Below are 57,671 nucleotides of genomic sequence, written 5' to 3'. Positions count from 1 at the left end.
AGTATTTTTAATATTCATTTCAATCGCATTAAGCTCTCGAACGGTCTTGTTATAACTATCTAGCTCGTCTTCAAGGTTATCAAGATCGATTTGCACCTCAAGTGGGTAAGGGGTTATCCGACCTGAAAATAGTTCTAATTGATAATCTTGGCGTTCTGATTTTATGCGTTGTAAGCGCTCTGAGCGGCGTTTTAATTGCTCAAGTTTGGCATTTAACGTGGTACGTTTATCACTTAAACTTTGACCGCGTGCTTGAAGCGCATCAAGCTTTTCTTGTAAACCGTTATCTTCTATTTCTAGGTTTTCTTGCAATTGCTCTTTGTCGTTGATTTGTTCATCCATCAACTGATAACGTTCAAATTGTTTAACATCTTCTTCAGCGGCGATTACATCTTGATATAGTTCTGCTTGTTCAAGCTTTTTGCCTTCAATATCTTCTGCTACTAACTCGAGTTCACTGAGTTCTTCTAATAGTAAATTTAGATCATCAAGTTGAGCTTTTATTTGTAACTTATCATCACCGCCTGGCACACTCGCGGATTCTAAATTTTTAAGATCAATTGTTGCACCTGAAAGGTGTAACTTCCCACCTTTAATTGCATTTGAAATAAGACCTAATTGATCGGCAAACGCATCTTCATCGGTAATTTTTACATCACCGGTTGAGGTTGTTGAAAGAGAAAGGAGATCAGGGTTAAACAATCGAGTTAAATCTTTTACTTCATTGAACGACAGCTCTTCGCATAAGTGCGAATATAAATTGTATTCAAGGTTTTTGAGTTGTAATTTTAAACGGCGTAAATCTCGATCTGCAAATGACTTACGGCGTTGAATACTGGCTAAATCTTTACCTTCAGCGCCTTTTAAAGAGTGGGTTAAGGATTCATATTTGTTCTTTAATTGGCTTAAGTTATTTTGTAAAGTAATCGCATTAGTTAATTGGTAGCTTTGCTCTAATTGTGTATAGCTTGCAAACCAATTGCTAAGTTCTGCTTTTTGAGTAGCGATATCCCGTACTTGACTCTCAAACATATGGCGTTTAGCGGTATGGCTATTGTGTTCTTCTAGGATACTGGTTAGTTCTTCACTGATAGACTCGCAGCCTTGTGTATAGTACTCATCCCATTCAACTAATGATTTGTCTAATTTAGGGCCATAAGCATTTATTTTTCCACGCAGTACCGAGCGGTTATCTAGCATGCTTTCAAGTGCGGCTATGGCGTCTTGTTGTTTTTCGAGTGCTCTTAACTCTTTTCTGGCGCGGGTGACTTTATCGAATGCTTGATTCCAGACGTTGAAAAAATCAACTTTAGAATTTGACATATGACGTTCAAAAACACGTAAGATAAAACGCTTAACGTCACTTGATGATAGCTTGTGTAAATTGAGGATTTTTCTAAAAATTTCTTTATAGATAGGTGCGTCACTGGCGTTATTTAATGGGATCATTTTTAAGTTAATATCCATATCAAATGGCGTTGATCCCCCTGTCAGTAATGCATTTAACTCGGATGCTTTAAGCTCTATTGGATTATAACCTTTATCAACTAAATGACGTGGTAAGCTTGTGTATTTAACTATTTTGTTATCAACCAAGTAATCATCTAATGATAGCTTTCCTTGATATGTAAAAAACTGATAAGCGTAACCCGCTATTTTTCCTCGACCTGCTACGCCGATAACGATAGGGCCATTCGCAAGTTGTGCTTCAAGTAAAATGTAAGATTGATCGCTAGAAAAATAAAAGCGTTTTGTTTCATCTAAATCATGTCCATCCCACTCTGTCATTCTTAAATCGTTAATGAGCGGAAATTGTAATGCATTAATAACCGAGGATTTACCCGTGTTATTCGGTGCACATATCGATGCTGAATCATCCAATGGGATAATACATTTAGCATATCCGGCTGTATTAAGTAGCGCTAAGCGGGTTAATCCGTAAATTTCCTTATTCATCAAATTCTGCTCCGGTTAATTCTGTTTGCCCAGGGGTTGGAGCCGGTTGTTTAATACTCTCATGAGGTTGTATTTCATCAAGCGCATCAAGGTAACGATAAACGGGCGCAAGGAGTTTGAAGCCCATTTGACCTAAATCATGCTCTTCAAAGCTTTGTGTTTCGGTTGCAAAGCCGTTGCGTAACATCCGGTTAAATACATCTCTTTTTAGCTCGGCTGCACTTGTTATTTCAAGCTGCTCAAAAAGGTGATACTGGTTTTGCACCACTTGTTGCATTATTTCTTCTGTGATGACTTTCTCAAAAAGCGCTCGTAAGGGATCAAAGCCATTATCAGCGTAATACTCTATAAGCACATATATTGTCACAGCCATGGCGCGCGAAATTTTGCCCATGTTTACTGTACTGTCATCGGCATCGATATAAAAATAGCCACGGGCATCATGTTTTAAGCGATAGCCCAAGCCAGAAAACAAAGCCGCGTATTCATCTTGATATTGATCAAGCTGTTGCCACAACTGCACATCTTGCTCGCTGATATGGTAGCCGCTGACAAGTTTTTTATTGATATCTTGTAATAAGGTCAGTTCTAATAAGTCTATTTGCATAATAATTTCTTAGTTAATCTTATTTTGTAACGTTAGCTATTGGCGCCGCTTGATAAGGGTGCAAGTTAACTGTTAAATCATGTAGCGTGATTGTTTCTTTTTGTTCGCTATGCGAGATGGACATTTCATCGGCATTTGCTAATTTTTGATACAAATACAGTAATTCATCAGGGGCAACATCTTGATAGCTATCGCTTAGCCAAGTTAGCATGTTTTTAATATTTTTTTGTTGCTTAGCTTGGTGAATAACCACATCAAAATCAGGTAATGAAGGAGGAAGTTGTGCTTGCGTATCACTCACATTGGGCATTTCGAGTTGTGCTTCTTCATAATTAGCGAGTTCTGCCATGTAAGCCGTTAGTTGATTAGCGCTCCCGAGTGAATTTTTTTGTACATCACTGGATAAATGCACAACATGCTGAGCGATTGTTTGCTCTATGCCTTTTTTTCTAAATTGTGCGAGCACTTCAGCGACTTGCTGAGTTAAAAGTGTATTTTTACGCAACTCTTCTCGTAAAGGCATCAGAATATCAGCACAACGGCGTAGGTTACCTAAGCTCATGCCATACATTTCTAAAATACGACTTCTGAGTTGGATTAGGATTTCTTTTTCATTTGCCATGACGCCAGTATGTTCTATGCGAGCGATTGCATTGGACAAGATCATTTCTATTTCATCGAATATTTGTTTAACGCCGCCATTAATGTCAATCATTTCAAGCATGGGTTCGATATATTCATCAAACGCTTCAACAACCGCACGATAGCGTTTGTCGAGTGACAAGTTGCTTAAATCGGCTTTAGCGTTTTCAACAATGTTATAGATTGCGCTTTCATTTGCGTCAAATTGTTTGGTGATTTTGCGCACTCTATCATCCATTTGACGACAATAGCGTCGTGTATCTTCGTAATCATCTTGGCGGATACTAGCAGCAAGTTTGTCTGCTAAACGTTTTAAATTTTCAATGAGCAGACTTATTTCTTCCGCTAAACCGAGTTGCTGCTCGTGTAACAAATATTGAGCAAATTCAAGAACACCTTGATTAAGTTGTAAATGAGATGATTTTGCTTGTGGAATGATAATTTCCATTTGCACGAGTTTATAGGCTTCTTTGTATACACGATCACTCGGCCATTCAGGTTCTTTGCGTGCAATTAGGTTTTGGACATCTTGCAGGCTAAAGCTAAGCCCGGCAAAGCGCTCAACAATAACTTCAATCACGCGCCAATGTTCGCTAATCGTTCTGATTATTCGCTGTGCAGGTATCATAAAGCGTCATACTTATTCTTTAAAATTTAGCTTGGGATTCTAGCTTAGATTGCGCGTTGAAATCTATTAAAGCCATTGATTTTGTTAAAGTGATTGTTAGTTTTTATTAATTAACATAATTGTACGACCATAAATTAACTTTAAACGGAATGATTCGCCGGTTGTTACATGATTTTATTCAAATTACGTGTGGGGGCTGTGTGGTTATTGCTCTTTATTATAGTGGTTTAGTTATAGCGTGCTATTTGTTAATAACCGAACAATTCTAAAGGGTCATATATAGTCTTCTCGCTCAGGTTTTATGATGCATTGCCAGCGTTTACTCTCGACTTTGGCTCCTGCGTCGTTCTAACACCTAAATCCATTTAGGCGGCCCCAATCACATAGTAGAGCATATGCTCATGGCGTCTCGAAGCTTGCCTGCATGGATGCAGGTAAGGGGCGAGAGCAGGACGCGGTAGCTTTGACGGCTTTGCTTATCATGGATGTAAGTACTTAGGTTTCGTCTGGAACTAGAAACCTGCCCCTAAAACCCGATCGCTTTGACTATATTTGAAAAGAGTTAACTTTTTTGTAACTAAATTGGCAAAATTAGCGAGTAGGGTACATGCTTAAGTTATCGTTAATAACACGCTTTTTTTGGTGTTGTTGAGTCATCATGAATAAGTAATTCGATAGGAAATAAGTATGTCTTGTGATTTTTATACTGTTGACGTTTTTACCGCTGAGCGTTTTGAAGGCGCACAGATTGCGGTTATTCCAGACGCGAGTGCATTAAACGAAGAGAAAATGCAAAAGATGGCTGCCGAGTTCAATTTATGGCGAACGGTATTTATCTTGCCAAGTGAACAAGCTGATGCGGCTAAACAACTACGTATTTTTAACGCTAAAAAAGAATTTCAATTTGGTGGCCATGCGACGCTGGCTGCTATTTATACCTTAGCTAAGCAGGAATTAATTGAAGTCAATGAAGGTCTTAATTCTTTTTTATTAAAAGAGAATTATGGTGATGTCGCGTGCCAAGTCACCATGAAAAATGGCGAACCTATTTTTAATCAGTTCATGACGCAGGCAAAACCTGAATTTGATCGGTTTACGCCAACTGAAGATGAATTATCAGATATTTTATCACTTACGTCTTATCATTTTAGTGTTAAAGGGTTTACGCCTATGTTGGCATCTACCCACTTACCTTATTTATTTGTGCCGGTTGATAATTTTGCATCTTTAAGTGCTGCGCAGTTTAATTATAAAGCGTGGTCTGAATCGAGTGCGCCCGCCACATTTGCTAATGCATTATTTTTATTTAGTGTGAGTAATTCAAATGACGGTTTACATTTTCATTGTCGACTTGTAGGGCCTGCATTTGGTTTACATGAAGATCCACCTATTGGTGCGGCAATTCCGGCTTTTGCTGGCTATTTAAATCAATTTTTAATCGGACAAAATTTACCGTTATCGTTTGTGGCTGAGCGAGGCGCCTTTGTTGGGCGAAAAAGTATTTTACATGTAGAGCTTTTGAGCAACAATGAAGGTGAAATAAGCGTCAACATTGGTGGCGAAGCCGTTCTTGTAAGTGAAGGTAAAGTTTATCTTTAATTTATCTTAATTGTATTGAATCTATTAACAGGCAAGTTCATTGTCTTCTTATTAGGATGGCTGCTTATACTAAGTAGCCATTTTTCTTATGCTGCTTTCTTTTCTGTGGTTGCCATTCCACCTGCTTTTTTATCACAATCATCGTTAGCACCTTCACTACAGACGCAGACTCAGATAGCTGCGCGGTTATCACCCCATTGGCTAAATCGATTACACATTTTATCTGCTGATAATATGGCTGGGCGTTTAACTCAAACACGAGGTGCACAGCGCGCAGCCCTGTATATTAATTCACAATTTTCACAATTAGGCTTATCGCCTTTTTATGTTGAGTTATCTGCAAAAACAGATTTTGATGTAAAAAACGCAAATTCGAATTTTATTAGACCATTTTCGGTTGAGCACTTATTTAAGCAAACTGCGGGTAATAATGTTGTTGGTACGATTAAAGGTAAAGTGCATCCCGAATATTATGTTGTTGTTACCGCTCATTATGACCATCTAGGTGTTAAAGGCGATCGAATATTTAATGGGGCTGATGATAATGCTTCTGGTGTTGTTGCTATGTTAGAGGTCGCTAATACGTTTACGTTATTTTCACCCCGCTTGAGTTGGATTTTTGTTGCCACGGATGCCGAAGAAGCAGGATTATATGGAGCGAAAGCTTTTGTCAATTCTCTACCTATTGATGCCAATAAAATTGTATTGAATCTTAATTTAGACATGTTAGCGCAAGTCGGAAGGAAAAAGCGATTGTATTTACACGGTTTACAACGGCACTTTGCGATTAAATCTATTGTAAATCGCTTTATTGCTAATACCTCAAAGCATAAATCAACATCATTCATACCGCACTCACGCGATGAAATGCTTGAATTAAAATGGGCGAGTAAGCGTTACCAACAAACGACTGCTATTAATTGGCTGATGGCGAGTGATCATTATGCTTTTTATCAAGCGGGGATCCCGTATTTATACCTGGGCGTTGCTCCACACGCTTTGTATCATACCGAAAATGATACTTGGCAACATATTGATCTTAAATTATATTCAGCGGTATTAATTAAAGTTAATGCGCTTGCTAAGTACCTTGATAAGACTTTAAAATAATAATTAAAAATATGCCTAAAGGTAAATAATTCAGTGTCTGCAACTCAATTACCGATAATGTTAGGCGCGCCTATGTGGGGCCATGCTAGTTGGAAGCCTGACTTTTTCCCAGCTAAAACACCCAGTAAAGAATATCTCTCTTTATATGCCCGCTACTATTCTAGCGTTGAAGGAAATATGACTTTTTATGCTGAACCGAGTATTGAAAAAATAGTTGATTGGTCACAGAAAGTTGAAGCGCCTTTTAAATTCTGCTTTAAAGTACCGCGTTTTATTACCCATGAGCTAGGCCTTATAAAAGGCTTACAAGCATTTGACCGTTTTACGACAACATTAAAGCCTTTGACTGAACAAAATAAGTTAGGCCGATTGATGTTGCAATTGCCTCCGCATTTTTCTTTTCAGCAACTTAATGGTCTTCGTTTGCTCCTTGAACAATACGCAGCCACTTTACCTTTAGCGGTTGAGGTTAGACATAACGATTTTTATAACAAAGGCCAAAGTGAGCAATTGCTTAATCGATTATTAATCGAGCATGAAGTCGATCGTGTCATGATGGATACGCGGCCCGTACACAGTGATAAAGTTGATAAAACTGATCCCGCTTATGCCGCCATTAAAGATGCACAGTTAAAAAAGCCTAAGTTTCCGGTGCATATTTTAGCTACGGGTCATAACCCGATCGTACGATATGTTGGTCGTATGGTGTTAAAAGATAATGTTGAGTTTATAAAGTCTTGGCTACCTTATTTTAAGCAATGGCTTACCGAAGGAAAACAACCGTATTTATTCATTCATACCGCCAATAATGTGGGTATCCATGATTTAGCTGAACTTTGGCTCACGTTATTAACCGAGACATTGGGTTATCGGCCTTTTAAAAAGCGAATCGTTTTAAATGCAGGAATCGAGCAATCCGTGCAGCAAACGAGTTTGTTTTAATGTGCGGTGTAGGCGTTGTTTAATTAAATTCTTGCTGCTCTTATTTGCCTTATTAAAGGTATGCTCCTAACCTATTTTTTGTATTGCAGTCTCAGCAATGATGTATACCCAGTATAGGAAATCCCATTCTTAATTTATTTTATATAGCTAAAATTGTTTTTTTTATAGAAATGTTCATAAAACGATCATCGGATCTGCAGGCTGAATAATTGGAATCGATTAAAAAAATTGCTATAGTATTGCCACTGAATGGTAAGACCAATTAACCGTAAAATTTAAGAAGTTGATAAAAGATTGAGTTTTCAAAGGGTTAAACAACCTAAGCTAGCAGATGTTATATTAAAGCAACTCGAGGCTATGATTTTAGAAGGCAGTTTATTGCCTGGACAAAAATTACCGCCTGAGCGTGAGCTTGCTGTGCAGTTTGATGTATCGCGTCCTTCTTTACGTGAAGCGATACAAAAATTGGAAGCCAAAGGTCTAGTGACTCGCCGCCAAGGTGGTGGAACATTTGTTAATCAGCAACTACAAAGCAGTATCTCAGAACCATTATTTGATCTTATTTTATCCAACCCTGAATCGCAGTTTGATTTACTTGAATTCCGCCACGCATTAGAAGGAATTGGTGCCTACTATGCTGCTTTACGTGGAACTGAAGCCGATTTTGAACGTATTAAACTGAGTTTCGAAGACATTATCTCGTGCAACGACAGCATGGAGACGGATCAGGTTGAAGCCATTTATGAATTTTTTCTTGCGATTGCAGAAGCATCGCATAATTTAGTTATTTCACATTTAGTGAATGCAATGTCTTCGTTGTTAAAACAAAGCATTGAACGCAATTACCGAATTTTAAAGTCGAAGCCAGATATAGCTCGACAAGTGAATGAAGATAGAGAATCTATGATGAATGCTATCATTTCGGGTAACCCAATACAGGCCCGTAATGCTTCGCATCATCATTTAGCTTTTATCGAAGAAACCCTGTTGCAATTAGGCGCTGAAGATAATCGAAATCAACGAGTATTAAGGCGTTTGCAGCAAAACGTTAAGTAGTTTGTATTTTTAACACTTAGTCAATAAGCATGACGTAGGCAGCAATAGTGATTCACATTTTTATGAGTGAGTTGCATTGTTGCATTTTGTTTTTATGGCTTGTAAGTAATAAACATATAACAATAAGGAACACCTGATGTCAGACATCCTTAAGAATGATGTAGATCCGCTAGAGACTAATGACTGGATTGAGTCAATTGAGTCAGTCTTAGAAAATGAAGGCCCAGATCGTGCTCATTACCTAATTGAGCAAATGATCGAAACATCGCGTCGTAATGGTACACACTTACCATTTGATGCGACTACCGCATATTGCAACACTATCCCTACTGGTCAAGAGCCTGCAATGCCGGGTGACCGTGAATTAGAAGCACGTATTCGTGCTGTAATTCGCTGGAATGCCATGATGATGGTTGTTCGTGCTTCTAAGAAAGATCTTGAGCTTGGTGGTCATATTTCAAGCTTCCAATCGTCTGCTATGTTATACGATGTTGCTTTCAATCACTTCTTCAGAGCACCAAACGATAAAGACGGTGGCGATTTAGTTTATTTCCAAGGCCATATTTCTCCTGGTATTTATGCTCGTTCTTTTGTTGAAGGTCGTTTTACTGAAGAGCAATTAGATAACTTCCGTCAAGAAGCATTTGCTGATGGTTTATCTTCATACCCACATCCTAAATTGATGCCTGAATATTGGCAGTTCCCGACGGTTTCTATGGGCTTAGGTCCAATGCAAGCGATATACATGGCTCGCTTCTTGAAATATTTAACTGACCGTGGTTTAAAAGATTGTTCAGAGCAAACCGTTTATTGTTACTTAGGTGATGGTGAAATCGATGAGCCAGAATCATTAGGTGCTATCGGCTTAGCTTCACGTGAAGAATTAGATAACTTAGTCTTTATCGTTAACTGTAACTTACAACGTCTTGATGGTCCTGTTCGTGGTAATGGCAAAATCATCCAAGAATTAGAAGGCACGTTCCGTGGTGCTGGTTGGGATGTGACTAAAGTTGTTTGGGGTCGCTACTGGGATCCATTATTCCAAAAAGATCATGACGGCTTATTACAGCAATTAATGGACGAAACGGTTGATGGTGAATACCAAAACTTTAAAGCTAAAGGTGGTGCGTTTACGCGTGAGCATTTCTTTGGTAAATACCCTGAATTAAAAGAAATGGTTGCGAATATGTCTGATGAAGACATTTGGCGCTTAAACCGTGGCGGTCATGATCCAGTTAAAGTTTACGCTGCTTATGCAAAAGCAAAAGCAACTAAAGGTCGTCCAAGTGTTATCTTAGCCAAAACGGTTAAAGGTTATGGTATGGGTGATGCGGCTGAAGGTAAAAACATCGCTCACGGTGTTAAGAAAATGGACCTTGATGCAATTCGCCATATGCGTGATCGCTTTAATGTACCGGTTGCTGATGAAGATTTGGCAAACTTACCTTATTACCGTTTCCCTGAAAACAGTGCTGAATACAAGTACATGATGAAACGTCGTGAGTCATTAGGTGGAACAATGCCTAAGCGTCTTGAAAACTCGACGGTTGAGTTAGAAGTACCGCAAATGGAAGCTTTTAAAGCGACGACTGCGGGCTCTAAAGGTCGTGAAATTTCAACAACTATGGCGTTTGTACGTGTATTAACGGCATTATTAAAAGATAAGAAGATCGGTAAAAATATCGTTCCAATTATTCCTGATGAAGCACGTACGTTTGGTATGGAAGGTTTATTCCGTCAAGTGGGTATATATGCTCACGAAGGCCAAAAATATACACCTCAAGATGCTGACCAAGTTGCATATTACCGTGAAGACCAAAAAGGTCAGGTATTGCAAGAAGGTATCAATGAATTAGGTGCAATGTCATCTTGGGTTTCAGCCGCGACATCATACTCGCATTCTGATTTACCTATGATTCCATTCTACATTTACTACTCAATGTTTGGTTTCCAACGTGTTGGTGATTTAGTTTGGGCAGCTGGTGACTTACAAGCACGTGGTTTCTTAATTGGTGGTACTGCGGGTCGAACAACACTAAATGGTGAAGGTTTACAACATGAAGATGGTCATTCACATCTTCACTTTGGTACGGTGCCTAACTGTATTACTTATGACCCAACTTACGGTTATGAAATTGCGGTTATCGTTCAAGACGGTATCAAGCGTATGTACCAAGATAACGAAAATGTTTTCTATTACCTAACCGTAATGAACGAAAACTACGTTCAACCAGAAATGCCAGCCGATGTTGAAGAAGGCATCAAAAAAGGTATGTATAAGTTAGAAACTGTTGCGGCTAAAAAACCAACTGCCAACGTTAACTTATTATCTTCTGGTGTTATTTTAGAACGAGCTCGTGCCGCAGCTCAAATATTAGCTAACGATTACGGTATTAGCTCAGACGTATACTCTGCAACGTCTTTCAATGAATTAGCACGTGACGGTTTAGACTGTGAGCGTTACAACATGCTTCACCCTGAAGCGGCTGAAAAAGTACCTTATGTAACTGAGTTACTTAAAGATTCAGAAGGTCCTGTTGTTGCTGTAACTGATTACATGAAACAATACGCTGACCAAATTCGTGGTTTTGTACCAACTGACTACCGTGTATTAGGTACAGATGGTTTTGGCCGTTCAGATAGCCGTGATAACTTACGCATTCATTTTGAAGTTAATGAGCATTACATTGTTGTTGCTTCGTTATATGAGCTTGCTAAGCGCGGTGAGATTGAGAAGAAAGTTGTTGCTGAAGCAATTGCTAAATTCAATATCGACGCTGATAAACTTAACCCACTTTACGCTTAATAGGGGATAGTAACGATGGCAATTAAAGAAATTTTAGTACCTGATGTAGGTGGCGAAGAAGTTGAAATTATCGAACTATGTGTTGCTGCTGGCGACACTGTAGAGGTAGAAGATGCTTTATTAACCGTTGAAACTGACAAAGCTTCAATGGATATTCCTGCTCCTTTTGCGGGTACCGTAAAAGAAATTAAAGTTGCCGTTGGCGATAAAGTGTCTGAAGGCACTTTAATCGTAACGGTAGAAGATGCAAGTGCAGCTGACGCTCCTGCTGAAGAGCCGGCTCCGGCTGCGCCTGTTGCAGAAGCTGCTCCAGCGCCTGCAGCATCATCAAGTTCAACAATTGAAGTTACTGTGCCTGATATTGGCGGAGATACTGATGTTGAAGTTATCGAAGTATTAGTTGCAGTGGGCGATACTGTTGCAGCTGAAGATGGCTTAATTACACTTGAAACAGATAAAGCAACCATGGATGTTCCATGCCCAGCTAATGGCATTGTTAAATCATTAAGCATTGCGGTGGGTGATAAAGCATCTGAAGGTACAGCGGTACTGGTTTTAGAAGTTGAAGGTGCATCTGCCCCTGCAGAAACGACTCTCGCTGCACCTGCACCAGAAGCTGCCGCACCTGCCCCCGCTGCAGCTGTTAGTGAAGTTAAAGACGTTGCAGTACCTGATATTGGCGGTGACACTGATGTTGAAGTTATCGAAATATTGGTTGCTGTTGGCGATGAAGTTGAAGCTGAAACGGGCTTAGTGACACTTGAAACTGATAAAGCAACCATGGATGTGCCTGCTCCTTTCGCTGGTACGGTTAAAGAAATTAAAGTTGCTACAGGCGACAAAGTTTCTGAAGGTTCATTAATCGTTGTTGTTGAAACTAAGAGTGCTGCACCTGCGCCCGCTCCAGTCGCATCTGCCGCGCCTGCACCGGCCGCTTCTCCCGCTCCAGCTGCCGGTATGCCACCTAAAGCTGCACCCGTACCGGTAACAACGGCTCCAGCAGGTAAGAATGTTCATGCTTCTCCTTCTGTACGTCGTATTGCTCGTGAGTTTGGTGTTGACTTAACGTTGGTTCCTGCAAGTGGTCGTAAAGGTCGCATCGTTAAAGAAGATGTGCAAAATTACGTTAAAGCTGAGCTTGCTAAGCCTAAAGCACCTGCAGGTGCTTCGGCTGTTGTTGGTGACAATGTATTACAAATTGTTCCGGTTAAGCCTATCGACTTTAGTAAGTTTGGTGAAATTGAAGAACAGCCATTAACACGTATTCAGAAAATTTCAGGTCCATTTTTACATCGTAACTGGGCAACTATCCCACACGTTACACAGTTTGATGAAGCCGACATTACGGATATCGAAAACTTTCGTAAAGAACAAAATGCTTACCATGCAAAAATCAAATCAGGCTTAAAAATTACGCCATTGGTGTTTGTTATGAAGGCCGTTGCTAAAGCGTTAGAAAAATACCCTACGTTTAACTCTTCATTATCAGAAGATGGCGAAAGCTTGATCCTGAAGAAGTTTATCAACATTGGTATTGCAGTTGAAACACCGGGTGGTTTAGTTGTTCCTGTTATTAAAGATGTAAACAAGAAAGGTATTGAACAGCTTTCGCTTGAACTTATTGAAACGTCTAAGAAAGCACGTGACGGCAAGTTAAAAGCAGCTGATATGCAAGGTGGCACATTTACGATATCTAGCTTAGGTGGTATTGGTGGTACAGCATTTACGCCAATCGTTAATGCACCAGAAGTCGGTATTTTAGGTGTTTCTAAAGCGGAAATGAAGCCTAAGTGGAATGGTTCAGACTTTGCTCCACGCTTAATGTGTCCGTTAAGCTTATCTTACGATCATCGTGTAATTGATGGTGCAGTAGGCGCGCGCTTCTCAACAGAAGTTGCGGCAAACTTAACTGATTTACGTCGTCTTGTTCTATAGTCATTAATGCGCTTTAAAAAGCCCATTAATGCATGTTGTTAAGCGCTTCAGAGCTTAACAACAAATTAGACAAATACTGGTTAGAACTTGCATGAATGCCAAATTGCGTATTCATGCAAGCATTAAATAGCAGGATTGGTTAGACTCAAACTAATCAAACCCAAAAAAATACATGAGGATCTCATGAGCAATACAGTTAAAACTCAAGTAGTGGTATTAGGTTCAGGCCCTGGCGGTTATTCAGCTGCATTCCGTGCTGCCGATTTAGGTCTAGATGTTGTATTAGTTGAAAAATACAGCACATTAGGTGGCGTTTGTTTAAACGTTGGTTGTATCCCTTCTAAAGCATTATTACATGTTGCGAAGCACTTAGTTGATGCACAAGAAATGGAACACGAAGGCGTGACTTTTGGTAAGCCAGAAGTTGATGTTGATAAATTACGTGCTCATAAAAACAAAGTTATTAGTCAGTTAACCGGCGGTTTAGGCGGCATGGCTAAAATGCGTAAAGTTAACGTTGTTAATGGTTACGGTAAATTTACGGGTGCTAACTCTTTAGCGGTTACCGCTGAAGATGGTTCAGTTACTGAAGTAAACTTTGATAACGCCATTATTGCAGCGGGTTCACGCCCAGTTAAATTACCTTTCATTCCACATGAAGATGCACGTATTTGGGATTCAACAGACGCATTAGAAATGCCGTTTGTACCAGGTAACTTGCTTATCTTAGGTGGTGGTATTATCGGTCTTGAAATGGGATCTGTTTATAGTGCTCTTGGCGCTAAAATTGATGTTGTTGAATTTATGGACCAGTTAGTTCCAGCGGCTGATAAAGATATTATCAAATCATTTACTAAATCAATTAGTAAGAAGTTTGATAACATCATGTTAGAAACTAAAGTGACAGCAGTAGAAGCTAAAGAAGATGGCATTTATGTTAGCTTTGAAGGTAAAAAAGCACCGACAGAAGCGGTTAAGTATGATGCTGTATTAGTTGCTGTTGGTCGTACGCCAAATGGTTTACTTATTGATGCTGATAAAGCTGGTGTTGAAGTAACTGATCGTGGTTTCATCAACGTTGATAATCAATTACGTACTAACGTACCCCATATCTTCGCAATTGGTGACTTAGTTGGTCAACCTATGCTTGCACATAAAGCCGTTCATGAAGCGCATGTTGCTGCTGAAGTGATTGCAGGTAAGAAGCACTTCTTCGAACCTAAAGTTATTCCTTCAATTGCTTACACTGACCCAGAAATCGCATGGGCTGGTTTAACTGAGAAAGAAGCAAAAGAGCAAGGCTTAAACTTTGAAACTGCAGTATTCCCTTGGGCTGCTTCAGGTCGTGCAATTGCGTCTAATGCTACTGATGGTTTCACTAAATTAATCTTCGATAAAGAAAACGATAGATTATTAGGCGGCGCTATGGTTGGTAGCAATGCAGGTGAATTGTTAGGTGAAATTTGTTTAGCGATTGAAATGGGTGCTGACGCTGAAGACTTAGCGTTAACTATTCATGCTCATCCAACTTTACATGAATCAGTTGGTTTAGCGGCTGAAATTTATGAAGGTTCTATTACCGATTTACCAAACGCGAAAGCTAAAAAGAAGTAAATTCTGATAGTTAAACGTGTTTTAAAAAACCGCTTCGGCGGTTTTTTTGTTTTTAAAACCTGTTATACCAATCCATATTAATAAGTGAACTCTCAGAATACATCCAGCGGTTTTTGAACAAGGCGTCGGTGTACAGGAATGGTTGTTCCCTTTCAAATACCGATAACGCAGGTCAAAAGCCGCTGGGGCATTCCTTTCAGGCGAGTTTTAAATGCGCTTACCCTGTGTTGCTCGAACTCAAAAGAGCACCACTATTCTTTCATTCAAGGGCCTTGATTAAGCGCATTTAAATGCTCGCTGAGTGGGCTCTTATTATTACGGATTGGTATTAGCTGCGTATTCATCACGCCACGTTATGATCGGTATCACGGCAAATTTCCCTCACTAGGCTGCAAAGTCGTCATCTATCCCTTATACTTTCAAAAAATTTTATTGCCAGTGGCAACCCTTGCACTGAAAACAACAACTAAGATTGTATATTTACTAGTCATTCAAATAATAATTAGTAGTCTTAATATCAATTTAAATAGTTTATTTCGTATTATGCGCCCGGAGGTATTTGTATGAGTCTGTATTTAGAATATTTAGCGGAAATTGAAAGCCGTCAAAACGATTTAGGTTTGGCACCGAAGCCAATTGATAGTGCTGACCTATTATCTGAAATTATTGCCCAAATTAAAGATGCTGGAAATCAGTATCGTGAAGACTCATTAAAGTTCTTCATTTATAACACGCTTCCTGGTACGACAAGCGCAGCAAGTGTTAAAGCCGCCTTCTTAAAAGAGATTATTTTAGGTCAAGAAGCGGTAGCAGAAATCACTGCTGAATTTGCATTTGAATTACTTTCTCATATGAAAGGTGGTCCTTCAATTGAAGCGCTGCTTGACTTAGCATTAAGCGATGACGCTTCTGTTAATGCGCCCGCAGCCGACGTATTAAAAACACAAGTATTCCTATACGATGCTGATACTTCTCGCCTTGAAGCTGCATTTAAAGCCGGTAATGCGATCGCTAAAAGCATTTTAGAAAGCTATGCTAAAGCGGAATTTTTCACAAAATTACCAGACGTTGAAGAAAAAATTGACGTAGTGACTTATATTGCGGGTGAAGGCGATATTTCTACCGATTTACTTTCTCCTGGTCATCAAGCGCATTCACGTGCTGATCGTGAATTACACGGTAAATGTATGATCACGCCTGAAGCGCAAGCCGAAATTCAAGCGCTACAAGCTAAACACCCTAACGCAAAAGTGATGCTAATTGCTGAAAAAGGCACAATGGGTGTAGGTTCTTCACGTATGTCGGGTGTGAATAATGTTGCGCTTTGGGCGGGTAAGCAAGCAAGTCCATATGTTCCTTTCATTAATATCGCGCCTGTTGTGGCCGGCACGAATGGGATCGCACCTATTTTCTTAACGACCGTTGATGTAACGGGTGGTATCGGTCTTGACCTTAAAAACTGGGTTAAGAAAGTAGATGCTGACGGTAATACCGTTACGGATGCTAATGGTGACGCTGTATTAGAAGAAGCATACTCTGTTGCTACCGGTACCGTATTAACGATTGATACAAAAGCGAAGAAGTTATACAACGGCGATAAAGAGTTAGTCGATGTATCTTCTGCATTCACACCGCAAAAAGTTGAATTCATGAAAGCGGGTGGTTCTTACGCGGTTACATTTGGTAAAAAATTACAAACATTTGCGGCTGAAACGCTAGGTGTTGAAGCGGCTGATGTTTATGCTGCTTCTAAAGAAATCTCTCATGACGGCCAAGGTCTAACCGCCGTTGAAAAAATATTCAACCGTAATGCGGTTGGTGTTGCTTCTGAAACAGCGTTACATGCGGGTTCAAACGTTCGCGTTAAAGTAAACATTGTTGGCTCTCAAGATACAACTGGCCCGATGACGTGTCAGGAATTAGAAGCCATGGCTGCTTCTACTATTTCTCCACTGGTTGACGGTGCTTATCAATCAGGTTGTCACACTGCATCAGTTTGGGATAGCAAAGCAAAAGCTAACATTCCTAAATTAATGTCGTTCATGAATAAGTTTGGTCTTATTACCGCTCGTGATCCAAAAGGTGTTTACCACTCAATGACAGATGTTATTCATAAGGTATTGAATGACATCACTATTGATGATCGCGCCATCATTATTGGCGGTGATTCACATACACGTATGTCTAAAGGTGTCGCCTTTGGTGCCGATTCAGGTACGGTTGCAATTGCACTTGCGACGGGTGAGTCAGCAATGCCGATCCCTGAGTCAGTAAAAGTGACGTTTAAAGGCAACATGCAAGGCCACATGGACTTCCGTGATGTTGTTCATGCAACTCAAGCTCAGATGCTTAAGCAGTTTGGCGGTGAAAACGTATTCCAAGGTCGTATCATTGAGGTTCATATTGGTACTTTATTAGCTGACCAAGCCTTTACGTTTACTGATTGGTCTGCAGAAATGAAAGCGAAAGCGTCTATCTGTATTTCAAATGATGAAACGCTAATCAAGTCAATTGAATTGGCTAAGAGCCGTATCCAAATTATGATCAACAAGGGTATGGAAAACGAAGCGGGTATGTTAGCTGGCTTAATTAAACTAGCTGATGAGCGTATCGCGGGTATTCAATCGGGTGAGCAACCAGCGTTGTCTCCGGATGATAATGCTAAATATTACGCAGAAGTTGTGATTGATTTAGACGCAATTGCAGAGCCGATGATTGCTGATCCAGATGTAAATAACGAAGACGTATCTAAGCGTTATACGCATGATGTTATTCGCCCTGTTTCATTCTACGATGGTAAATCGGTCGACTTAGGCTTTGTTGGCTCTTGTATGGTTCATAAAGGTGATATGCAAATCATTGCTCAAATGTTGCGTAATCTTGAGAAACAAAATGGTTCTATTGAATTTAAAGCGCCATTAGTTGTTGCTCCACCAACGTATAACATTGTTGATGAGTTAAAAGCAGAAGGTGATTGGGAAGTACTAGAGAAATACTCTGGTTTTGTATTTGACGATGATAAGCCTAAAGGCGAAGCGCGTACTAAATATGAAAACATCATGTATTTAGAGCGCCCTGGTTGTAACTTATGTATGGGTAACCAAGAAAAAGCAGAACCGGGTGACACGGTAATTGCAACTTCAACTCGTCTTTTCCAAGGTCGTGTTGTAGCTGATACCGCCGAGAAGAAAGGCGAATCATTACTTGGTTCTACACCATTAGTTGTGCTTTCTTCTGTATTGGGCCGTTTCCCAACGATGGACGAGTATAAAGCTGCAGTTGAAGGCATTGACTTAACTAGCTTTGTTCCACCAAAAGAAGAAATGACAACTCAGTTCATTCCAACTAAACGTGTAGGTTAATCGCTAAACATAAATTAACCGCTGCAAAATAGCGGTTAATTCGATCTATACTTAAATCCTCGCTAATTTACTTAGCGGGGATTTTTTATTTTTCAGACCCTTTATCGATCATTAAATTCACATCGAGCTTGTATCGTTCATTGTTAGGTCAGCCATTGCTGTAACATGTCTTCTAATAAAGGCTCTTTTAGTGGTTTAGTTAAATAATCATCCATTCCTGCGGCTAAGCATTTTTCTTTATCGCCTTTCATTGCATTCGCTGTTAACGCAATAATGGGAATATTGATATAGTGCTTACCGCCTAAGCCATTTCTAATTTTATTTGTTGCCTCATAACCATCCATTTCAGGCATTTGGCAATCCATTAAGATGATGGTGTAAGGTTGATCTGAACCCGTTAATCGCTGAATGGCTTCTTCACCGTTACCTGCAATATCGCAAGATAAACCAATATTTTTAAGCTGAGCTTGCGCGACGGTTTGATTAATAAAATTATCTTCAACGAGTAATAACTTGGTATTTTCTGGCCATGTATTTTGCTGCGTTAAATCGGACTGGTTGTTTATGTCGTTATCAACAGAGGGGGAACTAAGCGGTGGGTTAGCGATACGTTTAACATAATGTTGCGTGACTAATGGCGTTGCTTGTTGTAGGGCTTCTCCACCTTCTAAAACAATTGAAAGCGCTGAATAAAGGTCTTGATTGGTTGTCGGTTTCGGAAAATAAGCTGAGAATCCTATTTGGGCTAATACGTTAGCATCGCCTCTGCGGCCCATTGACGTCATCATTATGAGCTTAATATGATCATATTTTGTATTTTGGCGTATTTTTGTGCCAAGTTCAGCGCCATTCATATTTGGCATTTGCATGTCTAAAATAGCGACATCGATTGGCTGTAAATTATTTTGCGTGGTTTGCTCTAAAATGTGTAATGCTTCAAACGCATCGCCTGCTGTTAGGGTATTTGCGCCCCAAATATGAAGTTGCTTGCTTAATACTTCTAAGTTCGTTTTATTGTCATCTACAATCAATACATTGGCGTGGGTTAAATCTACAGGTGGCATGGTGATTTGTGTTGAATCACTTGGCGTTAATTGAATTGAAAATGTAAACGTACTGCCTTTATTCACTTTGCTTTGTAGTTTGATTTCGCCATTCATTAAACTACAAAGCTGCTGAACAATGGCTAGCCCTAAGCCTGTTCCGCCAAATTGCCGCGTGGTTGATGCATCGACTTGGGTAAATGAATCAAAGATGTGATCACTTTTCTCTGGTGGTATACCCACTCCGGTATCGGTAACATCGCAAATGAAAGTTAAACTATTATCTTGGTTTGTGGTTAAGGTGCCTTTAATAACGATTTCACCTTGCTTAGTAAATTTGAGTGCATTACCCACAAGATTGGTCAAAATTTGCCTGATACGCCCTGGATCGCCTATAACGGGAATATTCTCAACATTGGTAACATCTAGAATGAGCTCTAATTGTTTTTCTTCTGCTTTAGCCGCAACACTTTCGATAAACTCACTGAGTAACTGATGCAGGCTAAATTCGATGGATTCAAAATCAAGTTTACCCGCTTCAATTTTTGAGAAATCAAGAATATCATTAATGATAATCAGTAGAGATTCTGCACTCGATTTAGCTAGGGTGGCGAAGTGGTCTTGCTCGGAATTAAGTTCACTTTGCTGTAACAAGTTAAGCATGCCGAGCACACCATTCATGGGCGTTCTAATTTCGTGGCTCATGCTGGCTAAAAATTCAGATTTTAACTTGGTTGTTTCTTTGGCTTTTTGTAGCGCATTTTCTTTTTCGGCGATTAACTTTTTATGTTCAGTGATATCCATATTAGTCCCGATCAAGCGCTCAGGTTCACCTTGGTTGTTACGTAACACTTTAGCATGAGCTTCAATGTTTCTGACTTCGCCTGTTGGCCAGATAACTCTGAATTCGGTATTGATATCATCACCAGAGCTTATGCTATGTTTCATAACACCTAATATATCTTCTTTATCATCGGGGTGAATTGCCGAATACCAAGCATCATAAACATTTGCATAGGTTGCAGCCCGAGTACCAAACAATTGATACATGCGGTCATCCCAAAGTAATTGTCGGTCGGGAATATAAAATTCCCAAACACCAATTTCGGGCGCTGATAATGCGATCTCTAATCTTGACGAGGTTAACTCTAATTGCCTTGAGGTATGCTTTAATTCACTTATATCTTCGATTGAAATATAAAAACCTTGTACTTTGCCATGATTAAAGTCTGGCGTGTAAGTTGTTCTTAAATGCCTTTTTCCACCGAGCCCTTGGCAAAGTTGCGTATCTTCAAATGATACGGTTTTTCCGGCTAATACATTGTCAATATAGTGCTCCATATGAGTATGAGCATGGTTACTTAATGACGTAAAAATATTTTTATTAATAAATGAATCGAGCGGCTTTTGGTACCATCGTTCAAAATTGAGGTTAACAAATTTATAGGTTAAGTCTGAGCCCACATAGGCCAACATAATAGGCACTGAGCTTGTTATTTTGTCTACATATTTGCGTGCTTCTGCGAGCTCTTCTTCTTGTTTTACTTGTTTGCTAATATCACGAACAATTAAAATTTTTGTATGATCATTAGGATTAATCGAAACAGAAACTTCGACAGCAAACCGCTTTCTGAGTTTCTTTTTTCCTTGGGTAATAAAGTATGCGCTTTCTTCATTTGCGTTTAAGTGATCGGTGTTGCTAATGCCATCAGGTATTATAAGGTTGATCGGTAGGTTAATGAGCTCTTGAATCGTCAAATCAAATATGCGTTCACTGGCCGGGTTAGCCGAAATAATTAGATTGTGATTATTTAATGTTAAGATGGCATCGGCTGCAGTATTAATAATAGCGCCCAGCTTTTTGGATGCGATGCTTGCTTCTTCTATTGCGTTTTTTTGCTCTTGCAAGCTTAGCTCTGTTTTTATTATTAAATTATAAAAACTACGTGCCAGCACGCCTATTTCGCCTTTTAATGCGATAGGTAAAGCGCTTAAAGCTGTTTTAAAGTTCGTATCTTGCACTGCGTCGGTTATTTCTTCTAAAGGCTTTGTAACTTGGCGTGCCATCACAATTGCGATCGCTAATGATATTAAAGCTAGCAAACCGCCGAGTAAAAGGCTGTTGGTGCGAGTGGTCGCGAGTCGTTCACTGGTTTTAGAGTGAGACAAATAGACTAATAATTGCAATGGGTGTGGATACCCATAGGCCGCTAAATTAATCTGACGATAAAAAGCAGGTGTTTTCACTTTGTCTTGCACTATATTCACAATGCCTTGTGAAGCACCTTGTTGTTGTAAGTTTATAATCTCGGGCGCTAATGTTGTTAGCTTTAGCACTTGATTTTTATCGGTTATGTTATGTTTATGGTTTAATGGTGTAATAACAATATGACTTGTTTTATTTGCGATAAAAAGCTTTAGCAGTGGTAAATTACCGGCTATTTCTTGATTGAAAAGGCGTGTGAAATTAAGACTTATACTCATGTAGCCAATCGCTAAATTCGACTCTGTATCTCTAATAGGGGCTAAAATTTTCAATTGTGAGCTGTCATTGTTTTTACTTTCTTCAGTCGTTATTTCGGGGTAATAAATAGTTTGGTTTTGAAAAAGCAGTAATGTGTTTGCCGCTAATGTTTTTTCTGTGGTTGTATCGATTTTTTGCATAAATTGAACAAATTCAGGTTCATCATAAGCAGACTCTTGTGTTTTACTGATAACTAAGTGCTGCTTTTTTGTTGAGTTGAAACTTGTTAGTTTTATTTCTGTGTAGTTGAAATTGCGTTTAAGGCTGCTTTTTAAAATATGACTGACCGCTCCATTAATTGGATCCACCTGGTTTACGTAATGTTTAACTTTCTCATCTTCGATTAGATAATTTATTTCATTAATTAAACGTTGGTTAAATTGACCTAGCATGGGCTTTAATAGCTCTGTTGCATCTGTTAGCTCTTGAGCTTCAGCTTGCTTAATTATTTTGTTGGTATCGGCGAAAAAACTATAGCTAATTGATACGGTTAGTAACAATGAGATAAAAAATGTAACAGCAGGTAATTTAAGTGTGAGCGGGGTTTTTATGTCGCCAACCGTTAGTAAATTTGTATTATCAGTACTAGCTAACGTTTTTTTCTCGGTTAAAACTGGAGCTATAATGCGTGCTTTTGCAGATTGAGTTAAGTCGAATACGATCCCTATTAATATCGTACTGTAAGCCACAATTTTTAATGCATGGGCGATATTAAACCCATTATCGAACAGGGCTGTCGATCCTAATATCATATAAAGTTGTGTCGCTACTTCAGGGATAATACTTAATATGAGTGCGAATTTAATATCGGATTTTTCGATGTTAAACCACAGCCAAAATAAAGCCCCGCTAACGATAAATAAACCGAGTGGTAAAATATCGAATGGCCGAGAAATGATAGCGCCAGGAAACATGGTTTGTGGTAGGTGAGTGGTATTGGCCGCAAAATGAACAATAAAGTATGAGGTTATAATAAAAATGAAGCCAATGAATACAAGAATATTAATTGGCTGTTTTATTTTATGCTTCAAAGCATATTGGTAAGTTAGCCAAAGACTAATGGCGGTACCAATTAACATTATGGATGCGTTAAAAATACGCGAAAGCGCCCACGTGAAGGGAATAAAATCGGTATTGTTGGTGTTTGCCTCAATAATTCGTGTTGCGGCTAAGGTATGAAACGCATCAACAAAGCCCACACATAAGAGTGCCATACCTAAAATGGGAATGGCTAAGTCTTTTTTTATTTTGTAGTGTAATAAAGACGTGAGGGCGGCCATTATAGCGATACAAACGGCGCTCCATTCTAATAATACATGATGTAATGAGCCAGCTAATACTTTAAATAAAATATCATTATCTATATTGTTTGCGGTGAATTCGGTATGCGTTGAAGAAAAGTCGAAACCTAACGTATTTAGGCAAAGTGGTAATATACAGATCACCACGATAATCAGAAAAAAACGCTGACGGTTCTGTGAAGTCATTTATTAGCCTGTTAATGAAAATGATAATATCCGCAGGGAAATTATTAAATTTAGGGTTTAACTTTCATTTATTGTTATTGCTATCCTTGCCTACCGGAGACTCCTATACTGTGATTAGTCTCCATTGCACTCATCAAGTGAGTCGAGTTTATATTCATGCCTTGATGTAAAAATAAACCTCTAAAAACCATTATCTAATAATTTTAGAGACAGCTAAAAAACTACGTCAATGGGCTAAACACGGGGTTTTATGTCTTAAGTTAATCATTGTTAATAGCGGCGTTTAAAAACTAACGGGTCGATACCCCTTAGACTCATTTTTTGCCTTGTTCTCAAGCTTTTTCCTACGTTAATCTTGCTCACTTATTAACGGTGATTGACGTTTTTTAGTTAAGGTTTGAGTATATGTAAATATAGCATTAATTTTATGTAACGCATTTTTAATGAAAGACGTGTTTTTGTTGGATGGACTTTTAAGTTGCAAAGGAGAATAGAGGTTGGGTGTTGATAATATAAGCTGCATTAATTTTGTTAGCGATTCAAAAATCAGTGCAGCTTATACTCTACGGAAGTCATGTATAGCTTACTTATAAAACCTTTATTGGGTCTAGGGCGTGTTTATCTTTTGTGTATGCTTTTGCAGCCGTATTTGCACGATTTATACAAGGCAGAGCGATTGCGGTGTAGTGATTCTACATAAAAGAGCGATAAAGACTTTATGCTCCTGCAAAGTCACCTTACCCCACATCCATGTGGGGCAACATAGTAGAAATAGTGCAAATGCGCTGCCCTTTGGGTTCAATCCAAAACGTTTTGCTCTTTGTTATTGGCTTTTGACGTAGAACCACTATGCCATCAAGCCAATGCCGCGATCAAAACGCTTTGGAATTGAACAAAATCGATACGACAAAGATAAATACGCCCTAGGTGTTAGCTTTTTCTAAAATAACAAAGCGATGAGGGTATTTATTTTTCTCATCTACAATACCAGGCGTATTATCTATTTCTTGCCACTCATTTTGTTGAAGCTCAGGAAAATAAGTATCGGCATCTAAATCTGCATCTACATAAGTAATATATAATTGATGCGCAGATGGTAAAAAGGCTTCATATATCTTACCGCCACCAATGATCATGACCTCTTCTACATCACCTGCCGCTTTTAGGGCGTCGTCAATATTATTAACGAGCACCACATCTGGGTGAGGTGAGGCTGATTGGGTACTCAAAACGATATTGCGCCGACCTGGTAAAGGTCGGCCAATTGATTCAAATGTCTTTCGCCCCATAATGATTGGTTTGCCGAGTGTTGTTTTTTTAAAAAACTGTAAATCAGCAGGCATATGCCAGAGCAGTTGATTCTCTTTACCAATTCCATTTTCATGAGTCATTGCGACAATCATAGAAATTTTCATAAATAAAACCTATTTTTTAGCGCTTATATTCAACTTCAACATCGTAATCATCTTCATCCCAGTCTTCATCGTCTAAATCATCAGTGTCTGATTCAAGCGCTAGCATTTCATCATGATAAGATTGCCATTTAAACTCAACGGTTTCTTGTACTGCATCTTCATTTTCAATAATTGGGTTGTCGAGTAGCCATTGTGAAATGTCATTAACGAGTTCTTGCGTACCACTCTTATCAACAGATGAGATCACAAAGTGCTTATCTTGCCAATTCAAACCGTCAAGTATTGTTTGAATACGCGGTTGTAAGTCTTCTTCAAGCATTAAATCCGCTTTGCTAAAGACTAGCCAAATGGGTTTTTCAGCTAAACTACTGCTGTATTTACCTAACTCGGCACGAATCGCGATTGCATTTTCAACCGGATCCGACTCATCAGCAGGTTCTACATCAACTAAATGTAACAACACTCGGCAACGTTCAAGATGCTTTAAGAATCGAATACCTAAACCGGCGCCTTCGGCTGCCCCTTCAATTAAACCTGGAATATCAGCAATAACAAAACTATTGCCTGCGCCAGCCCGGACAACACCTAAGTTAGGAACTAAGGTGGTAAATGGATAATCGGCTATTTTGGGCTTAGCGGCGGAAACAGAGCTGATAAAAGTTGATTTACCGGCGTTAGGCATTCCTAAAAGCCCTACATCGGCTAATAGCATTAATTCGAGTTTTAAATTTCGAACATCACCTAAAGTCCCATTTGATTTTTTACGGGGGGCACGGTTCACACTGCTTTTATAACGCGTGTTTCCTAAACCGTGAAAACCGCCTTTAGCGACCATTAAGCGTTGATCTTTTTTGGTTAAATCACCAATTAGTTCGCCTGTATCCATATCGGTTGCACGTGTACCGACTGGCACTTTTAATTCTAAGTCTTCACCACGACGGCCTGTACAATTTTTACTTTGACCGTTTTCTCCACGCTCTGCACGATGAAAACGTTCAAATCTATAATCGATTAAGGTATTTAAACTTTCGTCTGCAACGAGAAAAACATGGCCGCCATCGCCGCCATCTCCGCCGTCTGGACCACCATTAGGAACATATTTTTCACGACGGAAGCTAATTATTCCGTTGCCGCCATTACCAGCTTCAACACGGACGTCAATCTCATCGACAAATTTCATTTTAAACCCTTATTTCTTTAATTGGGTGTGTTACGACTTTATACATTATAGATCTTGCTTGGAGGAAATATAAGAGGAAAAATCACAAACAAAAAAGCCTCGCTTAATAAGCGAGGCTTTTAATTCTTTCAGTAGGTCTGAAAATTAAGCTGCTTCGATAGAAACGAACTTACGGTTGTGTGGACCTTTAACTTCAAATTTTACTTTACCGCTAGATTTAGCAAATAAAGTATGGTCACGACCAATACCTACGTTATCACCAGCGTGGAACTTAGTACCACGTTGACGAACTATAATGTTACCCGCTAATACAGATTCGCCACCAAAACGCTTAACGCCTAGACGTTTAGCTTCTGAATCACGACCGTTACGAGTACTACCTGCTGCCTTTTTATGTGCCATTTGGTTAGACTCCTAATTAAGCGTTAATACCAGTGATTTTCACTTCTGTGAACCACTGACGATGACCTTGTTGTTTACGAGAATGCTTACGACGTCTAAATTTAACAATCTTAACTTTCTCGCCACGACCGTGTGATACTACTTCAGCCGTTACCTTGCCGCCATCTACATAAGGCGCACCAATTTTTATATCTTCGCCATTTGAAACAAGAAGAACACTGTCAAACTCAAGAGTTGAACCAGCTTCTGCTTCAATTTTTTCTAGGCGAATAGTTTGGCCTGCAGCGACACGGTGCTGTTTACCACCACTTTGGAAAACCGCGTACATATGAAACTCCGCTTCAACGCAATATATGCGTATTTATTCTTTAAAATAGGGCGCGAATTCTATGTCAAACTTATTACGATCGCAAGACTAATTAATAAAAAAATTGCTTATAAATTAATCTAGGCTTAAAAAAAGAAAAGAAAACGGTTTTTCGTTACTACTTTTGCTTAATAAATAGTACCATTGCTGGATGAATTTTTATGCTTTAAGTCTCTTATTCACTTTAGTTAAGTTAATAAGACTTAATTTTAAATGGGCATAATTAATAATTTAAAATCAAGCGATTAAAACGAACTCTAATAATATGCAACTTTCTGAAATCCGCGCATTAGCGGAAAAAGACATGTTGGCGATCAATCAAGTTATCAGCCAGCAACTGGACAGCGATGTCGTTCTTATTCAACAATTAGGCTTTTATATTGTTAATAGTGGCGGCAAACGTGTTCGTCCGTTAATTACGGCGTTAGCCGCCCGTGCGTTGAATTATGATGGACCACAGCATGTCACCTTAGCTGCCATTGTTGAATTCATACATACCGCCACTCTTTTACATGATGATGTGGTTGATGCTTCATTAATGCGCCGTGGTAAAGATACCGCCAATGCGTTGTTTGGTAATGAAGCGTCTGTATTGGTTGGCGACTTTTTATATACACGTTCTTTTCAAATGATGGTTTCGTTAGAGCGAATGAAAATCATGCAAGTATTAGCGGATGCAACGAACGTGATCGCTGAGGGTGAAGTCTTGCAATTGATGAATTGCAATGACCCTAATACAACCGAAGCATCCTATATGGATGTAATTTATAGCAAAACCGCTAAATTATTTGAAGCGTCTACCCAGTTAACGGCGGTTATTGCGGGGGAAAGTGAAACGCTTGAAAATGCATTAAAAGATTATGGTTGTTATTTAGGGACCGCTTTTCAGTTAGCTGATGATTTGTTGGACTATGAAGGCGACAGCGAAACAATCGGTAAAAATGTGGGTGATGACCTAGCAGAAGGTAAACCGACATTACCGTTAATTCATGCTATTAAGCATGGCACTGAAGAACAAGCCGCTATTATTCGAAAGGTAATAGAAAACGGTGCGGGTTTAGATATGCTAGAACCTGTGTTAGCGATTATCAGAGATACTGACTCTTTAAGTTATACCCGTAATAAAGCAGAACAGCATGCTGAGCTGGCCGTTAATGCTTTAGCGCCATTACCTGAGTCGCCTTATAAAGAGGCGCTTAAGAGCCTTGCATGGATAGCGGTTGAACGAAAAAGTTAATGACTCATGCTGATGATTCAAACCACTTAGCATGATTTTTAAAGCTGAAACAAAAAAAAGCGACCTAGGTCGCTTTTTTAATACGCAGCTTAAAAAATTAAGCGCTGAATTCTAAACCTTTAACGATGTCGCCTGATAAAGTATCAGCCATATCGTCTAATGCTTTTTGTTCAAAAGCACTGATTTCGCCGTAAGAAAGAATTTCTTCTACGCCGTTTTTGCCTAAACGTACTGGCTGAGCAAAGAACTTATCTTCTTCAACTTCAACATAAGTACATTCAATAACGTTTTCTTCACCGTTTAATGCGGCAACTAAAGATAAACCAAAGCGTGCTGCTGCTTGGCCCATAGAAAGCGTTGCAGAACCGCCACCCGCTTTAGCTTCAACAACTTCAGTACCTGCATTTTGAATGCGAGTTGTTAACGCTGCGATCTCTTCATCAGAGAATTCAACACCATCAATTTGTGACAATAATGGTAAAATAGTCACACCACTGTGGCCGCCGATAACATCAACGTTTACGTCTGCTACATTTAAGCCTTTTGCTTCAGCAACAAATGTTTCTGAACGGATAACATCAAGCGTTGTTACACCGAATAAACGATTTTTGTCGTAAACACCCGCTTCTTGTAACACTTTCTTAGCGATAGGAACGGTTGTGTTAACTGGGTTAGTGATAATACCAATTAATGCTTTTGGTGCGGCTTCTGCTACTTGTTTAGTTAAGTTAGCAATGATGCCAGCATTAATATTAAATAAATCAGAACGATCCATACCTGGTTTACGAGCAACACCCGCTGAAATTAATACAACGTCTGCACCTTCAATCGCAGGACGAGCATCTGTACCCGCAAAACCTTCAATTTTCACATCAGTAGGGATGTGGCTTAAATCAACCGCTACACCCGGTGTTACTGGAGCGATGTCATATAAACTTAACTCTGAACCAGCAGGTAATGATGTTTTTAATAATAAAGCAAGAGCTTGGCCTATACCGCCAGCCGCGCCGACAACTGCAACTTTCATGTAATTTCTCCAATAGTGGAATATAGATTGATTATTTTGCGTAACCATAGAGTAATGGCTGACTAAAAGATAATAATTGCGGGTGATACCATAAATTCACCTTCCTTATACCTTAGCTTACAGGGCAGGCTAAATGCTTAATTATCGAGATTCAGTCTGCCGCCAAATTAATGTTATTGTTCAGGTGTTATTTGCGTTAGCGATAATAAATCTGCAGATGCAAATGAATAATTCTCTAAGCAATATTCACATTTTACTTCAATTTTACCTTGCTCTGCTAAAATAGATTTTATTTCTTCAGGTGCAATACTGGCTATCGCGTTAAGCGTTTTATCTTTTGAGCAGCCACATTTAAAAATGACTTTAGTGGATTCAAATAACTTCACTTCTTCTTGGTGATATAAGCGGTATAAAACATCTTGTGCTTCTAACGAAAAAAACTCGTCAGTTTTCATGGTCGACGTTAATTGCACTAAGTGGTCGAACTCAGCTTTTGCTTCTTCTTTAATACTGGGCATTGTTTGTAAAAAAATGCCGCCCGTTTTTGCGGTGCGAGTATCCGTGTAAAGGCTTATTGATGTTGCTAATTGCTCAGATTGTATAAAGTAAGTTTCTAAGCATTGTGCAATGGTTTCGTGCTCTAACGCGACAATGCCTTGGTATCTTTCGCCTTTTGTCGGTGTGATAGTGATCACAAGGTAACCTTTACCGACGATATCCGATAAATTGGCAGATGCTGGTTCCGCATCAAAACGAGCAACACCACGTAGTTCAAGCTTATTGTTACCATTTATTGCAACATATTTTACCGGACCATCACCTTGTAATTGCACGGTGATGTCTCCTTCAAATTTGAGGGTGGCGGTTAATAAACTGGTAGCGGTTAATAATTCACCTAAAATTTGTTTAATACTATCAGGGTAATCATGATTAACGAGCATGCTTTCATAGCTTTGCTGCAGTTGAACTATTTCTCCACGTACTTGAACATTCTCAAATAGGTAGCGTTGAAGTTGGTCGTAACTCTTCATTTTATGGTCTCTTTTACAAATTTTGCAGCTTTACATTTAATAGCTGACGTCTTTGTTTCTTATCTGGCTTAGTATCGGGTTTTGGGTTTAAACTTTGTGCTAATTTACGTTCCATCGCTCTTTTTTCACGCTTTTCTTTACTTAGTTCTGTTTCAGCGTAAAGCAATTGCGCTTCAGGTGCGCCTTTCCGTTGTTCACTGAGCTTTAGCACAGCAACTGTTTTTTCATCAAAACCTTGCTGTATGGTTATTTCAGCGCCTAACTCAACTATTTTACTGGGTTTGGGTCGCTGGCCATTATATCTTATTTTTCCGCTTTGTATTATATCTCTTGCGGTGCCACGTGTTTTATAAAATCGGGCTGCCCAAAGCCATTTATCCAAGCGTATATGGGTTGTTGCGTCGGGTTGTTTATCGAGTCGTTGTTTTTTATTTGTCATAATTGCTTATATTAATTGAACCTATTGGTGCGAATGTGTTCAAAATAAAGAAATATACAGTATTTATCTATTTTAAACGTTTTTTGACTTGTTGATAACAAATGATCTACGTAAGATGATGATCTTTAGCTTCTTTGCTAAATGAAAGCGAAGTATATTCGTTATGATTTTTATTAAACTGAAGTAATTAGAATATTTTATGACAGCGGATTCTCCTTTAATTAAAACACTTGGTCAGTTGAAATTAGACAAGTATGTATTGACTGAAACCAAGCAGTTGGATCATGTTAAGTTAAGCCGATTCGCGCAAACTTTGTTACTTATTTTAATTGTATGGTTATTATCTCAATTAACTTGGCAGTTGCTTACACCGGTTAAAACACCAGCAGTGGTCACACAATCATCTAGTGGCCTATCCGCTAATAATTCAAGCCCTCGTATTGATATTAAAGCGATGACTAAGCTGAATTTATTTGGTGATTATCATCAAGTCGTTGAAACCGTAGAAGAGGTGGAAGTCGCACCTATTACGTCATTAAATTTAAAATTAATGGGTGTAGTATCGAGTTCAGATGATGACTTGGCAGCCGCGATAATTGAAAAAAGTGGTTCGCAGAATACTTATGGCATTGGTGAAAAAATCGATGGCACGCAAGCGGTCATTCGAGAAATTTTTAGTGACCGAATTATTTTAGAGCAAAATAAGAATCGTGAGACGCTGATGTTAGAAGGGGTTGATTATATTGCCCAATCAAACAATCAAGCGATTAAGAAACCTATTGATAAAAGCTCGATAAAAAAAGATCGTAAAAAATTAAGTAAAAAAGATGCGGCATTGCTTGAAAAGCAACGGGCTGAATTTTTAACTGACCCCGGAAAAGTGAGCGATTATATTAAAGCGGCTCCTTTTAATCGCGGTGGTCGATTAGTTGGCTACAAAATTAGACCGGGTAAAAAAGCGGAACTTTTTCGTGCTTTTGGTCTGCGTAGTGGCGATATTGCAATAGAAATTAATGGGTATGATTTAACTGATTTATCTCAAGCTATGCTTGCGATGCAAGAACTTAGATCCGCTACCGAAGCTAGTTTATTAGTAGAACGAAATGGCGAGATAGTAGAAACTCATTTCTCTCTCAATTAATGACAATTAATAATCAGGGCTAACCTGAGCGTGCGTATGACAAGTAAATTATTAAAAAAAATTGGTATTTTCTCTTCAGCGGGTCTGTTGGCATGTATGTCTGCAGTTTCAAGTGTTTCGGCTGCTGATTACTCCCCTAACTTTAAAGGTACAGATTTAAACGAGTTTATAAATATCGTTGGTAAAAATCTGAAAAAGACCATTATTGTCGATCCGAATGTGCGGGGTAAAGTCGATGTTAGAAGCTATGACTTACTCAATGAAGAGCAATATTTTCAGTTTTTCTTAAACGTTCTCGAAGTTTACGGTTACGCGGTGATTGAAATGCCAAATGGTGTTTTAAAGGTTAAGCGTGATAAAGATGCTAAAACATCGGCTATTCCTGTTGTTGATGACAATATCAACAGCGGTGATGCAATGGTTACCCGTGTTGTGCAAGTTTATAATGTATCGGTAAAAGAATTATCACCTTTGCTTCGTCAATTAAACGACCAAGCCGGTGGTGGTAACGTTGTGCATTATGACCCTTCAAACGTTATTATGATCACAGGCCGTTCTGCCGTCGTTAATCGTTTGGTTGAAATCATTAATCGTGTTGATACTGCCGGTAATCAAGATGTTGAAATTATTAAATTAAAATATGCTTCTGCTGCTGAGCTTGTTCGCATCATTGAAACCATGATGAAAAGCACAGGGAAAGATTCGACTCCTGATTATTTAATACCTAAAATTGTTGCTGATGAACGAACTAATAGCGTAATTGTTAGTGGTGAGCTTAAAGCGCGTAAGCGTATCACCTCATTGGTTAACAAACTGGATAGTGAATTAGAAAGTAACGGTAATACTCAAGTTTATTACTTAAAATATGCTAAAGCTGAAGATATTGTAAAAGTGTTGAAAGGTGTTAGTGCAACGCTTTCGGCTGAGGAGTCTGGCGGCAGTAAAAAATCGTCTTCACGCTCATCAAGCTCGCGTGAGATCAGCATTGATGCACACGAAGATAGCAATGCATTGGTTATTACTGCACAACCGGATATGATGCGTTCGTTATCTGACGTTATTCGTAAGCTTGATATACGTCGTGCGCAAGTTTTAGTTGAAGCGATTATTGTTGAAGTATTTGATTCGGACGGCTTAAACCTTGGTGTTCAGTGGGGCAGCGAGAAGGGCGGTATGGTCCAATTCAATAATGGTGCTGTCACGCCGATTGGCTCTTTAGCTGCCGCAGCTTATCAAGCAACACCCCGTGAAGGTAAAACAACAATACAGCTCGATAGTAAGGGTGACCCTGTTACAAATACCGAGCCTGATGAATTAGGTGATGTATCTGCACTTGCTGGCCTTTTAGGTGGTTTAAACGGCATGGCTGTTGGTGTGGTTAAAGATGGTTGGGGTGCAGTATTACAAGCGGTATCAACGTCAACTAACTCTAATATTCTAGCAACCCCCAGTTTAACGACGATGGACAATGAAGAAGCATCGGTTATTGTTGGTCAAGAAGTACCGACTATCACTGGTTCTACGTCGAGCTCAAATAATTCTAATCCTTTCCAAACGGTAGACCGTAAAGAAGTCGGTATTAAGTTAAAAGTCACCCCGCAAATTAACGAAGGCACTGCGGTGCAAATGGTTATTGAACAAGAAGTATCAAGTGTTGCAGGTTCAAGCAATGCGGTTGATGTTACATTCAATAAACGTGAAATTAAAACAACGGTTATGGCTGATGATGGCAGTACGATTGTCTTAGGTGGTTTGATTGATGAAGATGTACAAAAGAGTGTATCTAAAGTACCACTTTTGGGCGATATCCCATTCTTAGGTGAGTTGTTCAAGTCAACTTCAAATACTAAACGTAAACGTAATCTACTTGTGTTTATTCGTCCTACGATTATTCGTGAAGGCATGTTACAAAACAGTATTAGCCACAGTAAATATAACTTTATGCGGGCTCAGCAAATCGAACGCAAAGAAGATAGCGGCTGGTTTGAGGTGGATTACAGTGATCATATCCCGGTATTACCAGCATGGGATGATGCAACTCAGTTGCCCGATGCCTTTGAAAAGTTATTAGATGATCCTGAAGCGACAACAGAAGAAGAGTAAGTTATGTCTGAACAAACTTATACTGAATCTGAAGTTGATAAAATCGCTGACGATTTAGTTGATGCCTTTGATGATGAAGCTGAGGTCGATACTGAGCTGCTGATGCCAGAAGGTGTATCTCTGCCTTTTGGTTTTGCTAAGCGTCATGGTATTTTATTGGTTCATGAAGATGATACCTATACGGCAATATGTAGAGAAAGCATTAAACTGCCTATCTTATTAGAAGCGCGTCGTGTTGTTGGCCATGACTTCTCGATTGAGCATATTTCAGATAATGCATTTGAATTACGTTTAACCGATGTTTATCAGCGTAACTCTTCTGAAGCACGTCAAATGATGGAAGATATCGGTAATGAAGCCGATTTGTTTACCATTGCTGATGAGCTACCTGAAACGGAAGATTTACTTGAAAATGAAGATGATGCGCCTGTAATAAAGCTGATTAACGCCATGTTATCTGAAGCTATTAAAGAAGGTGCTTCTGATATTCATATTGAAACATTTGAAGCTGATTTAAAAGTTCGTTTCCGTGTTGATGGTGTTTTACGCGAAATCATTAAACCTAATCGAAAACTAGCGACTTTGTTAGTTTCTCGTATTAAGGTTATGGCTAAGCTTGATATCGCAGAAAAGCGCGTACCGCAAGATGGACGTATTTCTCTTAAAATTGGTGGTCGAGCGGTTGATGTTCGTGTAAGTACCATGCCATCAAATTATGGTGAGCGAGTCGTTTTACGTTTATTAGATAAAAATAACGCTCGCTTAAACTTAAGTGATTTAGGCATGACGGCTAGCAATTGTGATCATTTTGCCGATTTACTTAAAAAACCGCATGGCATTATATTAGTCACCGGCCCAACGGGTTCAGGTAAATCAACCACTCTTTATGCTGGGTTAAATGATTTAAATTCAAGCGAACGTAATATCTTAACCGTTGAAGATCCAATCGAGTATGAATTACCCGGTATTGGCCAAACTCAAGTAAACGCTAAAGTCGATATGACTTTTGCGCGAGGCTTACGCGCTATTTTACGTCAAGATCCCGATGTCGTTATGATTGGTGAAATACGTGATTTAGAAACCGGTCAAATAGCGGTTCAAGCGTCTTTAACGGGGCATTTAGTTTTATCAACCTTACATACTAATACGGCGGCGGGTGCGATCACACGTATGCAAGATATGGGGTTAGAGCCTTTCTTATTATCTTCAAGTTTATTGGCTGTTTTAGCTCAGCGTCTTGTTCGAACATTATGCCCCGATTGTAAAGAAGCACATGAACCGACAGCAAGTGAGCGTGAATTACTGGGTGTGTCAGCAACAGAGCAAGCCGTAATTTATCAACCACTTGGTTGTGAAAGTTGCAATAACAGCGGTTATAAAGGCCGGTGTGGTATTCATGAATTACTCATTGTTGACGAAGGTGTACGAGAACATATACATAACGGTGATGGTGAACAAGCTATTGTAAATTATGTTCGAGCGCATACACCGAGTATTCGAAGTGATGGCATGATCAAAGTATTAGCGGGCGTTACATCGCTTGAAGAAGTTATTCGTGTAACACGAGAAGGTTAATACGAACTATGGCTGCATTTGAATACAAAGCTCTAACTAAACAAGGTAAATCGGTAAAAGGCTTAATTGAAGCTGACACGCAAAAAGGGGCTCGCCAGCAATTGCGTGAAAAAGGTCTGATGCCTGTTGAGTTGCAAGAAACGGTCGCTAAAGAAAAAAGACAAAGTGGCGAGTTTTCTTTGTTTCAGCAAAAAATTTCGGCCAATGATCTCGCATTAATGACACGTCAGCTGGCTACACTTTCTGCTTCAGGCTTAACCGTTGAAGAGTCATTACTAGCCGTAGCTCAACAAACCGATAAACCAAGGCATGAAACGGTATTAATGGCAGTCCGTTCGAAAGTCACTGAAGGTTACTCATTAGCTGACAGTATGGCTGAATTTTCACACATCTTTGATGACTTGTATCGATCTATGGTCGCTGCAGGTGAAAAATCAGGGCATTTAGATACCGTTTTAGAGCGTCTTGCTGATTACACCGAGCAACGTCAAGCAACTAAATCTCAGATCCAGCAAGCCTCTATTTATCCGGTTATGCTGCTACTGGTTGCTGTTACTGTGGTTTCGTATTTATTAGCATCGGTTGTGCCTAAAATAGTCGGTCAATTTGAGCGCATGAATGCGGATTTACCGGCTACAACCAAATTTATGATTGGCGCTAGTGATTTGCTGCGTGATTATGGTTTGTTCTTTTTGGTGTTTGTGATGGTTGGTGCGGTTATTTTTCAACGTGCAGTGCAAAAACCAAAAGCTAAATTGTCATATCATCAATACCTTTTACGGTTGCCCTTATTAGGTAAAGTCGCAAAAGGGCTTAATACCGCCCGTTTTGCTCGCACATTGAGTATTTGTACCGCGAGTGCAGTACCGTTACTTGAGAGTATGCGAATCGCCAGTGATGTTTTATCAAATGAATTTATGAAGCAAGAAATAGATGTTGCTCGCAGTCGAGTTCGTGAAGGAACCAGTTTACGCGCATCGTTAGAACAAACTAAGTTATTTCCACCCATGATGCTACATATGATCGCCAGTGGTGAAAAAAGTGGCGAGCTCGAACAAATGTTAGAGCGTGCTGCCGATAACCAAGATCGAGAATTCCATTCTTTAGTGACTATTACCTTAGGTGTATTAGGCCCTGCGATGGTATTGAGTATGGCTGGAATTGTGTTTTTCATTGTTATATCAATATTACAGCCTATTATGGCGCTTAACCAGTTGGTGGGGTAATTCACAAAACGATGGAACTAATTGCAGTTAGGCAACGTCTACTGTTAAATTGAATTTTGATTTAAGCAACAACAATTGAACATAAGGCCAGCAAGATAAGTTGGTAAATATAAATAAGGTGAGTCAATGAAACAACTACAAAAGCAATCAGGTTTTACCATATTAGAAATTATGGTTGTATTGGTTATTATTGGTATTTTAGCGGGTATGATTGCGCCGTCATTAATTGGCCAAAGTGACGAAGCAAAAATTAAAAAAGCGGCGACTGATATTGTCACGCTAGAAAACGCAATGGATATGTACAAACTTAATAACCACAAATATCCCACAACTGAACAAGGCCTAGATGCTTTAGTTTCGGCTCCTGATATTGACCCTATGCCGAAAAATTACCCTGAAGGTGGTTATATCAAACGGTTGCCGATGGATCCGTGGGATGCGCCCTATGAATTATTAAGCCCAGGCGAAAACGGTAAATTTGATATTTATTCTGTTGGCCCTGATGGTGAACCCGATACAGAAGATGATATTGGCAATTGGAATATCGATGAGTATTTACAATAATTAAATGATGACTGATTAACTTGTCATAAATCGATTTAAAGGGCGTGCTCACGCCCTTTATCAATTATATCCAATACGCTGGAATTCGCTTTGAAAACCGTAGCTGCGCCATTTATAAAATCACAAAAAGGTTTTACCTTACTTGAAATCATGCTGGTTATGGTTTTGATGGCGATCATTGTAAGCTCTATTTCATTTTCATTTGATGTGCAAAGCCCAAAAGATAAAACGTTTAAAGAAGCTAAGCGTTTTCAAGCTATCTATCACTTAGCCGCTGAATACGCATTGCTGAATAATGTGCAGTTTGGCATCGTGATCAAAGAGCAAGGTTATGAATTTGTTGGCTTTGATGGTGAACGTTGGACGCCGATAAGCGATGAAACATATTTTGCTGAGTATGAATTAGAAGAATTTTTTCGTTTAGAATTAAGAATGGACGACATACCTTGGTTAGATGAACAAGCAAATGAAGACGAAGGGTTGTTTGAAACCAGCAAGGATGAAGAAGAGGAAGAAGATAAAATCGTTCCTCAATTGTATTTATTTTCAAGTGGTGACATATCCCCGTTTGAATTGGTTATTATTTATGAAGAAGATTTTTCAGATGATGATCCGGTAGGTTATAGCGTAACGGGGGAATATACCATTCCGCTAAAAGTTGAAGGGCCTCTCGAATTATGAAACTAGCTTCAACCCGTGGTTTTACCTTATTAGAAATTCTTGTTGCGATCTCTATTTTAGCCGTTGCAGGTATTGCGCTTATTTCGTCTGCTAGCTCACATTTAACCAGTCAATCTATGCTTAAACAAGCTAGCTTTGGCCAGTGGGTTGCAAGTAATCGTTTAGCTGAAATTAAGTTGGAGAAAAAGTGGCCGGTAGAAAACAACAAAAAAGGCGAAATGGAAATGGCTGGCGCGACTTATTACTGGCAACAAAAAGTGATCAAAACGCAAGATGAAAGCATGGTTAAAGTGGATGTTTATATTTATGAGTCATCAGAATACCAAACGTCTATTACCAGTATGGGCACCTATATAAGTAAGCGAAATTAATGATGGTGCCAATAGCTAAACCAAAAGGTTTTACATTAATTGAGATGATCATTGCGGTGGCCATTTTTGCTTTAGTCGGTTTAGGCTCAGTCAACGTGTTAAGCAGTATTACACGCAGTAATGAAACGTCTTTAATTCATAGTGAGCGTTTGCAAATGTTACAGCTTGCTATTTTAACTATCGAGCGTGATTTTCGCCAAGCCACCCGCCGTAGTGTTCGAGTTAATGGTGAAGCCCCTCAAGATAGCTTTATATCGCATGGTGAATTGGAGTTTGATAGTCAATCTCAATTCATTGCGATGCGTAAAGTGGGGTGGATCAACCCGATGAATTTAATGAACCGCAGTGAAATTCAATCATTTGCCTATCGAGTTGTCGATGACAAATTAGAACGAGTCTTTTTTGAATATCCCGATCCGGCTGTGGGTGAAGAGTTTAAATCGAGAGTATTGCTAGATAATGTGACAGATCTAACCTTGGAATTCCATGATGGTAAAAGTAATGAATGGAAAGAGAAATGGGCGTCTAAAGATTTTCCGGCCGGCATATCAATAACCTTAACCCTTGGCGATATGGGTGATATACAGCGCATTATTTTATTACCAGAGGCGATGCATTGAATAGACTAAAAAAACAAAGCGGTGTCGCCTTAATTACGGTTTTGCTCATTGTGGCGTTGGTAACTATTATTGCAACTGACATGGCAATGCGTTTACAGATGCAAATCAAACGAACGGATAATTTGTATTCAAATGAACAGGCTTATTGGTATGCACTAGGGGCTGAAGAGTTTGTTAGTTTATTGCTAAAAGAAGCATATGACTCCAAAAAAGGTGTATTCAACTTAGAACAAGCTTGGGCTGTTGAAGGAATGGTTTTTCCGGTAGAAGAGGGTGAAATCGCAGGTGAAGTACATGATTTATATGCCTGTTTTAATATAAATGCGGTTTACAAAGACCCTAAACAAGCTAATAAAACTCAAAATAACAATTCATCTTCTAACACGAGCTCAAATAATAATAGTAACACTAATACCGTGCCTAACGGCGCGGCTTTCCACCCCAAGCCCAAAGAACAGTTCATGGCTTTGTTAGAGGCGTTATCGGTTGATAATTATGAAGCAGAGCAAATTGCTGATAGTGTATATGATTGGCTTGATGCTGATTCGAACACGAGCGCGTTTGGGGCTGAAGATTATGTTTATGAGGCTCGAATCCGGCCACATCTTGCTGCGAATAGCATGATGGCTGATCATTCTGAATTAAGAATGATCGAGGGAGTGAACAAAAGCATAATGGATAAAATAGAAAAGCATGTTTGTATTATTCCCAATAACAACGACTTACTGATTAATGTAAACACGTTGAAAGATGAATCAGCAGAAATATTACATGCTATGCTAGCACCTAAATTATCGGTATCCGATGCTAAATCGGTGATCTCAAATCGACCGACCGAAGGCTACGCCGATATAAATGATTTTTGGAATGAAGCTGAAATTAAAGCCATTGGTGATATCGCTCCTGATGTTAAACAGCAATTTACCGTTAAGAGTCAATATTTTAAAATGAAAGCGAAAACTGAATTTAATAGGAGTTGGGTTGGTTTAGAATCCATCATTCTGTTAGATCAAAAAGGGCAAGGCCGAGTGATTGCCCGCAAGATTGGAGTTTAACGTGTCTGAACAATTATATATTCGACTAGGTAGTCAATATGACGACAATGTTCATTGGTTAGTTTGGTCAGAAAGTGAAAATGAAATTATCGCCTCCGGTGTTTTACCTGATGCGGGTGAATTATCTTCATTACAAAGTCGAGCCGGTAGACAAGCTATTACCGTTTTTGTTTCTGGGCACGATGTCTTAACTAAGCAAGTTGAAATGCCCGCCAAAAGTGGTCGACAGTTTATTCAAGCATTGCCTTATATGTTGGAAGATGAATTAGCACAAGATGTTGATACGTTGTTTTTTGCTCCTGGCGACAAGATACAAAAAGGTGACGCGACTTATTTAAATGTAGCCATTTGTAGTAAAGCACAAATGGATTTATGGTTATCTTGGTTGAATGATGCTGAATTAGTGTCGCAGCGAATTGTACCTGATTATTTAGCCTTGCCGAAAGATGAAGGGTTGAGTGCTATCCAAATTGATAATGATTGGTTGATTAAATCTGATACTTTCAGCGGATTTATTGTAAATGATGCCACATTAACCACGTATTTAAATATGCTGCCCAAATCGGAAGAAGAGGCCATTAAGCTTGAGCATTACTCTCCAATCCCTGAATCAGCCGCTTTACCTGCACATTTTTCGCCAGAAGCAAAAACGTATGATTTACCTTTGCAAGTGTTGGCCGCAGGATTAGGCCAAACTAAGTTTAATTTACGCCAAGGCGTTTACCAGCTTAAAAAAAATACGTGGAAATTTGTGTCAGCTTGGCGCAATGTCGCTATTTTAACCGGTGTTTTGTTTTCTATTCATTTAGTCGGTCAAGGTATAAAAATTGTGAAGTTAGAAGCGCAATCGGCTGTCATTGATAAACAAATACGCCAAACGTTTTTAACCGCTTTTCCAACGGGTGGCAAAATTAAAAGCAACGGTATGAAAAAATACATCAAATCAAAAATGAAAGATGTGGCGGTGAGTGGAGAAGGTGATCAATTTTTTCCAATGCTTGCAGATACCATGGCTGTATTTTCTCAAGTACCTGCGTTATCGCCGCTTACATTACGTTTTGATGCTGGGCGAGCTGAAATTAGGATCCAAGCACAAGGCAATAACTTTGCTAACTTTGAAAGCTTTAAAGTAAAAGCGGGTGAACAAGGGTTAAAGGTTGAGCAAGGTTCACTCAACAATACCGATGGAAAAGTGAGCGGTTCATTGAGTATTAAGGGCGCGTAATGAATATTAAACAATGGTATAACAGCTTAGCCAAACGTGAGCAAAACCTAATTAATGGCGCGAGCGTTGTTTTGTTAATTGGTCTTGTATTTCAACTGATTATTGGCCCTATTAATGCTCGTGCTGCTAAAGCAGAGCTTGATGTCGTTAATAAAGCCAAGTTACTTGCTTGGGTTGCCGAAAATGGCAGCAAGTACAAAGCCGCTAATCGTAAAGTAGGCGGCAGTGGCAGCTCATTAAGCAACATTGTAAATCGCAGTGCCCGCCAAGCGGGTATTACGATATCGGGAACAAAGCCGCAAGGTACCGAGTTACAAATTCAACTTGATAATGTTGAGTTTAATCGATTATTAAAATGGTTAGAAACGCTAGTTGAAAGAGAGCAAGTACGGATCACCATGTTTGACATTAACGCAGACGATAAGCCTGGTGAAGTTAGAGTTAAGCGTTTACAGCTAGCTAAGTAATAACGTGTTTTTAAGGTAATAAATATGAAAGGGTTTAAAGCGGCATTCGTTTTTTTTGTGCTGTATCTGGTTTTTTTACTGGCGACAATTCCGGCCAGTTTTGTGATTCATAATATACCCTTGCCCAAAAATGTAGAACTGGGCATGGCCAGTGGTTCTATTTGGCAAGGTAAGCTAGATACCGCGCAGGTTGATGGGATATTAATTAAAAATATCTCTTGGTCTGTTTCATTTAGCCAATTGCTAACGGGTAAGGCCGCCGTTGATTTTAGAATGGGAAGTAGACGCCGACTAAATGAACCGTACGGCACAGGCACCGCGTTTATTGGTTTTCAAGGCATGGGACTAACCCAAACTAAATTATCCGTACCGGCTAGTATTGCAATGCCTAAACTGCAAGCTTTAATGGTTGAAAGTTTAGCGGGAACCGTTAACTTAGATGTGAAACAGTATGTGTTTGATCAGCCTTATTGTGCTGAACTTGATGCCAATGTTCTCTGGAAACAATCAGCATTAGGTGTGATGGGGAGTCAATTTAGCCTTGGCGATTTAAAGCTGAATTTGGCTTGCCAAGAGGGTAATCTAGCGGTTGTCGCTAAAGGTGACGATAAAGTGTTAATGTTGGATGTAACCGCAACACTCAAAGACAAGTTTAGAGCAAAAGTAGACGGAAAAGTCAAAGCCGGTAGTGAAGCTGATAAGGCATTAATGGCCGCGATGAGCTTTTTAGGCCGAGCAGACACACAAGGTTTTTATACCCTACGGTACGGCTCATAGGTTATTTAGGCCGACAAATTAATTAATAAAAAAGGCTTCAAGTTATTGAAGCCTTTTTTGTTTGAGTTAACCAATTTAGCGCTCAAGATTGCACATAGCCGTTTAATTTTTTTCCGGCATCGTCTTTGTTAATGCGTGCGTATAGTGCTCAAAAGATGAAATTGAATCGAATTCTGTTATTTCTCTGGCGGCTTGTTTACTGTCTGGGTTTTCAATCGCGACAATATGTTTAATACCAAATGTTCTCGCGACTTCTAAAATCCCAATGCTATCATCAATAAATAAGGTTCGTTCTTTATCAAAGTTGACGTATTGCTCTAATTGTTGCCATAAAGAAAGTGATTCTTTTGTCACCCCAAATTGATGAGTAGAGATCAGTTCATCGATATATTCACTGAGCTGTGTTTTTTCTATTTTTAACGATAAACTATCAGGATGAGCATTCGTCACTAAAACAACGCGTTTGTTAGTTGCTTTTAAAGCGGTTAAAAAAGCCGGTACATCACTTCGCATTTGGATTAAATGTGCGATCTCTCGTTTGATTAGAGGGATATCTAATGCCAGTTCTTTTCCCCAAAAATCTAAGCAATACCATTCTAGTTGACCATGATATTTATCACATAAACCCGCAATGTAGCGTTGAGATTCTTCATGAGGTACTTGCTTTATTTCGGCGTATCGTTTGGGTAAATACTCAACCCAAAAATAGTTATCAAAATGTAAATCGAGCAGGGTGCCGTCCATATCTAAAAGAACAGTATCAATATCTTTCCATTGCAGCATAATGTGTATTAGGGTATAAATTTAATATAGAATGGTGTGGGTATTATACGCAGGTTTACTGCATCAACCCAAACGACTTTACAACGCGACTAACCTAACTCTGATTAAAAATGACATTATCATGAGCGATAAGCTCCCACAAAAGACACTCCCAACTATTTTAGCGACTGAAATTGCCGCTAAAAGTAAGTTGTTTGAAATCGAAAGTGTTCACTTACAATTTAGTAATGGTGAAGAACGCGATTATGAGCGGATGAAAACCTCGGGTCGAGGTGCCGTTATGATTGTCGCGATGCCAGACCCCGATACTATTTTACTGGTTTGTGAATACGCGGCTGGCATGCACAGTTATGAACTTGGTTTACCTAAAGGGTTAATTGACCCTGGTGAAACCCCAATTGAAGCTGCAAACCGTGAATTAAAAGAAGAAATTGGCTTTGGTGCGCGCAAGTTCACACAATTGAAAAGCTTATCGCTTGCTCCCGGATATTTTGGTGCTAGTATGCATATACTATTGGCAGAAGACTTATATCCTGAGCGATTAGAAGGTGATGAGCCTGAACCACTTGATGTTGTCTCATGGTCAATTAACGATTTAGATGCATTATTACAACGAAATGATTTTACAGAGGCGCGCAGTGTCGCGGCTTTGTTTTTAGCTAGGAGACACCTTAACCTTGCAACCTGAAGTTAAATCTTTACTTGAACCCGTTAAAGCGATCGCCCAAAAAGCAGGGCTGGCTATACTTGATATTTATAATTCGGGTGAATTCGAATTAGAGCAGAAAGATGATGACTCGCCTGTAACGAGTGCAGATTACGCGGCTAATGATATTTTAGTTGCGGGTCTGAAAGCATTAAACCCGCACATTCCTATTATCTCGGAAGAAACAACGGCTGTTACTTTACAGCTCAGAAAACAATGGAATCGATATTGGTTGCTTGATCCGATGGATGGCACTCAAGAGTTTGTATCGCGCAGTGGTGACTTTGCCGTTAATGTGGCTTTGGTTGAAAATGGTTGGCCTGTTATGGGCGTGATCTATTGGCCAACAAAAGATATATTTTATTATGCTATTGAAGGGCAAGGTGCTTTTAAACAAGCAAAAGGCAAAATTAAGGCTATCTCGGTACGAGATGTATCAAACGAACCAGAATCAATAAAACTGGCTGTATCGCGTGTGCAGAAAAAAGATACAGTCACTCGCTATTTATTTGATAACCATCATTATGAAATGGTGCCTTTGGGCAGCGCGTCGTTAAAAAGTTGTTATATTGCTGAAGGTAAAGCTGATTGTTATTTACGGGTAGGGCCTACCGGTGAATGGGATACCGGCGCTAGCCATTGCATTATTGAAGAAGCCGGTGGACGTATTTTAGATAGCGAGTTTAATGGTCTTAGCTATAACAAGCGCAATACCTTTTCAAACCCCGATTTTATGGTACTGGGTAATCAAAATATTGATTGGCACCAAGTTATCAAACCTCATAAAACTAAAAGAACCTTAAAGGATTAACCTTCCCTATGAAAAAACTATTAACGAGCGCGTTATTTTGTTTGCCATTATTTGCGCAAGCGGCTTGGGTGTCTGATGATGCCAGCTCGAGTATTCATTTTTTATCGACCAAAAAAAAACATATTATTGAAACTCATCAGTTTGATCGTTTTACCGCTTCGCTTTCCGATTCGGGTGCGGTTAAGCTAGAAATCGATTTAACCTCGGCGAATACGTTAATCCCTATTCGTAATGAACGTTTACAAGAATTTTTATTTGAAACAAGCCAGTTTGCTAAAGCGACCTTAAACGCTCAACTTGATGCAGATTTATTAACCACTATTCAATCTGGAAAATTTGTTTCTAAAACCGTTAATGCTAACTTGAATTTACACGGGGTTATTCGGCCGATCAAAACTAAAGTTAACTTCGTTAGTTTAAAAAATGGTGATATTTTAGTGCAAAGCCAAGAGCCAATTATTATTGATAGCCGTCACTATGAATTAGCAACGGGGGTTGATAAGCTTAAATCGTTAGCGGGTTTACCTTCTATTGGCTATACCGTGCCTGTTGTTTTTTCATTAGTCATGAAAAGCCAATAATATCCAACTACACTAAGATGGGGCGCTAATATTTAACGCCTCATCGATGAACTTTTTAACTCCTTTCTTCTCTAACTCAATTCGATTATCAACTCTGTAGCTAGAGTGAAAGACTTAATAGATTTATTACACTTCAAGCCCTGAAGTCTCTCAATGGAATAAAAATAAAGGCGAGTTTATGAATAACCGTTTTGTCTCATTTATCAGCGCATGTGCCGCTGGTTTATTATTAGGTTGCACGCAAACACAAACCAATCACGTTATTGATCAGCCCATTATCAACACTGTGGTTAAACCTGCGGTTAATACTGAATTAACCTATGTCAGAACCGTTGAAGGTATTGAAGAGTATAAACTGAGTAATGGCCTTAAAGTTTTACTATTACAGGATGCAGCTCAGCCTAAAACCTTAGTTAATATTACCTATCGTGTTGGCTCTGTGCATGAAAAGTATGGTGAGACGGGTATGGCTCATTTATTAGAACATATGCTATTTAAAGGCTCGACAAATTACCCTGAAATCGAAAATGAATTTAAAAAAAGAGGCATGGGTATTAATGCTTCTACGTGGTTAGACCGCACTAATTATTTTGAAGTGTTCGAAACGAATGACGAATCACTTGCTTGGGCGTTAGGTATGGAAGCCGATCGAATGGTTAATGCCACGTTTACGGCAGAAGAGCTAAAAAGTGAAATGACGGTTGTGCGTAATGAGATGGAAAGAGGTGAAAATAATCCTATCCGTACATTATTGTCACGTATGTCATCTATGGCGCATTTATGGCACAACTATGGTAAATCAACGATAGGTGCTCGGTCTGATGTTGAAAATTTCCCCTTTGAAAAATTACGTGCATTTTATAAAACGCATTACCGTCCTGATAATGCTGTCTTAACAATCGCAGGTCGTTTTGACCCCGAGCATGTGAAAACATTAGTTAAAGAAAAATTTGGCGTACTGGCCAAGCCAGAAGCGCCTATTGAATCACTTTATACTGTAGAACCGACACAAGACGGTGAGCGCATTGTTAATTTGCGTCGAGTGGGTGACGTACCTTGGGTTGGTTTGTTATATCACATACCTTCTGGTTTGCATAAAGACGCTGCCGCTTTACGTGTATTGCAACAAATTTTAGCTGATGCTTCTCGTGGGCGCTTAAAAACCGATATTGTCGATACTCAGCTTGGTACGGCCGCGATGGCATTTTCGTTTATGTTGAAGGATAGCTCTCAGTTGTATTTATTTGCTCAAGGCAGTAAAGATCAAGACACTAAGCAACTTGAGCTAGAATTAATAAAACAAGCTGAACATATTAAAGATAAGCCGATCACCAACGACGAAGTCACCCGTGCACAAACCACATTACTTAAACAAGCTGAGATGGCTTTGCGAGATGTACAAGGTGTGGGAATGGAATTGTCTGAATATATTGCTAAAGGGGATTATCGACATCTGTTTTACTTCCGTGATTTAGTACAAGCGGTAACGGCGGCTGATGTGCAAAGAGTGGCAGAGCAATATTTAATTCAAAGTAATCGTACACTTGGGCGCTTTATCCCGACGGTTGAACCTAAGCGAGCCGATATTCCTCAGCCCGCTTCATTAGATGAGTTACTTAAAGATTACGTGGGCCAAGAAGTGGCCGCGGCGGGTGAGGTTTACGACAATAATGTTGCCAACATTACCGCACGATTGCGTCAACAAACGTGGGCGCAAGGTACTGAGTTAATGGTTTATCCTAAAAAACTGCGTGGTGAAGAAATTCATCTACAAATGGTTTTTCCGACCGGTAGTCCTAAAACACTTGCCGGTCATGTTAGTGCTTTTTCATTTTTAGGATCACAAGTCTTATCTGGTAATACGCAATATACAAAAGCGCAAATAGCAGACAAATTAGATGCCTTAAAAAGTAATGTCAGCATAAGCAGTCGCTTAGGTGAAATTTATGTGGGTATCACCACCGACAAAGCTCATTTACAAGCGGTTGTTAAGTTTGTCGGTGAATTGTTATCAAATCCAACCTTTCCGGCTGGTGAGCTTGAAAATGCCAAAAGAGCGAGCATTTCGGCGTTAGAACAGCAACGTAATGACCCGAATGCGCAAGCATTACAGTTGTATCGTGAAGCGATGAACGCTTATCCGATTGGTCACCCTAAAGCGGTTCAAACGATAGATGAAAAAATTGCGGGTATACAAGCGTTAACCAGCGCTGATTTAGCCGCGCTTTATAAAGCGCATATAACAATAAATCAGGGGTATATTGCGGTTGTGGGCGATGTTAATGCCAGTGCGTTGTCGGTGCAATTACAAGAGGCTATTGGGCATTTAACAACCCCGGTTGAGTATCAATACATGCCGGCCCAATTACACGATAAACAAGGTTTGGTTTTATCAAAACAGACGCCTGATAAATCAAATGCAAATTTATATATTATTAATCGGTTAGATATTAATCCTAAACATCCAGATTATATGGCATTGAACATTGCCAATTCTATTTTTGGTCAAGATACGTTTAGCTCTCGCATCGGCAAGCGTATTAGAGTAGAAGAAGGTTATAGCTATTCAGTCCGTTCTGGATTATCAACAAGTGAACTTGATGAACACGGTGTGTTTTGGGCAATGGCGATTGCGGCACCAGAAAACATGCCAAATGTGATCCAAGCCTATAAAGAAGAAGTCGCTAAAGTTGTACAAAATGGTTTTACTCAAAAAGAGCTGGATTTAGCCATTGAAGGATTTGTCAATTCTCGTAAACGGGCTTGGGCAGAAGATGCGGCTATTCCTAATGTATTAATTGATAGTAAACGAATCAATAAAAGCTTAGCGACTTACGATGCTGAAATACAAGCGGTACAAGCATTAACACTTACTGATATACATAACGCTTTTAAGCAGTATATTGCCAATAAAGATATCAATGTTTTTCAAGCCGGTGATTTTAAATAACCGATAATACGCGGGTAAATGAATATTGGGTTAACCTTAAGCTTGGATCAATTGTTGAGGAAAACCTAGGCGTACATATTGTACTAGACATGGTAAAATGCACCTTAATTGAGGTTTGAAAAGATAATTATGACAACATTTAAACATATTAGCTGCGCTGATACCGCAGCAAAATTAGCTGAAAAAGGCTGTGTTATAGCCGATATTCGTGATGAAAACGCCTATAACGCTGCGCATATTGCCGAGTCATATCATTTAACAAATGGTAATTTAAGCCAGTTTGTACAAAACGTAGAGGAAGATACGCCCGTTGTTGTGGTTTGCTATCATGGACGTTCAAGTCAAGGAGCCGCTCAATATTTAGCCGAGCAGGGCTTTGAAGATGTTTATAGTATGGATGGTGGATTTGAATTATGGCGTCAGCAATATGAATTCACCAGCGCCGAATAAAGAACAAGAAGTATCTGCTTATGCGATCGCTATTTTTGAGAATGAGCGAGTCGCTCAAGCTTTAGCTGACTATCTAACAACCCAAGATATAGTTGCTAAAACCATGCCTAAAAATAATGAAATTTGGGTGGTTATTTTTAAGGAAGGTCAAGTTGAAGCTGCGCGTAAAATCGCAGACGACTTTATTAAAAACCCGAATAAAGATAAGTATATTGACGCGTCATGGCAACTCAATGAAACGCATGATTTAGCTTATTCTAATAAAGGTTATGCCAATATTGTTGATAGCTTGAAGCAGACTAAGCTTTTTACTTTTAGCTTCATAGTTGTTTTATTTATTATTCAACTTGGTTTATCAATGGGGTTTGTACAGCCTATTCTTCAGGCCTTACATTTTCCGGTGACGTTAACCGAGTTGTCGCTGCAGCAGTTTTATCGTTTGTGGTCACCCGCTCTAATCCATGCTGATTGGTCGCATTGGCTTTTTAACGTATTTTGGTTTTGGTGGCTGGGTAATCGAGTCGAGCAACAGTCGCGTTTTAAGCTCATTAATGTTTGTTTGCTTTCTGGTTTATTGGCGCATGTGAGCCAATATTACTTAGTGGGGGCTAACTTTGTTGGTCTTTCTGGGGTTGTTTATGGCCTTTTTGCTTATGTGTGGTTTTTAGGGCGTCAAACCAAACTAGAAAGTTATTTTATCCCTAACGCGTTAGTCGGGTTTATGTTGTTATGGGTTGCCATTGGTTTTATGAATATATTACCGATGGGAACCGCAAATTGGGCTCACTTATTAGGTTTTGTTTCTGGTTTGGCCTTAGCTTGGTTTGAAAGTTTGTCCAATAAAACCACTCCGCCTTCCAAAGAGGGTTAAGTAATTTACTTCTTCTTACATCGATAAAGCGTATTTTGATGCGCTTTATCTCTTCTTCACTTTTTGTATACATCTAATGAATATGCTGCAAAGGCACACTCTTGAGTTGTTTAATGCTCAAGAGTAGCAGTCACGAGGAAGGGGGAGATTGTTATTAATGGTATAAATATTTGGTAAAAAGTAAATCATGGATAATTTCATCTTTTGTTTCTCTTTTTAAGATGAGCTTAACTTGATCGGCACATTTTTTACGAATTTCTTCACGTCCAGTTAGTGATTTAACTTTCTCTTCAGGCTCTCTACCAATAATACCAATAATGGCATCTCGTAACATAGGCGAGTGATGTTCTACTACGTCGATATTGTCAGCGTTTTTTAGCATCAACTCTATGGTCACTCTTACGTAGCCTGGTTTTTTCTTGGTTGAAATATAATTGGTAATAATGTCGGGTTCCATGCCGAAGTAGCCAAAGGTATCTTCAGCCTGTGAAAGGGGGGTTAAAAGTAAAAGCCAAAATAAAGCTAAGCACTTTATGCTTTTAGTCATAAATGTTCTCACTGATTTTATCAAACTATTCGATAGGTAAACTATAAACGCATCTATCAATAATAGTGGGCGTTTTCCATATAATACAAGTCTTACTTTGATTGTCGATACCTTAATTAGCATAATATAGTCTTCTCGCTCAGGTTTTATGGTTCATTGTCAGCGCTTACTCTCGACTTTGGCTCCTGCGTCGTTCTAACACCTAAATCCATTTAGGCGGCCCCAATCACATAGTAGAGCATATGCTCATGGCGTCTCGAAGCTTGCCTGCATGGATGCAGGTAAGGGGCGAGAGCAGGACGCGGTAGCTTTGACTGCTTTGCTTACATGGATGTAAGTACTTCGGTTTCGTCTGGAACGAGAAACCTGCCCCTAAAACCCGATCGCTTTGACTATAAGCGGTTTCTTTTAGCTTATTTTTATCTATGTGGTTGAAGAGTCGGATCGTGATTTATTTGTCGCGGCTAAATTAAAGCTGTTATCATGGTGACATTATAAATCGAAGTCTGATTTTTTAATGAATAAGTTACTATCACCCATTCCCCTCACGGGTGAGTGGGGACATGACTATGCAAATGTTTCTAGTTTATTGTATTCGTGGCTTTTTGACCCAAGCTCGCTCACCGCGCGATTAAAAGCTAACTGTAGGCAGTTTCGTGTTGAGGTTGTATTTGAGCAGCAAATTTTAGCTTCTGCTTTAACTGAACAATTAACGTCGACAATGGAGGATGATTCGTATTGGCTAAGGCAGGTTTTATTGATGTGTGATAATGAGCCTTGGGTATTTGCTAGTACAGTTATTCCTAATAAAACGATAAAATCGGGTCACCCATTTTTAGCTCAACTAGGTTCACAACCGTTAGGTGAAGCTTTATTTTGTCACCCTGCTGTTTCTCGAGGCAATATTGAAGTGAAAGCCTTTAATGGGGCTTCTCATTCATTTTCTACTCATATTGAACGCTTTTTAACGGTTCCCAAAATACCAGATACACTTTGGGGGCGGCGCTCTATTTTTAATATCGATCTTTCTCCTTTAATGGTGACAGAGATTTTTTTACCGGCTTGTATTGCTTACCATGCTTAATTTTACCTTACCTGAAAAACGCCAAGCTTATTGGCAACTGATGCGCATTGATAAACCTATTGGTATTTATTTATTACTTTGGCCAACATTATGGGCCTTATGGTTTGCTGCAGAAGGGATCCCTGATTTAACTTTATTAATTATTTTTAGTTTAGGTGTTTTTGTCATGCGTTCGGCTGGCTGTGTTATTAATGATTATGCAGACCGACATGTTGATGGTGCTGTAGAACGAACGAAAAATAGACCTTTTGCCAAAAAAATCGTGAGTGAGAAAGAGGGGCTTAGTTTATTTGGTTTGTTGATTGTGTTGGCTTTTGCTTTAGTTTTATTTTTAAACTGGCAAACCATTGTGCTTTCTATTGGGGCTTTGATACTTGCGGCTTTGTATCCTTTTATGAAGCGTTTTACTTATTTACCTCAATTTGTACTCGGTGCTGCTTTTAGTTGGGCTATACCGATGGCTTATATGGCCACTCAAATGGAATTACCACCTATTTTATGGTTGTTATATCTAGCTAACCTATTATGGACCGTCGCTTACGATACACTTTATGCCATGGTCGATCGAGATGATGATTTAAAAGTGGGTATTAAATCGACAGCTATTTTATTTGGCCGCTATGATCGAGCGCTGGTATTAATTTTTCAGATAGGTGCATTGGTTTGTTTAGGTTTAGTGGGTATCGAATATGATCGACAGGCATTCTTTTATTGCAGTTTATGCTTAGCGCTGTTGGTTTTTATTTATCATTTTTGGCTAACAAGAGATAAAACGAAGCCTGCTTGTTTTAAGGCTTTTTTACAAAATCATTATGCAGGGCTTATTATATTGTTAGGTATTATTGCCGATTATTTAGTCTAAACAGGTTATGCAACCTGTTTAGACACGAGGGCACACTTAGATTTTGTGTTGAGAGAAATATTGCTTAACTTTTATTTGTAGTTCTGCTGACGGCATGGGGTAAGCATACAAAAAACCTTGCACATATTCGCAGCCCAAATTAATTAAACCTTGCTCCTGTTCTTTGGTTTCAATGCCTTCAGCTATCGTGGCTAAGCCTAATTTTTTACCCAAGTTTATAATCATTTCAGCAATAATGGCGCCATTGGGGTTGTGCATATCCATGACAAAGGCGCGATCAACTTTGATGCGATCAAGCGGTAAACGTTGTAAATAACTTAATGACGAAAAACCGGTACCAAAATCATCTATCGCGACTTTTATGCCATGAGATTTGAGCGCATTTAAAATATCGATAACCATTTGGGGTTCATCCATAATGACACTTTCGGTTATCTCTAATTCAATCCGTGCAGGATCAACACCCATTCTATTAATTGTTGTAATGACGCTCTGAGCGAAATCGGGGCTACGAAATTGCGGCATCGAGACATTAACGGATATTTTCATATCGTTATTAATCAGTGCATCAAGTTGTTTTAATTGGCGGCAAGCTTCTTCGAGTACCCAAGCGCCAATCTCAATTATTAAGCCTGAATGTTCAGCCAGCGGAATAAAAGTCGTCGGTGATATATATTCACCATGTGCATTGGGCCATCTTAAAAGTGCTTCCATACCCACTAATTTATTACTTTTTAAGCAGTATTGCGGTTGGTACCAAAGTTGAAGTCGGTTGTTAAAAAAGTCAGTTCTGAGTTGACGTATCATGCCTAAACGCCAAGCTGTTTGCTCTTCCATATCGCTGGTATAAAATTCTAAACGTTTAATATTGTGTTTTTTTGCACGGTTTAGCGCGATATAAGCTTGTTTTAGGATTGTGAGCCCTTTATTACCACTTTGATTTTTACGGCAGAAACCTAAATTAGCGGTTAGCGGTAAGGTATGCTCACCCACTTTGAAGGGAAGCTTGAATAAGTTTTGAATATTATCTGGATTAAGTTCTTTTTCGAAGCCGATTAAGCCAAATACATCTGCACTTATTCGGCCAATGGTGGTGGTACTAGCAAATGATTCTACTATACGTTTAGCGATAGCGACTAAAATATCATTGCCGGTATCTTGGCCTAAACCATCATTAATATCTGAGAATTGCTTGATATCAATTAATGCGACAATATCACCATATTCATTGCAACGAGCATGTAAATCGAGAATGCGCGCAAATTCAGTTCTATTACCCAGCCCCGTTAACCAATCTTTATAAGCGGCATTTTGTAGGCGACTAACTAAATTTATATTGTCTAATGCGACGACTAAGTTATTGAGATACACATCCAACAACTGCATTTCTGTTTCTGTGTATTCTAACCGGCCGTCATCAATATAAATCGCTGCTTGTTGGCTTACACCCTTGATGAATAAAACCGTCTCGTGTTCGTCAAATTTATGTTCGGTGGAATTAAAACTTTGTGATATTTGCAAGATGGCTCGGCCATTATCACAATTAATTAAACGCTGCCCTGAAAATTCAGCATAAACGGCGGTGCCACCTTGGATCATTAAGGTTTTTTCGTTGTTGTTATCTTCACAAATCACATCGGCACAGAGTAAACCGATTGGTTTTATTTTGAGTAACTGTGCTATTTGTTTAATGGTAGAAGTCGCAAAGCTTGATGCTGATTGCTGTTTTAGCAAATCGGCTCCACAGCGCACGATATGCTCTAAACCGGCTCTATTTTCATTAATTTTTTTAATCTGTAAAAACGATCGCAGAGATGAAACAATGGCGGTGACGAGTTTAGAGCGGGTTAATTCTGTTTTGGTTTTATAATCATTAATGTCATATTCTTTGACAACACTTTCTTCTGGTGCGTACCCTGGTTGGCCGGTGCGTAATATTATACGGACATCATGCATGTTTAAATCGTTGCGAATATAACGAGCAACCCGTAAACCGGCATCCTCTGTTTCCATCACAACATCAAGTAATATAATCGCGATATCATCGTTGTCGTGCAAAAATGAAATAGCTTCACTACCGGAATGTGCATGGCTGAACGCTAAATTACCTTCAAAGGCAACAAGGTCATTTAAGGCGAGTTTGGTTACTGAATGTATTTCAGGATCATCATCAACAATAAGCACTCGCCAGCTATTAGGCAGAACGACACTTTCAACCGGTGTGTCATCACCGTTATCTTCTGCAAATAGAATTTCATCATCATCAAAGCCAGCTGGGCACATGGTTAACCTTTAGTGTTAATTTAAATATTACGACAAAAATTGCGTATTGATCTGTTAAGAATTGTATCGAGAATGTAGCGCTAAGTTAATTAAAAATAGATATTTAGAGTAACTCAGGTTATTTATTTGTTTTATTATAGTCTAGCTAAGCTACTGATCCAGTTTGATTTGGTTTATTTATCCTAAGCTTTAAATAAATGTTCAATTAGATCATGCATTTAAGTGTTTCTTACTATCCAAAGTGCAGGTTAGTTAAACTATTAATGTATTTATATTTAATTTAGATAGTGGTGAGAGCGCCATTTTTTGTTAATAATGAATAAATCGTTAAGTTTAAACGCCCTTTATGTCGAGATTTATAAGCTTATGACCATCCGTTCGGTTAACCAAGAGCCGCCTTCTGTCATTAATCGCAGTCATGTTAAAGCGAATAAAGAGGCTTCAACTAAAGATGCCCCTGTACAAGCAACACCCGTGCTAAATTCAGCAACAACATCTAATGATAAATTACTCATTATTGCTAAGCGATTTGGTTTAACCAGTACCAGTAAAAAAGATGTGACGGTTGAGCAGAGAGCTGAGCGTCGTAAGCGGATTAATGCCGCACGTAAACAACAAAATTTAGAATCCATTTTAGATTTTGCTCAAGGCTATACCGATAACGCTAATATCGCGGAAGATGTTGATCCCGATTGGCTATATGCTTTTTTTATGATGGCAGAAGAGATTTTCTCTAATCATATGCAAGCGTTATGGGGCAAAATTTTAGCTGCTCAAGTCAGTCGTCCGGGGGCTTTTTCTATGAAGTCATTGCATGTGCTCAAGCAAATGACGATGAAAGAAGCCATCGCCTTTCAACACGCACTTACTTTAACCTGTAAAGATCGAAATGAATATGGTGGTCGTATTATTTCGGGTTATTACAAGCCCACGTCGTTACTGAGTTTTTTTACTCATGCTAAACCTCATGTGGTTAATTTAAGCCAGCACGGGGTTAACTACCCAGATTTACTTACGCTCATTGATTTAAACTTAATTTACGCCGCTGAAATTGAAACCGGTAAATTACCGATAGGGCATGTGATGCATTTAGATGTGCAACAAAAAAAGATGCAGATTCGGTCAAAAGTGCAGGGTGGGGTATTAATTTATTATAAATTAACTCAAACGGGTAATGAGCTCGCCAAATTAATGAAAGTCGAAAGCCGAGACAGTTACTTCTCGGCTTTAAAAGAATTGTTAGCGCCGGTATTCGATTTGACCTTGTGAGTTTAACTCGGCAAAAGAGGCATTATCTAAATCTGCGCCATGATACCACTTTAACTTATTGTGTAACGTGACCACATTACCAACAATAATAAGAGCAGGTGACTGTACATTTTGCTCTTCAATTGTTTTGCTCAAATTATCTAAGGTGCTTAATACAACACGTTGTTCCGGTGTTGAGCCGTTTTCAATTAAAGCAACAGGCATATCTGCTGCGACGCCATTCATTTGTAAGCGTTGGCTAATTTCAGCTGATTGCGTTAACCCCATGTAAATAACAATCGTTTGGTTAGGCTGTGCAATGGTGCGCCAATTAGGATGTTCACCACTGTTTCTGCAATGACCCGTCACAAATACAACCGATTGAGCATGGTCTCGATGGGTTAGCGGTATTCCTGCATAAGCAGAACAGCCAGAGGCCGCGGTAACTGCCGGTATAACTTGAAATTGAATATTGAGCTCAAGCAACTGCTCAAGCTCTTCACCGCCGCGACCAAAAATAAAGGGGTCTCCGCCTTTTAACCGACATACTTTTAACCCTTTTTGAGCGTATTCAATTAAGAGGTTGTTAATATTATCCTGTGGGACGGAATGAAAGCCTTTTTGCTTACCAACACAAACAAATTCAGCATCTTTACGCGCTAAATCGAGTATGTCTTTTGAAACAAGACGATCATATAAAATGACATCAGCTTGTTGCATTTTTTGCATGGCTTTAAGTGTTAATAATTCAGGATCGCCAGGGCCTGCGCCCACTAACCAGATTTCGCCATTAGTCGTGAGTGCTTGCTCTTTAGCTAATAAACTATCTAGGGCTTGTTGTTGTTCGGTTTCGGTGTATTTATCAATATTTGAGGCGAATGAACTATTAAAAAAGCGTTCCCAAAAATGACGTCGTGCTTTAAAGCTACTGAATTCATTTTTAACGCGATCGCGTATTTTGCCTGAAAACTCAGCGAGCGTTTTGGTTGATTGCGGCACTAAAGTTTCAATTTTTGCCCGAAGCCGTCTGGCTAAAACAGGGGCATTACCACCAGAAGATATTGCGATCACTATGGGTGAGCGATCGATAATCGAGGGGGTGGTATAACGACAAAATTCAGGTTGATCTACCGTATTAATCAGTATTTTATTGGCTTCGCAATAATCAAAAATTTGCTTATTAATCACACTATCATCGGTCGCTGCTACGACTAAACGTTTGTCTTGTATATGTTCAGCTGCGTATTCTGCTTTGAGCCAAGTTAAATGTTCATGACTTAATAATGCGGCTAATTCTTTACATAAATCAGGTGAAATAATTTCGACATGCGCTTGTGATTTTAATAACGCGGTGACTTTTCGAAAAGCCACATCACCACCGCCCACTACTGCACAAGGGAAGTCATTAAGATTTAGAAATATGGGAAACTGTTCCATCAAATACACCTGAAAATAATTTGATTATTATTATATACCGAAGTGGCTTTCAGAAACGAGTCACAGAGGGGATAACTTAAGATATTTAGCTTAAGTATAGTCAAAGCGATCGGGTTTTAGGGGAAGCAGTCAAGCTTCGAGACGCCATGAGCATATGCTCTATTATGTGATTGGGGCGAGTAAGCGCTGACAATGAACCATAAAATCTGAGCGAGAAGACTATAAATAAAAAGCCCGCAAATGCGGGCTGTTTATATTTGTTACTGTGAGTGGTTAAATACCACTGCCATCTTCGTGTAAACCGCATTCGCGTTTTAAACCAAAGAAGCGTGTTTCTTCTTCTGTCATACCTAACTCAAGGGGTCTTGATGTATGCCAATCACCAACCGAAACATAGCCTTTATCCCATAATGGATGGTAAGGTAAGTTATGTTCTTTTAAGTAAAAGTGCACATCGCGGTTTGTCCAATCTGCTATTGGATTAAACTTATAACGACCACCTGATATTTGTAGAATAGCCAGATTACTACGCGAGCTAGATTGGTCGCGACGTAAACCGGTAAACCATACCTGTGCGTTTAGATCTTTCAGCGCACGTTGCATCGGCTCTACTTTGTTCATTTTGTTGTATTTTTCGATGCCTTCAACACCTTGTTCCCACAATTTACCATAGCTATTTTCTTGCCATGCTGCACTCATTTTAGCGCTGTAAACTTGCAAGTTAAGGGTTAAACGCTCGGTTAACTCATCAATGAAATCATAGGTTTCAGTAAACAAATAACCGGTATCGGTTAATACAACGGGAATATCTTTATCTTCTAACGTCAACATTCGCAACATTACA

At 39.3% G+C, this 57,671-nt stretch carries 46 protein-coding genes (2 of these 46 only partly in view); 30 read left to right on the top strand and 16 right to left on the bottom strand.

Translation table 11 applies throughout. The features are described from left to right. The 3 genes in view from DPX34_RS03450 to DPX34_RS03440 are tightly spaced (at most 19 nt apart) and all read right to left on the bottom strand, a layout consistent with a single transcriptional unit that may run on beyond the window. Nucleotides 1–1,956 carry the 5' portion of an Mks condensin complex protein MksF gene (locus tag DPX34_RS03450; protein ID WP_111977005.1) on the bottom strand. Its footprint begins 837 nt before the window's first position, so only the first 1,956 of its 2,793 coding nucleotides appear in the window; its start codon is at nt 1,954–1,956; its stop codon lies off the left edge, out of view. Next, nucleotides 1,949–2,563, bottom strand: a complete 615-nt coding sequence (locus DPX34_RS03445) for a condensin complex protein MksE (RefSeq protein ID WP_438938507.1) — start codon at nt 2,561–2,563, stop codon at nt 1,949–1,951. The genes DPX34_RS03450 and DPX34_RS03445 overlap by 8 nt, the downstream gene beginning before the upstream one ends. A gap of 19 nt (nt 2,564–2,582) precedes the next feature. Further along, complete coding sequence (locus DPX34_RS03440; RefSeq protein ID WP_111977003.1) at nt 2,583–3,833, bottom strand: MksB family condensin complex protein; 1,251 nt, start codon at nt 3,831–3,833, stop codon at nt 2,583–2,585. Between the two features lie 687 nt (nt 3,834–4,520). On the opposite strand from DPX34_RS03440, the gene DPX34_RS03435 reads away from it, so the two are divergent. The 8 genes from DPX34_RS03435 to DPX34_RS03400 all read left to right on the top strand — a co-directional run bounded on the left by DPX34_RS03435 (nt 4,521) and on the right by DPX34_RS03400 (nt 18,257). Beyond that, entirely contained in the window at nt 4,521–5,432 is a 912-nt protein-coding gene (locus tag DPX34_RS03435) for a PhzF family phenazine biosynthesis protein (RefSeq protein WP_111977002.1), read from the top strand. 234 nt (nt 5,433–5,666) lie between these two features. Further along, complete coding sequence (locus tag DPX34_RS03430; protein ID WP_157964607.1) at nt 5,667–6,542, top strand: M28 family peptidase; 876 nt, start codon at nt 5,667–5,669, stop codon at nt 6,540–6,542. A gap of 33 nt (nt 6,543–6,575) precedes the next feature. Continuing rightward, nucleotides 6,576–7,484 (top strand): DUF72 domain-containing protein, encoded by a 909-nt coding sequence (locus DPX34_RS03425; protein WP_232824633.1) that lies wholly within the window; start codon nt 6,576–6,578, stop codon nt 7,482–7,484. Nucleotides 7,485–7,778: 294 nt separating this feature from the next. Further along, nucleotides 7,779–8,540: a pyruvate dehydrogenase complex transcriptional repressor PdhR gene (gene pdhR, locus DPX34_RS03420; RefSeq protein ID WP_111977000.1), complete on the top strand. Its 762-nt coding sequence runs from the start codon at nt 7,779–7,781 to the stop codon at nt 8,538–8,540. A 136-nt stretch (nt 8,541–8,676) separates the two neighbouring features. Further along, a complete protein-coding gene (gene aceE, locus DPX34_RS03415; protein WP_111976999.1) occupies nt 8,677–11,346 on the top strand; it encodes a pyruvate dehydrogenase (acetyl-transferring), homodimeric type in 2,670 nt (889 codons plus the stop codon). A gap of 15 nt (nt 11,347–11,361) precedes the next feature. Next, on the top strand, nt 11,362–13,281 hold the full coding sequence (gene aceF / locus DPX34_RS03410) for a pyruvate dehydrogenase complex dihydrolipoyllysine-residue acetyltransferase (protein WP_111976998.1): 1,920 nt from the start codon (nt 11,362–11,364) through the stop codon (nt 13,279–13,281). A 183-nt stretch (nt 13,282–13,464) separates the two neighbouring features. After that, entirely contained in the window at nt 13,465–14,895 is a 1,431-nt protein-coding gene (gene lpdA / locus DPX34_RS03405) for a dihydrolipoyl dehydrogenase (protein ID WP_111976997.1), read from the top strand. Nucleotides 14,896–15,458: 563 nt separating this feature from the next. Continuing rightward, nucleotides 15,459–18,257, top strand: coding sequence for a bifunctional aconitate hydratase 2/2-methylisocitrate dehydratase (locus DPX34_RS03400; protein WP_111976996.1), 2,799 nt, complete (start codon nt 15,459–15,461; stop codon nt 18,255–18,257). A 143-nt stretch (nt 18,258–18,400) separates the two neighbouring features. Here the strand turns inward: DPX34_RS03400 and DPX34_RS03395 are convergent, their stop codons facing one another. The 5 genes from DPX34_RS03395 to rplU form a co-directional block, all read right to left on the bottom strand. Beyond that, nucleotides 18,401–23,311: a response regulator gene (locus DPX34_RS03395; protein ID WP_111976995.1), complete on the bottom strand. Its 4,911-nt coding sequence runs from the start codon at nt 23,309–23,311 to the stop codon at nt 18,401–18,403. 923 nt (nt 23,312–24,234) lie between these two features. Beyond that, a complete protein-coding gene (gene folA / locus DPX34_RS03390; RefSeq protein WP_111976994.1) occupies nt 24,235–24,726 on the bottom strand; it encodes a type 3 dihydrofolate reductase in 492 nt (163 codons plus the stop codon). Between the two features lie 16 nt (nt 24,727–24,742). Then, the gene (gene cgtA, locus DPX34_RS03385; RefSeq protein WP_111976993.1) at nt 24,743–25,906 is read right to left on the bottom strand and encodes an Obg family GTPase CgtA; all 1,164 of its coding nucleotides are present in this window, start codon (nt 25,904–25,906) and stop codon (nt 24,743–24,745) included. Between the two features lie 144 nt (nt 25,907–26,050). Next, entirely contained in the window at nt 26,051–26,308 is a 258-nt protein-coding gene (rpmA, locus tag DPX34_RS03380; RefSeq protein WP_111976992.1) for a 50S ribosomal protein L27, read from the bottom strand. A gap of 16 nt (nt 26,309–26,324) precedes the next feature. After that, nucleotides 26,325–26,636, bottom strand: coding sequence for a 50S ribosomal protein L21 (gene rplU / locus DPX34_RS03375; protein ID WP_111976991.1), 312 nt, complete (start codon nt 26,634–26,636; stop codon nt 26,325–26,327). 304 nt (nt 26,637–26,940) lie between these two features. Between rplU and ispB the strand changes: the two genes are divergently transcribed. Next, nucleotides 26,941–27,912 carry an octaprenyl diphosphate synthase gene (ispB, locus tag DPX34_RS03370; RefSeq protein ID WP_111976990.1) on the top strand — a complete coding sequence of 324 codons (972 nt, stop codon included), beginning with the start codon at nt 26,941–26,943 and terminating at the stop codon, nt 27,910–27,912. A 97-nt stretch (nt 27,913–28,009) separates the two neighbouring features. Here the strand turns inward: ispB and mdh are convergent, their stop codons facing one another. The 3 genes from mdh to hslR form a co-directional block, all read right to left on the bottom strand. Beyond that, entirely contained in the window at nt 28,010–28,939 is a 930-nt protein-coding gene (gene mdh / locus DPX34_RS03365) for a malate dehydrogenase (RefSeq protein ID WP_111976989.1), read from the bottom strand. A gap of 173 nt (nt 28,940–29,112) precedes the next feature. Then, nucleotides 29,113–29,970: an Hsp33 family molecular chaperone HslO gene (hslO, locus tag DPX34_RS03360; RefSeq protein WP_111976988.1), complete on the bottom strand. Its 858-nt coding sequence runs from the start codon at nt 29,968–29,970 to the stop codon at nt 29,113–29,115. 13 nt (nt 29,971–29,983) lie between these two features. After that, a complete protein-coding gene (hslR, locus tag DPX34_RS03355) occupies nt 29,984–30,409 on the bottom strand; it encodes a ribosome-associated heat shock protein Hsp15 (protein WP_111976987.1) in 426 nt (141 codons plus the stop codon). Nucleotides 30,410–30,608: 199 nt separating this feature from the next. Here hslR and gspC point away from each other — a divergent pair, with 199 nt between their 5' ends. From gspC to DPX34_RS03295, 12 genes are all read left to right on the top strand, one after another. Next, complete coding sequence (gene gspC / locus DPX34_RS03350) at nt 30,609–31,550, top strand: type II secretion system protein GspC (protein ID WP_111976986.1); 942 nt, start codon at nt 30,609–30,611, stop codon at nt 31,548–31,550. Between the two features lie 36 nt (nt 31,551–31,586). Continuing rightward, on the top strand, nt 31,587–33,653 hold the full coding sequence (gene gspD / locus DPX34_RS03345; protein WP_111976985.1) for a type II secretion system secretin GspD: 2,067 nt from the start codon (nt 31,587–31,589) through the stop codon (nt 33,651–33,653). 102 nt (nt 33,654–33,755) lie between these two features. Further along, entirely contained in the window at nt 33,756–35,228 is a 1,473-nt protein-coding gene (gene gspE, locus DPX34_RS03340) for a type II secretion system ATPase GspE (protein ID WP_232824637.1), read from the top strand. Nucleotides 35,229–35,236: 8 nt separating this feature from the next. Beyond that, nucleotides 35,237–36,454 carry a type II secretion system inner membrane protein GspF gene (gspF, locus tag DPX34_RS03335; RefSeq protein ID WP_111976983.1) on the top strand — a complete coding sequence of 406 codons (1,218 nt, stop codon included), beginning with the start codon at nt 35,237–35,239 and terminating at the stop codon, nt 36,452–36,454. A gap of 126 nt (nt 36,455–36,580) precedes the next feature. Continuing rightward, a complete protein-coding gene (gspG, locus tag DPX34_RS03330) occupies nt 36,581–37,018 on the top strand; it encodes a type II secretion system major pseudopilin GspG (protein WP_111976982.1) in 438 nt (145 codons plus the stop codon). A 90-nt stretch (nt 37,019–37,108) separates the two neighbouring features. Further along, nucleotides 37,109–37,699, top strand: a complete 591-nt coding sequence (gspH, locus tag DPX34_RS03325; RefSeq protein WP_111976981.1) for a type II secretion system minor pseudopilin GspH — start codon at nt 37,109–37,111, stop codon at nt 37,697–37,699. Then, nucleotides 37,696–38,070, top strand: a complete 375-nt coding sequence (gene gspI, locus DPX34_RS03320; protein ID WP_111976980.1) for a type II secretion system minor pseudopilin GspI — start codon at nt 37,696–37,698, stop codon at nt 38,068–38,070. The genes gspH and gspI overlap by 4 nt, the downstream gene beginning before the upstream one ends. After that, nucleotides 38,070–38,690, top strand: a complete 621-nt coding sequence (gspJ, locus tag DPX34_RS03315) for a type II secretion system minor pseudopilin GspJ (RefSeq protein WP_232824632.1) — start codon at nt 38,070–38,072, stop codon at nt 38,688–38,690. Before gspI ends, gspJ begins: the two co-directional genes overlap by 1 nt. Further along, nucleotides 38,687–39,745, top strand: a complete 1,059-nt coding sequence (gene gspK / locus DPX34_RS03310) for a type II secretion system minor pseudopilin GspK (protein WP_157964606.1) — start codon at nt 38,687–38,689, stop codon at nt 39,743–39,745. The genes gspJ and gspK overlap by 4 nt, the downstream gene beginning before the upstream one ends. Nucleotide 39,746: 1 nt before the next feature. Continuing rightward, a complete protein-coding gene (gene gspL, locus DPX34_RS03305; RefSeq protein ID WP_157964605.1) occupies nt 39,747–40,970 on the top strand; it encodes a type II secretion system protein GspL in 1,224 nt (407 codons plus the stop codon). Continuing rightward, nucleotides 40,970–41,437: a type II secretion system protein M gene (locus DPX34_RS03300; protein WP_232824631.1), complete on the top strand. Its 468-nt coding sequence runs from the start codon at nt 40,970–40,972 to the stop codon at nt 41,435–41,437. The genes gspL and DPX34_RS03300 overlap by 1 nt, the downstream gene beginning before the upstream one ends. A gap of 24 nt (nt 41,438–41,461) precedes the next feature. Beyond that, complete coding sequence (locus DPX34_RS03295) at nt 41,462–42,214, top strand: type II secretion system protein N (RefSeq protein ID WP_111976978.1); 753 nt, start codon at nt 41,462–41,464, stop codon at nt 42,212–42,214. A gap of 102 nt (nt 42,215–42,316) precedes the next feature. Here DPX34_RS03295 and yrfG read toward each other — a convergent pair whose 3' ends face one another. Next, nucleotides 42,317–42,997, bottom strand: a complete 681-nt coding sequence (gene yrfG / locus DPX34_RS03290) for a GMP/IMP nucleotidase (protein WP_111976977.1) — start codon at nt 42,995–42,997, stop codon at nt 42,317–42,319. Between the two features lie 121 nt (nt 42,998–43,118). Between yrfG and nudE the strand changes: the two genes are divergently transcribed. From nudE to DPX34_RS03260, 6 genes are all read left to right on the top strand, one after another. After that, on the top strand, nt 43,119–43,685 hold the full coding sequence (nudE, locus tag DPX34_RS03285) for an ADP compounds hydrolase NudE (protein ID WP_111977020.1): 567 nt from the start codon (nt 43,119–43,121) through the stop codon (nt 43,683–43,685). Continuing rightward, complete coding sequence (gene cysQ / locus DPX34_RS03280) at nt 43,675–44,514, top strand: 3'(2'),5'-bisphosphate nucleotidase CysQ (RefSeq protein ID WP_111976976.1); 840 nt, start codon at nt 43,675–43,677, stop codon at nt 44,512–44,514. Before nudE ends, cysQ begins: the two co-directional genes overlap by 11 nt. Nucleotides 44,515–44,522: 8 nt before the next feature. Beyond that, nucleotides 44,523–45,095, top strand: a complete 573-nt coding sequence (locus DPX34_RS03275) for a YceI family protein (protein ID WP_111976975.1) — start codon at nt 44,523–44,525, stop codon at nt 45,093–45,095. A 178-nt stretch (nt 45,096–45,273) separates the two neighbouring features. Next, the gene (locus DPX34_RS03270) at nt 45,274–48,045 is read left to right on the top strand and encodes a M16 family metallopeptidase (protein ID WP_111976974.1); all 2,772 of its coding nucleotides are present in this window, start codon (nt 45,274–45,276) and stop codon (nt 48,043–48,045) included. A 129-nt stretch (nt 48,046–48,174) separates the two neighbouring features. After that, nucleotides 48,175–48,495, top strand: a complete 321-nt coding sequence (glpE, locus tag DPX34_RS03265; RefSeq protein ID WP_111976973.1) for a thiosulfate sulfurtransferase GlpE — start codon at nt 48,175–48,177, stop codon at nt 48,493–48,495. Beyond that, nucleotides 48,473–49,366 carry a rhomboid family intramembrane serine protease gene (locus DPX34_RS03260; RefSeq protein WP_198673607.1) on the top strand — a complete coding sequence of 298 codons (894 nt, stop codon included), beginning with the start codon at nt 48,473–48,475 and terminating at the stop codon, nt 49,364–49,366. The genes glpE and DPX34_RS03260 overlap by 23 nt, the downstream gene beginning before the upstream one ends. Before the next feature lie 154 nt (nt 49,367–49,520). On the opposite strand, the gene DPX34_RS03255 is transcribed toward DPX34_RS03260, so the two are convergent. Then, nucleotides 49,521–49,913, bottom strand: coding sequence for a flagellar basal body-associated protein FliL (locus DPX34_RS03255; RefSeq protein ID WP_111976971.1), 393 nt, complete (start codon nt 49,911–49,913; stop codon nt 49,521–49,523). 517 nt (nt 49,914–50,430) lie between these two features. Between DPX34_RS03255 and DPX34_RS03250 the strand changes: the two genes are divergently transcribed. After that, a complete protein-coding gene (locus DPX34_RS03250; protein ID WP_111976970.1) occupies nt 50,431–50,997 on the top strand; it encodes a chorismate--pyruvate lyase family protein in 567 nt (188 codons plus the stop codon). Further along, a complete protein-coding gene (ubiA, locus tag DPX34_RS03245) occupies nt 50,990–51,859 on the top strand; it encodes a 4-hydroxybenzoate octaprenyltransferase (protein ID WP_111976969.1) in 870 nt (289 codons plus the stop codon). Before DPX34_RS03250 ends, ubiA begins: the two co-directional genes overlap by 8 nt. Before the next feature lie 36 nt (nt 51,860–51,895). Here the strand turns inward: ubiA and DPX34_RS03240 are convergent, their stop codons facing one another. Continuing rightward, nucleotides 51,896–54,142 carry a bifunctional diguanylate cyclase/phosphodiesterase gene (locus tag DPX34_RS03240; protein WP_111976968.1) on the bottom strand — a complete coding sequence of 749 codons (2,247 nt, stop codon included), beginning with the start codon at nt 54,140–54,142 and terminating at the stop codon, nt 51,896–51,898. A 366-nt stretch (nt 54,143–54,508) separates the two neighbouring features. Here DPX34_RS03240 and DPX34_RS03235 point away from each other — a divergent pair, with 366 nt between their 5' ends. Beyond that, entirely contained in the window at nt 54,509–55,411 is a 903-nt protein-coding gene (locus DPX34_RS03235) for a TIGR03899 family protein (protein WP_157964604.1), read from the top strand. Here DPX34_RS03235 and cysG read toward each other — a convergent pair. Both cysG and DPX34_RS03225 read right to left on the bottom strand, forming a co-directional pair. Further along, complete coding sequence (gene cysG / locus DPX34_RS03230; RefSeq protein ID WP_111976966.1) at nt 55,382–56,827, bottom strand: siroheme synthase CysG; 1,446 nt, start codon at nt 56,825–56,827, stop codon at nt 55,382–55,384. The genes DPX34_RS03235 and cysG overlap by 30 nt on opposite strands. A gap of 273 nt (nt 56,828–57,100) precedes the next feature. Further along, nucleotides 57,101–57,671 carry the 3' portion of a phosphoadenylyl-sulfate reductase gene (locus DPX34_RS03225; protein WP_111976965.1) on the bottom strand. Its footprint extends 176 nt past the window's final position, so the window shows 571 of its 747 coding nt (coding positions 177–747); the start codon falls outside the window, past its right edge; its stop codon occupies nt 57,101–57,103.

It is taken from the genome of Algibacillus agarilyticus, assembly GCF_003286125.1.
Lineage (GTDB): Bacteria > Pseudomonadota > Gammaproteobacteria > Enterobacterales > Alteromonadaceae > Algibacillus > Algibacillus agarilyticus.
This window is presented reverse-complemented; position numbering and strand designations above follow the sequence as displayed.

Excerpts from the sequence above, each read along its gene's own strand:
- hslO (WP_111976988.1), bottom strand. The coding sequence starts at position 29,970 with ATGAAGAGTTACGACCAACTTCAACGCTACCTATTTGAGAATGTTCAA.
- cgtA (WP_111976993.1), bottom strand. The coding sequence starts at position 25,906 with ATGAAATTTGTCGATGAGATTGACGTCCGTGTTGAAGCTGGTAATGGC.
- cysG (WP_111976966.1), bottom strand. The coding sequence starts at position 56,827 with ATGGAACAGTTTCCCATATTTCTAAATCTTAATGACTTCCCTTGTGCA.
- gspF (WP_111976983.1), top strand. The coding sequence starts at position 35,237 with ATGGCTGCATTTGAATACAAAGCTCTAACTAAACAAGGTAAATCGGTA.
- DPX34_RS03295 (WP_111976978.1), top strand. The coding sequence starts at position 41,462 with ATGAAAGGGTTTAAAGCGGCATTCGTTTTTTTTGTGCTGTATCTGGTT.
- DPX34_RS03430 (WP_157964607.1), top strand. The coding sequence starts at position 5,667 with ATGGCTGGGCGTTTAACTCAAACACGAGGTGCACAGCGCGCAGCCCTG.
- gspG (WP_111976982.1), top strand. The coding sequence starts at position 36,581 with ATGAAACAACTACAAAAGCAATCAGGTTTTACCATATTAGAAATTATG.
- yrfG (WP_111976977.1), bottom strand. The coding sequence starts at position 42,997 with ATGCTGCAATGGAAAGATATTGATACTGTTCTTTTAGATATGGACGGC.
- DPX34_RS03250 (WP_111976970.1), top strand. The coding sequence starts at position 50,431 with ATGAATAAGTTACTATCACCCATTCCCCTCACGGGTGAGTGGGGACAT.
- gspD (WP_111976985.1), top strand. The coding sequence starts at position 31,587 with ATGACAAGTAAATTATTAAAAAAAATTGGTATTTTCTCTTCAGCGGGT.
- DPX34_RS03440 (WP_111977003.1), bottom strand. The coding sequence starts at position 3,833 with ATGATACCTGCACAGCGAATAATCAGAACGATTAGCGAACATTGGCGC.
- DPX34_RS03255 (WP_111976971.1), bottom strand. The coding sequence starts at position 49,913 with ATGACTAAAAGCATAAAGTGCTTAGCTTTATTTTGGCTTTTACTTTTA.
- DPX34_RS03270 (WP_111976974.1), top strand. The coding sequence starts at position 45,274 with ATGAATAACCGTTTTGTCTCATTTATCAGCGCATGTGCCGCTGGTTTA.
- mdh (WP_111976989.1), bottom strand. The coding sequence starts at position 28,939 with ATGAAAGTTGCAGTTGTCGGCGCGGCTGGCGGTATAGGCCAAGCTCTT.
- ubiA (WP_111976969.1), top strand. The coding sequence starts at position 50,990 with ATGCTTAATTTTACCTTACCTGAAAAACGCCAAGCTTATTGGCAACTG.
- aceF (WP_111976998.1), top strand. The coding sequence starts at position 11,362 with ATGGCAATTAAAGAAATTTTAGTACCTGATGTAGGTGGCGAAGAAGTT.
- aceE (WP_111976999.1), top strand. The coding sequence starts at position 8,677 with ATGTCAGACATCCTTAAGAATGATGTAGATCCGCTAGAGACTAATGAC.
- rpmA (WP_111976992.1), bottom strand. The coding sequence starts at position 26,308 with ATGGCACATAAAAAGGCAGCAGGTAGTACTCGTAACGGTCGTGATTCA.
- DPX34_RS03240 (WP_111976968.1), bottom strand. The coding sequence starts at position 54,142 with ATGTGCCCAGCTGGCTTTGATGATGATGAAATTCTATTTGCAGAAGAT.
- DPX34_RS03445 (WP_438938507.1), bottom strand. The coding sequence starts at position 2,563 with ATGCAAATAGACTTATTAGAACTGACCTTATTACAAGATATCAATAAA.
- DPX34_RS03275 (WP_111976975.1), top strand. The coding sequence starts at position 44,523 with ATGAAAAAACTATTAACGAGCGCGTTATTTTGTTTGCCATTATTTGCG.
- gspI (WP_111976980.1), top strand. The coding sequence starts at position 37,696 with ATGAAACTAGCTTCAACCCGTGGTTTTACCTTATTAGAAATTCTTGTT.
- gspJ (WP_232824632.1), top strand. The coding sequence starts at position 38,070 with ATGATGGTGCCAATAGCTAAACCAAAAGGTTTTACATTAATTGAGATG.
- DPX34_RS03300 (WP_232824631.1), top strand. The coding sequence starts at position 40,970 with ATGAATATTAAACAATGGTATAACAGCTTAGCCAAACGTGAGCAAAAC.
- DPX34_RS03395 (WP_111976995.1), bottom strand. The coding sequence starts at position 23,311 with ATGACTTCACAGAACCGTCAGCGTTTTTTTCTGATTATCGTGGTGATC.
- ispB (WP_111976990.1), top strand. The coding sequence starts at position 26,941 with ATGCAACTTTCTGAAATCCGCGCATTAGCGGAAAAAGACATGTTGGCG.
- DPX34_RS03435 (WP_111977002.1), top strand. The coding sequence starts at position 4,521 with ATGTCTTGTGATTTTTATACTGTTGACGTTTTTACCGCTGAGCGTTTT.
- DPX34_RS03400 (WP_111976996.1), top strand. The coding sequence starts at position 15,459 with ATGAGTCTGTATTTAGAATATTTAGCGGAAATTGAAAGCCGTCAAAAC.
- hslR (WP_111976987.1), bottom strand. The coding sequence starts at position 30,409 with ATGACAAATAAAAAACAACGACTCGATAAACAACCCGACGCAACAACC.
- glpE (WP_111976973.1), top strand. The coding sequence starts at position 48,175 with ATGACAACATTTAAACATATTAGCTGCGCTGATACCGCAGCAAAATTA.
- rplU (WP_111976991.1), bottom strand. The coding sequence starts at position 26,636 with ATGTACGCGGTTTTCCAAAGTGGTGGTAAACAGCACCGTGTCGCTGCA.
- DPX34_RS03235 (WP_157964604.1), top strand. The coding sequence starts at position 54,509 with ATGACCATCCGTTCGGTTAACCAAGAGCCGCCTTCTGTCATTAATCGC.
- folA (WP_111976994.1), bottom strand. The coding sequence starts at position 24,726 with ATGAAAATTTCTATGATTGTCGCAATGACTCATGAAAATGGAATTGGT.
- nudE (WP_111977020.1), top strand. The coding sequence starts at position 43,119 with ATGAGCGATAAGCTCCCACAAAAGACACTCCCAACTATTTTAGCGACT.
- DPX34_RS03260 (WP_198673607.1), top strand. The coding sequence starts at position 48,473 with ATGAATTCACCAGCGCCGAATAAAGAACAAGAAGTATCTGCTTATGCG.
- gspE (WP_232824637.1), top strand. The coding sequence starts at position 33,756 with ATGCCAGAAGGTGTATCTCTGCCTTTTGGTTTTGCTAAGCGTCATGGT.
- gspC (WP_111976986.1), top strand. The coding sequence starts at position 30,609 with ATGACAGCGGATTCTCCTTTAATTAAAACACTTGGTCAGTTGAAATTA.
- lpdA (WP_111976997.1), top strand. The coding sequence starts at position 13,465 with ATGAGCAATACAGTTAAAACTCAAGTAGTGGTATTAGGTTCAGGCCCT.